This window comes from Sphingopyxis sp. 22461 (assembly GCF_052044915.1).
In the GTDB taxonomy this organism is placed as follows: Bacteria; Pseudomonadota; Alphaproteobacteria; order Sphingomonadales; family Sphingomonadaceae; genus Sphingopyxis.
On the sequence record NZ_JBQENY010000004.1, the window covers coordinates 374,880 to 416,187 of the forward strand.

A 41,308-nucleotide genomic window follows, 5' to 3' on the forward strand; every position below is an offset into this window, starting at 1 on the left:
ATGCGCCAGATCATTGTGGCGAAAGATCTTCCGCTCGCATCCCGCATTGCGAATGCCGGCAATCATGCTTGCGTGATTTAGCTCGTCCGAAAATATCACGCAGCTGGGCAGGAGCTTGCCCAGCGTCGCGAGCGTGGCGTCGTTCGACACATAGCCCGACGTAAAGAGGAGCGCACTCTCCTTGCCATGGAGATCGGCAAGCTCGCGCTCGAGTTCGATATGATAATGGGTGTTGCCGCTGATATTCCGTGTGCCGCCCGAGCCCGCACCGACATCAGCGATTGCGGCTTCCATTGCATCGAGGACCGCCGGGTGCTGCCCCATGCCGAGATAGTCGTTCGAACACCAGACGGTGATCGGCCTCGCTTCCCCATCGGCATCGAAGCAGCGCGCGCCGGGGTAGGCGCCGCGGTCCCGCAGGATATCGACGAACACCCGATAGCGTCCCTCGTCGTGCTGGCGCGCGATCGCATCGCTGAAAATCTGGTCGTAGCGCATGAGCCTGCCCCTAAAGGTTGAAATAGCCGGGATATGAGGCTTCTATCTGTCAGGGCGGATACGCTTCCCATTAGGAATAACACGTACAGGTAAGCTGCAGATTTCTGCAGTTAGCGGAGGATTTATATCATGCCCTGCTTGCTGTTCTATCTGCGCAATTGGAAAACATAGGCTCGAGGTCCTCACGAGTGATCGCGCCGCGATGACGGTCGAATTGCGCGGCGACCAGTCGGGCGTAGGGCAGGCCATGGTCCTCGACGACGAGCCTTTCACCCTCCCAGCGAAGGATATTCAGGCGCTCGAAGGGCGCAAGCGCGGCCCGCGCAGACTTTAGCCAGCGCGCGTCGAGGCAAGCGGTCCCGTGGCACAGCAACTCCTTGATGAGCCGCCCGCGCTCGCGGTCATCGGCGTCGATCGCAACGCCCCGAACGGCGGACAACTGATCGGCCGCGATGAGGTCACGATAGACGCCCGCGCGTTTTTCATTCTGGACGATGAGGTCGGGAAACCGGCTGATCGCACTGGCACCGATGCCGATCAGAACCGGGCTGTCGTCCTCGGTAAAGCCCTGAAAATTGCGGCTCACCCGCCCGTCGCGCGCGGCGTCGGCAAGCGGATCGGAAGGCAGCGCGAAATGATCGAATCCGACGGGAACATAGCCCGCATCGGTGAGGCGCTCATACCCGCGCCGGGCCTGCTCGAAGCGCAATTCATGGTCGGGCAGATTGCTGGCGTCGATCTGGCGCTGGCGCGGAATCATGTTCGGGAGATGCGCATAGCCGAAAAGCGATATCCGGCTCGGCGCGAGACGGATCGTTTCGTCGAGCGTCTCATCGAGATCGGCGAGGGTCTGACCCGGCAGGCCGTACATCAGATCGAAATTGATGGCGTCGATATCGCGCAGCCGAAGCCCGGCAACAACGCGTTCGATATGGGAAAGCGGCTGGATCCGTCCGATTGCCTGCTGGATATGCGGTGCGAAGGTCTGCACGCCGAGGCTCACGCGGGTCACGCGCGCGGCAGCCAGTACAAGTGCCCATTCGGCAGAGAAGCCGCGCGGATCGAGCTCGATCGATATCTCGGGCCGGTGCGCATCGAACAGGGTAAGCAACAGGTCGAGCAGGCGCACCAGCTCGACCGGGGCGATCGCGTTGGGGCTACCCCCGCCGAATGCAATGCGCTGGACGCGCCCGCGGCCTCCGAGCCGTTTGGCGACAAGCGTAATCTCCGACTGGAGCGCCGCGAGATAGTCGGCGAGCCGATGCTTGCGTCCCGCCGCGCCGGTGTTGCAGCCGCAATACCAGCAGATTTGCTCGCAAAAGGGGATATGGACATAAAGCGAAATCGGCGTCGCGGCTTCGACTGCGTCGAGTGCCTGTGCATAGGCGTCGGCGCCGACGTCGTCGGCAAATTCCATCGCCGTTGGATAGCTGGTGTAGCGCGGCACGGGCCGGGCGAGAAGATCGGGATGATAGGACCACATGCGACGGCTTTACGCGGCGCCCGCAGCGGCGACATTGACCGGGATCAAAACCCGCCGCGTCAACAGCATCCTCGCTTGCCGGACAGCCGGTCTCGCCGGTCGGTCATGGCGTGACACGCCTTGGCGCAATTGCCGCCCTCGTCGCTCGGCCGGGCGGGATCGGCAGGCAGCACGAGATGCTGCGCGGCGCCGCCGCACGCCCTGACGCGTATCACGCGCGCGTCGGTCGCGAGCGGTGCGGTGGCCAGGCCCGCCGCCGCCACAACGGCCCCGATCCGGCGCGCGATCATGCGGTTCGGTCCTCTTCATCCTCAACGAAGATCCGCAGCGCCGCGCCGTCGAGATCCTCGAACTGCCCTTGGCGCAATGACCAGAAGAATGCGGCGAGCCCGAGCAGGCCGAGCCCGAGCGCGATCGGAATGAGCAGTATGAGGCCGTTCACCGGATCGCGCCTTTAAGGCGCAGGGCATTGCCGACCACGAGAAGCGACGATCCCGACATGGCGACCGCGGCGATCAACGGGGTGACGAGTCCGGCGAAAGCGAGCGGCACGGCGACGAGGTTGTAGACGATCGCGAGCATGAAGTTCTGCCGAACGACCGCCTGGGTTCGCCGCGCCATGCGCACCGTCTCGACCACGGGCATCAACCGGTCGCCCATGAATATGCAGTCGGCGGCATTTTTGCCGACGTCGCTCGCGGAGCCCGGCGCCATCGAGGCATAACCTGCGGCAAGCGCCGGACCGTCATTAAGGCCATCGCCGAGCATCAACACCTTGTGCCCGAGCGCCGTCTGCCGTGCGATCGCGGCGAGCTTGTCTTGAGGGCTCATACCGGTCTGCGCGGTGAGACCGAGCTCGCGCGCCACGGGGGCGACGGCTTCGGCACGATCGCCAGACAGGATCATGGCCGCGATCCCGGCTTCGCGCAGCGCATCGACCGCGTCGCGCGCGTCGGGACGCAGCTGGTCGGCGAAGCGGATCGTCGCCACCGGACGCCCGTCGACGGCGAACTGGGTCGCGAGCGCATCGCCCAGCCCGGTGCCGAGCGGCCGACCGAGCGTCACGGTGCGGTCGGCCCAGCGAGCTTCCACCCCGAACCCCGCGGTTTCTCGGATCGAAGCGACCTCGGCGGGACGAACGTCATAGGCTTGCAGCCCGCGGGTCAGCGCTTCGCTGAGCGGATGACGGCTCGACTGAGCCAGCGCGAGGACCAACGATTTGACGCCGATATCGAGCAGCCCGAGATCGAGCGCCTCGGGGCGGCCAAGCGTGAGCGTCCCGGTCTTGTCGACAAGCGCGAGGTCGACTTCGGACAGGCGCTCCAGCGCCGAGCCATCCTTGATCAGCACCCCCTTGCGCATCAGGGCCCCCGCGGCGACGATTTGCGCGGCGGGCACAGCAAGGCCGAGTGCGCACGGGCAAGTGATGATCAGCACCGCTGCAGCGATGAGCAGGCTGTGATGCCAGCCGGCGCCCGCGATCATCCAGCCTGCGAAGGCAAGCAGCGCAAGGCAATGGACGGCCGGTGCATAGAGGCGGGCCGCGCGATCGGCGATCCGGACATAGCGCGACTTACCCTGCGCGGCCTCGCCCATCAGCCTGGCGATATCGGCGATCGCAGTATCGCTGCCCGCAGCGGTGACGCGAACCTTCAGCGGTGCATCGAGGTTGAGGGTGCCCGCATGAACGACGTCGCCCGGGCGAACCGTCTGCGGCGCGCTTTCGCCGGTCAGCAGCGACAGATCGATGCTGCTCGATCCGCTCGCGATGACGCCGTCCGCCGCGAGCCGCTCACCGGCAGCGACGAGCATGACCATATCCAGCTCAAGCGCAGTCGCGTCCACCCAGCGCGTCGAGCGTTCGTGGCCAAAGACCATCGCACCGGTGCCCATGTTGCGGAGCAGCGCGGTGACGCCGCCCCGCGCGCGGTCGCGCATCACGCTGTCGAGCCAGCGGCCGCAGAGCAGGAAAAAGAGCAGCATTACTGCGCCATCGAAATAGGCGTGGGCGCCGTGCGTCGCCGTCTCGTAGAGGCTCATGACGCTGACGAGCAGGACCCCGATGCTGATCGGCACGTCCATATTGGTGCGGCGATGACGCAGCGCGCGCCAGGCCGAACGGAAGAAGGGGCGTCCGGCGTAAGCTATCGTCGGCAGGGCGATCGCCGCCGACAGCCAGTGGAACAGGTCGCGCGTAGCCCCCGCCGCGCCCGACCAGACCGACACCGAGAGCAGCATGATGTTCATCATCGCGAAGCCCGACACCGCGACCGCCCGCAGCAACTCACGGCTCGTTTCGGCATCGGCATCGGCTTCGTCGGGGCCGCTCCCGATCGGATGGGCTTCGAACCCCAGGCTCGAAAAGGCGCCGATCAGGTCGGGCATGTCGGTGTCGGGGGTGCAGGACAGATGGACGCGCTTCTCGGTGAAGTTGACGCGCGCGGCGGCGATGCGCCTGTCGCGCACCAGCCCCTGCTCCAGCTTGGCGATGCAGCCCGCGCAGCGGATATCGGGCACCGCGAAGTCGCGTTCGACGAGGGCGGTCGCGGTCATTGAAGATTCTCGCGATAGCGGGCTTCGTCGGCGCCACGCCGGACGATAAGGTCGAGCCGCCAGCGCCCCAACACCAGCGGCTCGACCGAGCGCAGCACGCCGCCCGCCGCCGGCTCGAAATTGAGCGCGGCGGGCGGGGTGCGCCCAACGGGGTGGTTGATCGTTGCCGACGCCCGAATGCCGTCGAGCGGAACGCCATCCTTGCTGAGCGCCAGAAGCACGTGCCGCCTCGCATCGAGCGTGATGCGCGTATCCCATCCGAGGCGGTCCTGCGCGTCGGCACGTTTTAGCCATTCGTTATAATGCTGGCTCGCAACATAGCTGTTCTCGACTACCTTGCCGCCAAAGGTCGACATGGCGAAGCGCGCCATGGTGAGATTGACCGCGATCACGACCGCAAAAAAGCCGACGAGGATCGCCGTCATATGCCGGCCGGTGAAGGCCTTGGGTTTGCGTGTGTCGGTCATTGTCCTGCCTCCGGCCGGTCGAACTGGATGATGTCGCTGTCGCCGCGCGGATCGCCGTCGAGCCCGCGCGTACCGATCGTGAAATCCTGCCGCGCCGGACCGATGGCGGGTGCCGCGACGAAAAGTTTGACGCTCGTGACGCTGTCGGCGGGCAGCGCCAGTTCGATACGCTGCCCGGCCTTTTCACGCGAACCGGCGTCGGTCCACAGCACCGCACCGGGAAGCCCGCTGACACTCACCGCGACCCGGCGCGGGCGCGTTTCCATATTGCGCAGCTTCAGCGTGTAATTGTTGCGGATGTGGCCGTCGGAAAGCTGGACGAAGAGCGGGCTGCGCTCGTGCTGGACGGCAAGGTCGAGCCGCGTCCGCTGGCCGAGCGAAAAGAGCATCGCCGCACCGATTGCGGTCCAGACGCCGAAATAGATCAAGGTGCGCGGACGCAGCAGCGTCTTGCGGATCGGCTGCCCGGTGCCGCCTGCCTTTTCGGTCGCCGCATCGTCGAGCGTGCAATAGTCGATGAGCCCGCGCGGGCGACCGACCTGCGCCATCGCCCTGTCGCACGCGTCGATACAGAGTGCGCAGGTGATGCAACCGATCTGCGGCCCTTCGCGAATGTCGATTCCCGTCGGGCACACGGCGACGCACTGGTTGCAGTCGATGCAGTCGCCGAAGCCGCCGGGGTGAGCCTGCGCCTTCTTGACGCTGCCGCGCGGTTCGCCGCGCCAGTCCTTGTATGTCACCAGCAGCGATTTTTCATCCATCATCGCGGTCTGGATGCGCGGCCAGGGGCACATATAGACGCACACCTGTTCGCGCATAAATCCGCCGAGGATGAAGGTCGTCGCGGTCAGCACGGCGACGGTGCCATAGGCGACAAGCGCCGCCTGTCCCGTCCAGAAATCCGCCGTCAGCGTCGGCGCATCTGCGAAATACATGATCCACGCGCCGCCGGTCCAGAAGGCGATGGCCAGATAGATGCCATATTTGATCACCCGCTTCGCCAGCTTTTCGGCCGTCCACGGGCCGTTCGCCAGCCGGACCTGCGCGTTGCGGTCGCCGTCGATCAGCCGGTCGACATGCTGGAACAGGTCGGTCCACACCGTCTGCGGACAGGCATAACCGCACCAGGCGCGCCCGACTGCGCTGGTGACAAGGAACAGCCCGATCCCCGCCATGATGAGCAGGCCCGCGACATAATAGAATTCATGTGGCCAGATCTCGATCTGGAACATGTAGAAACGCCGGTTCGCAAGGTCGACGAGCACCGCCTGATCGGGCGCGTAAGGACCGCGATCCCAGCGGATCCACGGCGTCCCGTAATAGATCACGAGCGTGACCGCCATGATCGCCCATTTGAAGCGGCGGAAGGGACCGTTCACCGCTTTCGGGTAAACGCCCTTCCGCGCTTCATAGAGCGGCGCCGACTGGCCGGAAAGATCTTCAGGGCTGGCCATCGGCTCCCGCCCCTTCGGCGACGGGCGCGAGCCCCTTCTCGCCGCCGCCCAGCGAATAGACATAGGCCGACAGCATCTTGATCGTGACCGGATCGAGCCGGCCACCCCAGCGCGGCATCACGCCGTTTCGCGGCTGCGTGATCGTCGCGGTCAGGCTGTCGCGATCGCCGCCGTACAGCCAGATCGCATCGGTCAGTTTCGGCGCGCCGACCTGCCGCCCGCCTTCGCCGCCCGCGCCGTGGCAGACCGCGCAATTGTCCGCGAACAGCGTCGCGCCGCGCGACGACGACGCGCTGACCTTTTCCTGCCGGCTGATCGTGCGCACGAAACTGACGACATCGCCGATCTGCGCCGCGTCGAGAATGCCGTCGCGGCCGAAGGCGGGCATCAGGCTGGTGCGGGTCGCCTTGTGGTCGGGATTCCGGATGCCGTGGGTGACCGTATATTCGATGGTCGCCAGATCGCCGCCCCACAGCCAGTCGTCGTCGGTCAGGCTCGGATAGAGCTTCTTCACCCCCGCACCGCCAGCGCCGTGGCACTGGACGCAATGGACGCGGAACGCCGCGCCGCCGCCCTGCACCGCCGCCTGCATCAGTTCGGGCTTCGCGGGCAGATCGGTAATCGCGGTTGCGGCGATGGCATTGACCGTCGGCGCGCGGCGCTTCGCATCGGCCGCCATTTCCTTTGCAAGGTCGCCGCGGCTCGACCAGCCGAGGACGCCCCTGGTCGCGCTTTCGACCATCGGCCACGCCGGATAGAGGACGACATAAGCCAGCCCCCAGACGATCGTGGCGTAAAAGGTCCAGAGCCACCAGCGCGGCATCGGCGTGTCGAGTTCCTCGATCCCGTCCCACTCATGGCCGACCGTGCTCGTGCCGGTCGCCTCGTCGATGCGCTGTTTCAGATCAGCCATGCTCGTCGTCCTTGAAGATCATGTTCGCGGCCTCTTCGTTGCGGGCGCGCGCGCTCGGCCGGAACGGCCAGGCGATAAGGGTGAGGAACAGCAGCGCCATCGCGAGCAGCCCCCAGCTATCGGCGAAATGGCGAAGCGCGTCGTAGCTCATCGCGCCGCCTCCGTTTCGCCGGCGCGTTCCTGCGGCGCCGCCTTGTCGACATCGACCAGCGTGCCGAGCATCTGAAGATAGGCAATCAGCGCATCCATCTCGGTCACGCGCGCGGGGTCGCCGTCAAAGTCGCGGACCTGCGCCTTCGGATAGCGCTTCTGCAGATCGCCCGCGCCGGCATCGGGGTCGGCCTGCGCCCGGATGTCATCGTTCGCCTTGGCGATGTCGGCCTTCGTATAGGGCACACCGGCGCGATAGAGCGCGGTCAGGTCGTTCGCCATGTCGCCCGTCTGGAGATCGCGTTCGGCGAGGAAGGCATAGGGCGGCATGATCGATTCGGGCACGACGCTGCGCGGGTCGATCAGATGCGCCTTGTGCCATTCGTCCGAATAGCGGCCGCCGACGCGCGCCAGGTCGGGCCCGGTGCGTTTCGACCCCCATTGGAACGGGTGGTCGTACATGCTCTCGGCGGCGAGGCTGTAGTGGCCATAGCGTTCGACCTCGTCGCGGAACGGACGGATCATCTGGCTGTGGCAGGTGTAGCAGCCCTCGCGCATGTAGATGTTGCGTCCGGCGAGCTCGAGCGGGGTATAGGGGCGCATGCCCTCGACCTTCTCGACTGTGTTGTCGATCCAGAAAAGCGGCGCGATCTCGACGATGCCGCCGATGGTGACGGTGAGCAGCGCGAGCGCGCCGAGCAACGTCACATTGCGTTCGATCTTCTTGTGGCTGAAGCCCTTTTTGGCGGGTTTGGTGGCCATGGTCCGGGCTCCTTATTCGGCAGGGACGGGCGCGAGCGGGCGGTCCGCTGCGGCGTTGTACGGGGTTTCGGTCATCGGCTTTTCGGCGCGCACCTTGCCGCTGAGCGTCGCCCAGACGTTGAAGACCATGATCAGGAAGCCGGCGAGATACATCGCCCCGCCCGCGGCGCGGATCAGGTACATCGGGTGCATCGCCGCGACGCTTTCGACGAAGCTGTAGACGAGGTAGCCGTCGGCTCCATATTCGCGCCACATCAGGCCCTGCATGATGCCCGCGACCCACATCGACGCGGCGTAGAAAACGATGCCGACGGTCGCGAGCCAGAAGTGCCAGTTGACCATGCGCAGGCTGTAGAGCCGCTCGCGTCCCCACAGGCGAGGCACGAGGTAATAGACAGCCGCGAAGGTGATCATGCCGTTCCACCCGAGCGCGCCGCTGTGGACGTGGCCGATCGTCCAGTCGGTGTAATGCGACATCGAGTTCACCCATTTGATCGACATCATCGGGCCTTCGAAGGTGCTCATGCCGTAGAAGGCGAGCGCCATCACCATCATGCGGATGATCGGGTCGGTGCGGATCTTGTCCCACGCGCCGTTGAGCGTCATCAGACCGTTGATCATGCCGCCCCAGCTCGGCATCCACAGGATCACCGAAAAGACCATGCCCAGCGTCTGCGCCCAGTCGGGCAGCGCGGTGTAATGGAGGTGGTGCGGCCCCGCCCAGATGTAGAGGAAGATCAGCGACCAGAAGTGGATGATCGACAGGCGATAGCTGTACACCGGCCGCTCGGCCTGCTTCGGCACGAAATAATACATCATCGCGAGGAAGCCCGCGGTCAGGAAGAAGCCGACCGCATTATGCCCGTACCACCATTGCGTCAGCGCATCCTGCACCCCGGCAAAGGCGGCATAGCTCTTCGACCCGAAGATGCTCGCCGGCACCGACAGATTGTTGACGATGTGGAGCATCGCAATGGTGACGATGAAGCTGAGGTAAAACCAGTTGGCGACATAGATATGCGGCTCGCGGCGCTTGACGATCGTGCCGGTAAAAACGACCAGATAGGCGACCCAGACGATCGTCAGCCATAGGTCGACATACCATTCGGGCTCGGCATATTCGCGTGCCTCGGTGACGCCCATCAGATAGCCGGTGGCGGCAAGCACGATGAAGAGCTGGTATCCCCAGAAGACAAAGCGCGCGAGCGTCGGGAAAGCGAGCCGCGCGCGGCAGGTGCGCTGGACGACGTAAAAGCTCGTCGCGATCAGCGCGTTGCCGCCGAAGGCGAAGATCACCGCCGAGGTGTGCAGCGGCCGCAGGCGCCCGAAGGTCGTATATTCAAGATTGAGGTTCAGCGCCGGGAAAGCGAGCTGCAATGCGATGAATAGGCCTGCCGCCATGCCGGCGATGCCCCAGAACAGCGTGGCGACGACCCCCCAACGCACCGGATCGTCGTCATAGACGCCCGGATCGGCGGGCATCTTCAATATCCCGCGCGCGATCGCCTCATAATCGGCGCGCGACACGGTCGTCCAGAGCATCAGCAAAGCGGCCAGCGCGACGATGATCATATGGACGGCGAAGGGCGCATCGACCGCGACCGCCGCCATCACCAGCGCGAGCAGGGCCAGGCCGAGCCAGCCCCCCGCCTTTGCTACCAGAGTGTCCATATCGCTTGTCCCTGTTTTCGCGCGGCTTTGACGCCGCATGGTTCAGGACCGCTCTTGGCCGTGCGGCGGGGCAAAAACATTGACCAGGATCAACGAATAGATTGCGCGGCATCAATGCCCGGCGGCCAGGTCGGGTGCAGGGAGCCCAGGTCAACGCAAGGAGCAACGACCATGAAAAAACAGCATCTCTCGCTGATCGCGCTGGCGGCCGCCGCCGCAATTCCCGGGCAGGCCGCGGCCAAGGCCGGCGATGTCCAGTTCAAGATTTTCGCGACCTATGTCGCGCCCGACGGCAAGATCAGCGACGTCAAGCTCGACGGGATCGGCCTGCCGGCCGGGACGCAGACGAAAGCCGACGACAATGTGACGCCGACGGTCGCGATCGAATATTATGTCGCCGACCATATCTCGCTCGAGACGATTGCCGGGGTGACCCAGCATGACGTGAACGGCCGTGGCGCGCTGAGCGGCGCGACGTTGGTGTCGAACGCCAAGATCGTCCCCGCGACGCTGACGCTCAAATATCATTTCGGCAAGGAAGGCGGCATCCAGCCTTATGTGGGGGCGGGCCCGAGCTACTTCATCTTCATCGACGAAAAGCCCGGCGCCACGACCCGGTCGCTCGGCGCGACCCGCCAGAAGATGGGCGACAAGCTCGGCGCCGCGCTCCAGGCCGGGGTCGATATTCCGGTGAACGACAAGGGACTCGCGCTATCCTTCGATGCCAAACGCTATTTCCTGCGTCCGACCGCGACATGGTATGCCGGGACGACCGAGGTGCTGAAGACGCGGCACAAGCTGGATCCCTGGGTGATCAGCGCCGGCGTCGCTTTTCGTTTCTGACCTCCCCACTGCCGCCGGTGGCCGGTCAGCCTGCCATTTCGTTCAGAGCCGCAAGGTCGTTGATGACGATCTTGCGGCGGGATGGAAGGTCGATCAGGCCATCGGCGCGCATTTTGGTGAGCTGGCGGCTCGTGGTCTCGATGGTGAGACCCAAGATGTCGGCGATCTGCTGACGGCCGAAGGGCAGCTCGAAGCCTCGCGCCGTATCCGCCGCACCGGGAGGTGGCGACAAGCGATCGGCCATTTCGAGCAGGAAGGAAGCAACCTTCTCGGACGCCGACTTGCGCCCGAGCAGAAGCATCCAGCGGCGCGCGCGATCGAGTTCGCCGAGCGTGCGGCGCAGCAATTTTTGTTGGAGATCGGGATGGTCGGCGGCGAACTCGTCGAACTGGTCGCGATGGAAGATGCAAAGCTCGGCGGCGCTGATCGCGCTGACGCTATACGGGCTTTCCTTCCCGAACGGCCGCCCGATGAAGTCCGAGGGAAAGACGATACCGACGATCTGCTCGCGCCCGTCGGCGGTGGCGGCGACGAGTTTCAGGACGCCTTCAAGGACATTGGCGACGACCGGCGCGTCGTCGCCCTCCCACAGGAGCGTATGCCCGCTGCTCACGCGCTGGCGCCGGCCCATCCGGCCGAGCAACAGGAGCTCGTCCGGCCGCAGGCTCGCACAAATGGCGCGGTTGCGCACGATGCAGGACAGGCAATCGGTCATGCGCCGGGCGCCCGGCAGGCAGGCATCGCGGTCAATGGGCGAGGAGGAGCGGCGCCGGCGCGGCTTCGAGCAGATAGCGCGTCACCCCGCCGAACAGGGTCTCGCGCAGCCGCGGACGCCCATAGGCGCCCATCACGATGAGCCCCGGGGCCATTTCCTTCGCGGTTCGCTCGAGTATCTCCTCTGGCGTAAGCGCCCCGCAATCGAGGCGGCGAAGCTCAGCATGAATGCCGTGCCGCGACAGATAGCAGAGCGCGTCCTCGGCCGGCACCCGTCCCTCATCCGGCCCGACCTGCACCATCGTCACGCTGCCCGCGCCCGCCATCAACGGCCCAGCGGCGCGCAAGGCGTGCGCGGCTTGCGGGCTGCCGTTCCACAGGATCATCACCGGGGCATCAAGGTCGAGCGGCTGGCCTTCGGCGGGCAACGCGAGCACGGGCGCGGGCACAGTCATTGCGAGGTCGCCCGCCAGCGTCGGCTGAGCGAGACCGCGCCGGTCGCGGGGGCCGAGCGATACGATGGCAAGATCGGCTAGCGTCGCGGCGAGCGAGAGCGCCGCGAGCGCATCGCCGTCGGCGATGGCGACGTCCCAGGGCACATCCTCACGCGCGAGCTGCGCCGCGAGCCGGGTCTCGAGCTCGGCATCGGCAAGCTGCGCCTTGGCGAGCTGTTCGCGCGCCAGATACATGCCGCCAAAGGGATCGGAGGCGATGAACTGCTGGAAGGGCGAGCAGATCAGGAAACTGAGATGAGCGCCGAGGCGCCGTCCGATAGCGAGCGCCGTCTCGGTGCGCGCGGCCATGGCCGGGCTCGCGTCGGCGTGAATCAAAAGATTTCGCATGTCTTGCTCTCCTTCATGATGGAGAGGGAAGCGCTTATGCGCACCGGCTTCATTGACACCGGTCAATAAACCGCGCCCTTCAGGCCGGGCGCCATACTGCGGTCGCTCCGTATAATTACGAAATGCGCCGACCGCGCGGGGCGTTAGCCTGACGTCGCAAAGGAGCAAGCGATGCCGAGACCCAGTCCATTGACCCCATTTCGCGCGCACCCGCGCCGGACTCCGGTGAATCGCGCGCCGGCGGACCCGCGGCGCGAGCAAAGCCGTATCGCGGGCACCCTCACCCTTCGCCCTTCGCCGCTCCGGCGGTCCGATCCAAATCAAGGAGACAGAGGATGACGCTCACCAATGCGCCCGACACCACGCTCAGCGAGGCGACCGAGACTTGCCTGCAGACCCGCAGCGGCGTCGACCTTCGTCTCCGGCCGGTCGCGGAGAGCGACGCGGATATCGTCAATCATTTCTTCGACGGCCTGACGGCGGACGATATGCAGTTCCGCTTCCTGAGCGGCCAGTCGCACCTGTCGAGCGCCCAGCTCGCGGCGATGATCGGTGTCGATCATCGCCACCGCGAGCATCTGCTCGCGTTCGATGCCGCGACCTCGGAGCTGATTGCGAGCCTGCTGATTGCTGCCGACGATGCGTTCGTGACCGCCGAGGTCGCGATTTCGGTCGCGCCGGCGTATAAGACACGCGGCGTCGGCTGGACCCTCCTCAACCATGCCGTCGATCTCGCCCGCGCCCGCGGCCTCAAGACGTTGCGGTCGATCGAGAGCCGCGCCAATCGAGGCGCGATGGAGGTCGAGCGGACGCTGGGGTTCAAGGCGAGCGACTATGATGGCGACGCCACGCTCGCTCTGCTCGAACTCGAGCTTCGCTGACCTTGGCCATCGGGTCGGCGCCCGGCAGGCAGCCGGCTGGAGACACTCCCAATGGAGCAAGGCTTTCATGCCATGCAGCTCGACACGCCGGGCGCACCGCTACACCGCGTCGAACGCGCGATCCCGACTCCGGCCGACGGCGAAATCAGGATCGCGATCACCGCTTGCGGCGTGTGCCGGACCGATCTCCATATCGCCGACGGCGACATCAGCGGCCGGCTTCCGATTGTCCCCGGACATGAGATCGTCGGCCGCGTCGACGCACTCGGCGCGGGCGTCACCCAGTTCGGGCTTGGCGAGCGGGTCGGCGTGCCTTGGCTCGGCAGGAGTTGCGGCACCTGCCCCTATTGCGCTGCGGGCCATGAAAATCTCTGCGACGCGCCCGAGTTCACCGGATTCACGCGCGACGGCGGTTTCGCTTCGCATGTCGTCGCCGATGCGCGCTTCTGCCTCGCAATCCCTGCCGCCTTCGACGATCTTCATGCGGCGCCTTTGCTCTGCGCCGGCTTGATCGGCTACCGCGCCTATCGCATGGCGGACAGCGCGAAGGCGCTCGGCCTCTATGGTTTCGGCGCCGCCGCACATATTCTCGCGCAGCTCGCGATCGCCGACGGCACCGATGTCTACGCCTTCACACGCGAAGGCGATACCGCTGGTCAGGATTTCGCCCGCCGCCTCGGTTGCGCCTGGGCGGGCGCGTCGACCGAAGCACCGCCGGACCCGCTCGACGCAGCGATCCTCTTTGCGCCGGTCGGAGCACTGGTTCCCGAAGCACTACGCCATGTCCGCAAGGGCGGACGCGTCATCTGCGCCGGCATTCATATGAGCGACATCCCGTCCTTTCCTTATGCAGATCTCTGGGAGGAAAGGTCTATCCGGTCGGTCGCCAATCTGACCCGTGCCGATGGCGCAGCGTTTCTCGAAGCCGCGGCGCGCTGCGGCGTGCGGACGCATGTCACCGCGCTACCGCTCGCCGACGCCAATCGCGCGCTCGACCGGTTGCGCGCCGGCGAAGTCGAAGGCGCGCTCGTCCTCGTCCCCGAGGGCGCGGCTAGGGGGAATCCCTAATGGCGCGGCCGCACCGGCGGCGCGAAAGTGGCGAAGGCCAGATCGGCCTGTCAGGAGAGACTGCCATGGATCGTTTCGAGCGAGACCCCGCCAGCGCGGCGCGCCCTCCCGAATGTCCCGATTGCGACCCGCCGACGCAGCCCGACAAGGCCTATCCGGAGACGCCGGCACCGGACCCCGATCGCCAGCCGCTGCGCACGTCGCCGGAGGCACCGGTGCTTCCCGACAGCCATCCCGAAACCACGCCGCGCGAATATCCCGAATAGCTGCGCGCGGCCGGATAAGACCTCAAGGGCTTGCGGGCGGCGTGCCGCTGCGCGTGAGCCTCGTCACGGCGTCGACAAGCATATGCTCGCGCAAGGGCTTTTCCAGAACGAGCGCGAAGCCCGCCTCGCGCGCGCGCGCGCTCAGTTCCCCGGACGGATAGGCGGAGATCAGGATGGCCGGCCCATCCCAGCCCTGCGCGCGCAGCGCGCCCAGCATCGCGATCCCGTCGCTGCTCTCGAGCCGGTAATCGACGATCAGGCAGTCGGGTGCGGCACGCGCCGCCTCGGCGAGCGCGGGATCGGCGGCGGGCCAGGCCTTCACCGCAAATCCGCGTCCCTGCAGAAGCAGGAGGAGCGAGCGGCGCACTGCCGGGTCATCCTCGACGATAAGAATGGTCGGCGGTGCCTCGCTCCAACCCGATCGGGCGATCAACATGTCCATGGTCCCGTTATCGAAGTTTGGCATGGCGGCAGGTTTCCGGCCGCTACCGGCCAGGTCCTGCAGAATTGTTGGGCTCGCCCTTTCGGAGGTGCGAGCCAGAAGCCGGAAAACAGGGCCGGGGGCCACCGATCAATGGCTCATGAGCAGGGGGAATTTGCTCTTCGTCAGCAGATTCTTCGTGGTGCCGCCGAAGGTCTCGCGCAGCCGGCCGCGGCCGTAGGCGCCCATCACGAGATAATCGGCGCGGAACATCTTTGCCTCGTCCGAGATCAGGAAATCGGCGTGAAACTTGCCGATGTCGGTCTTGCGCACATTTGCCGCGATGCCGTGGCGCGACAGATAGGCCGCGGCATCCTCGGGCACGATATGATTGTCGGACCCTTGCGCGGTGAAGATCTCGACCTCTTTCGCGAAGACGAGCAGCGGTACAGCGGCGCGGAGCGCGGCCGCCGCCGAGGGGCGGCCGTCCCACGCGACGAGCGCGCGCTCGAGCTCGAAGCGTTCGAGCGTCTCGGGCACCGCCAGCACGGGCGCACTCGCGCGCGCGACAATGCGGCTCGCGATGTCGCGCATGTCGGGCATCGGAAAGCCGTCGAGCGCGCGATTGAGGATGATGAGGTCGGCGAGGTCGGCTGCATCGAGTACCGCATTCGCGATCTCGTCCATCGCGTCGATCCAGCTCCAGCTGACATCCTCGCGCGACAGGCGCTCGCTGATCACCGACTTGTTCTTCGCCTCGCTTTCGCGCTCGTCGAGGATGACGACGGTTTCGGCAAAGCCGAACCCGTCACCGGCGATGAGCGGATAGGGCGTGACGTCGATGCAGGTCAGATGGCCTTCGACCGCGCGGGTGATATCGAGCGCCGCCTGCAGGCGAGCTTCCTGGCCATGGTCGTCATGTACGAGCAACAGGATATTCTTCATGAGCCGTCTCCTTGGTTTCTGCACCGAGACTATGTGTCGTCAGCCGAGGCCGATATGCGCAATGATACGGATGGAAAGGCGGCCGCCCGGATGTCCGGACGGCCGCAGGGGGGTCGCCTCTTCCCCAGGCGAGCGGGATCAGCTGTCGACCGCGAGATAATCCTCGACGTCGGTCACGCCGGGCGCCGACCAGGCAGCGAGCTCGGCCATGCGCCGCTCGCCCCACGCCTTGACCCGGCCGCGCAGCGTGACCGTGCTGCCCTCGGTGGTGACCGATACGCCGCTTGCGTCGAGACCCGCCTGGCGCTTGAATGCCGCCATGATCCGCGCCTTGACGTCGGCAGGGGTGGGAATATCGCCGACCTTGATCAGGTTCGAGACGCCGGTGACCCCCGATATCTGCCCCGCGGCGCGCGCGACTTCCTTTGCGATGAAGTGCCAGTCGACGGTGCCGGTCAGCGTGACCCAGCCGCGCTCGACCTTCACCTTGATCTGCCCCTCGGGAATCGCGACCGTCCAGCCGATCATGTCGACGATCCGCTTGGCGATTTCATGATCGGCGGTCTTGGGATCCGACGCGAAGCGCACTTTCAGTTCCTCGGCGAGCGCGCGAACCCCCGCGACGCGCCGTACGGCGCGCTCGGCCGCGACCTTTTGCGGAAAGCTCTTCACATAGCCCGCCAGCGTCACGACGCCGTCATTGACCGAGACGCCGATATCGGCGTGATCGACGCTCGGATCCCATTCGAGTTCGGCGACCACGTCATCCTGCAGCTGGCCGTCACTCTTCTTCTGCATGATCTTTCTCCTTCGAAAGAAATCCGGCTCGCGTTGCGAGCGGACCGAAGCCGGCGAACATCGGCAGGAGCCGCCGGCGCGTGCGGGCAGCCTTACCCGGGACGAAGGGTGCGGCTTATCCGCAACTTTCCGTAAGGAGAGCTCCGCTTGGGAGCTTCCCCGATTCTGCCGTCGCAGCCTGCTCGCTAGGTCCCGATTGCGCTCCGGCGCATCGCGGCGACGAGGGTCCGCCCGGCACAGCCCGCCGCCGCGATCCCTCTCGATTTTCAAGAAGGAGCAAGCTGATGAACGATCTGACCCCGACCCGCACCGCGGGTAGCCAGCCCGCTGAGGCGGAGCTTGGCGCGATGAACTGGCTGCGCGGCGAGCTCGACCGCATGTTCGAGGAATTCGCTCGCCCCGGCCGCAGCCTGCTGAGCTATGTCCCGCGGCTCGTGAGCCCGCTCCCGGCGGTCGAGCTCGTCGATACCGGCCCGGCCTACAAGCTGACCGCCGAGCTCGCGGGCCTCACCGAGAAGGACATCCGGCTCGAGGTCGCCGACGGGGTCCTCCTGCTCGCGAGCGAAAAGGAGGAATCCTCCGAGCGCCGCGAGGATGGACATCTGATCAGCGAGCGGCGTCACGGCAGCTTCCGGCGCCGCATCGCCCTGCCCGCCGACGCCGATGCCGACAAGATCGAAGCGAAGTTCAAGCACGGCTTGCTCAGCGTCGAGATCGCGAAGACCGAAAAGGCGCGCGATCACGCTCGCAAGATCAAGATCGCCAGCTAGGCAAACGGGCCGGAACCGCAGACGCGGCTCCGGCCCTCCCGCTCGATCTCGCGCGATTCCCTCGCACCGGAGTTATATCATGCCCCTTGGTATTCACACCGACCGGCACGGCGAGGCGCTGCTTCGGCTCAAGCTCGGATCGGCGATGCTTTCGCTTGTGATCTGCACGTCGTTGATCCTGTCGCTCGCTCCGCGGCTGTGGCCGTAGGACCGGACGCGCCGATATCGGCGCCTAGCGATCCGGCGCGCCTTCCTCGTCCCCGCCGAGAATCTCCGCTGGCACCGGGCTTCCGGCGCGCAGCGAATCGGGCGTGATGATCACGCTCGTTCCCGCGACCAGAAGCGGGCCGAGCAGCGCGCGCAGATCGGCCGCGATGTGGACGCGCCCGGCGAACGACGTCGGTGTCCTCGCGGCGATCGCGCCCGGGAGGGGGACTTCCGTCCAGGCTGCCGGCCCCTCGACACCCGACCGCCGGATGAAGGCGGAAGTGCCCGTCATCGATCCCTCGATGCGCGCGGGCGCCGAGCCGATGATCGTTCCGTTGCGAAGGATCAGGATCCGCTGGTCTGTGGCACTGGCGATGATCGACAGGGGGCCGCTGGGCGCGCGTTCGGGCGTCCAGAGCAGCGCGCCATCGGAAGGGCGCGTTTCGGTCATGGCGAGCGGATCGGTCGGGGCCGCACGCGGCACCGCTGCGGCATCGGTGACGATGACCGTCATGCCGAGCCGGGAGACGCCATAGAGGAGACGGGCGAAGCCATGCGGCAGGCGAATGCAACCGTGCGAAGCGGGGTAGCCCGGCAAGGTGCCGCCGTGCAGCGCCACGCCGCCCCAGGTCAGCCGCTGCATATAGGGCATCGGCGCATCGTCGTAGAGGCTCGAGCGATGGTCGACGTCGCGCTGGAGGATGGTGAAGACACCGGTCGGGGTTTCATGGCCGGCCTTGCCCGTCGAGACAGTGGTAATCGCGATCGGGACGCCATTGCGGTACAGCGTGCCGCGCTGGGTCGCAAGACTCACGATCATCATCAAGGGCCCGCGCGGCGCGATCTCGGGCGCCCAGATATAATCTCCGGGCTTCAACCGCTCGGCGGCATCGAGCACGCTCCCATGAGGGCTTGAGGGCTCGGCCGAGGCCGCGAGTGGCAATAGCAGCGCCGCTCCCAGCAAAAGCACTGCCCTTCCGGCGAGCTTCGCCCAGGTTCCCACTTTCTCAACCGGCCATCGCTGCCACTCGGGCGCGGTCGTTGATCCGTACCGCGCGCCGCGAGGGCAAGTCGACGAGGCCGTCGCTGCGCATGCGCGTCAGCTGCCGGCAGGTCGTTTCGATCGTCAGCCCCAATATGTCGGCGATCTGCTGGCGGCCGAAGGGGAGCTCGAACCCGTCCGGGGTCTCGCTGGCATCGGCGGGCAGCCGCTCTTCCATGTCGAGAAGGAAGGAGGCGACCTTTTCGGGTGCCGACTTGCGGCCGAGCAGCATCATCCAGTGCCGCGCGCGGTCGAGCTCGTCGAGCGTGCGATGGAGCAGTTTCTGCTGGAGATGCGGATGGCGACCCGCGAAATCGTCGAACTGCTGGCGATTGAAGATGCAGACCTCGGCGTCGGTCATAGCGGTGACCCGGTAGGGGCTTTGCTTGCCGAACGGGCGGCCGATAAAATCGGAAGGGAAGACGAGCCCGACGATCTGCTCGCGGCCATCGGCGGTGGCGACGACCAGCTTCAGGACGCCCGACAGGACATTCGCGACCGTCGGGGCTTCGTCGCCTTCCCAGAGCAGGGTGTGACCCGCCTTCACGCGCTGCCGCCGCCCCATGCGGCCGAGTTCGGCGGCTTCGTCGGCGGCAAGGCTGGCGCAGATGGCGCGGCAGCGTACGGCGCAGGATGCGCAATCGCTCATCGCCGTGCACCCGCAAGCGACGCGCGCTGCGCACGCCACTCCGTTGCTTGGCGGTCGCGGCCTGGATGGCGGAAAAGATGTGGCTGACCCCTCATGCGGCCGGGAATAGCGGCTCTGCATGCGCCCGTGATTACGCAACTGTACGTATGCGGTGCGAGGAAAGGCCCGACCGGCGCGAACCGCCAGGGGCGTAAGGGCTATTGCGTAACGACAGGGCGCGCGTCCCGGCGCAATCCGGCGAGACAAATCCGCGACGAAAGGACCCAGGATGAGCGAAGCCGGCCACGATCTTCATGCGCTGTTTCCGGACCACGGGCCGGCGCTCCATGCACTCAAGCTTGGCAGTTCGAATTTTCGCCAGCTCGCCGAGGAGCATCATGACCTTCAGAGCCGGATTCAGCGAGTCGAGGCCGGTCTTGCGGCGGTCGCCGACGACCAGCTGGAGGACCTCAAGAAACGGCGGCTGTTCACCCTCGACGAGATTGCCGCGCTCATCGCGATCGAGGAGGAGGCGTGATGCACAGTCTTTCCGAAATACGCGCGGGCCTGGTCGTGCGCCTCGACCAGCTCGCAGCGGAGGTTGAGCGGCTGGAAAGCGAGCAGCGCGTGCCGCTCGACGACGATTCCGCCGAGCAGGCTGTCGAGCGCGAAGACGACGAGACGATCGATGCGCGGCAAAGCGCCGCAACTGAGCAGATGAAGGCAATCCGGCTCGCGATCGCGCGTCTCGATGCCGGCCATTACGGCCTCTGCACCGCGTGCGGCATCCCGATCGATGCCGCGCGCCTCGAAGCCGTTCCGCACACCGCGCATTGCATCGACTGCGAGCGCGAGTTCGGCGGCTGAACATACGTCCGGCGAACGACATGATCGAATCCCTTCCCGACGCCAACCTGCAGCAGCTCGCCGGCATCGGACTGGCGCTTCTTCTCGGGCTGCTTGTCGGCATCCAGCGCGGCTGGAGCCTGCGCAACGAGACCGCGGGCAGCCGCTTCGCGGGTGTGCGGACCTTTGCGCTGTTCGGCCTTGCAGGCGGCATCGCGGGAGCTACCGGATCTCAAAGCCCGGCGATCGCGGCGATTGTCGCCGGGGCTGCAGCTGTCCTCACCCTCATCGGCTATGCGAAAACCGCGCGGGCGCCCGAGCAGCTGAGCGGGACATCGAGCCTCGCGGCCCTCATCACGCTCGGTTGCGGCTATCTCGCGGCCAGCGGTCGGAGCGAGATGGCGACGGTGGTCGCCGTCGCCATGACGCTGGTGCTTGCGCTGCGCACCGAGCTTCATCGCTGGGTTTCCGGTCTCAGCGATATCGAGGTCGGCGCGATCGTCCGGTTCGCGCTCATCGCGCTCGCCATACTGCCGCTGCTGCCCGACCAGCGCTTCGGCCCCTATGACGCCTGGAATCCCCGCCAGCTCTGGCTGGTCGTGGTGTTCGTCTCGGGCTTCTCCTTTCTCGGCTATATCGCAGCGAAACGCTTTGGCGCCTCGCGGGGCACGCTCGTCATGGCCGCGACCGGCGCGATGGTTTCCTCGACCGCGGTGACCGCAGCGCTCGCGATGCGCGTGCGCGATGGCGAGGAAAGCGAGGCGATGGCCATTGCCGGCATCGGCGCGGCGTCGGCGGTCATGCTGATCCGCGCGATCATCCTGACCCTGTTCCTCGCGCCGGCAGCGATGCCGGCCTTCGGCTGGCTTGCGGCACCCGCCGCGCTGGTGAGCGGCGGCGCGATGTTCTGGGCTTTGCGGAGCCGCCGCAAGGAAAGCGCTGCCAACCGTCCCGTCGAGCTCAAGAACCCGTTCCGGCTCGCGCCGGCGATCGGTCTGATGCTGCTCGTCATGGTGCTGACCGTCGCCGCACGCTGGATGATGGCGATGGTGGGCGAACGCGGCCTCGCGCTGGTCATCGCGCTTTCGGGCCTGGCCGACGTCGACTCCGCGATCATCACGGTGGGATCGCTACCTCCGGGTCTGCTCGAGGGCCAGATCGCGACGATCGTCATCATTGCCCCGGTGCTCGCCAACACGCTGTTCAAAGGGGCCACCGCTCTGGCGATCGCAGGGCTGCGCAAAGGATGGAAGCTCGCCCTGCCGCTTGTCCTGAGCGTGGCGGCCAGCCTCGCAGTCACGCCGACCCTTCTCGTCTGAGCCCGATCGGATGCAACATGAAATGGCCAGAGGTGAAATGATTTCAAAAAATGGGGCCTCGATGACCGCAGCAATTGACCAAGACGAAGGACCGCCGACCCAGCCGGCGAACCTTTCGTCAAACCCGCGGACATTTCTTCGCGCGCTCGGTCCGGGCCTGATCGCCGGCGCCGCCGACGACGATCCGAGCGGAATCGGAACGCACAGCCAGATCGGCGCGGCATTCGGTTACCGGCTCTCCTGGACCTTCGTGCTGAGCTTCCCGCTGATGGTGGCGATCCAGGAGATCGCCGCCGAGATCGGGCGGGTTACCGGCGCAGGGATCGCGCGCAACCTCCGCCGGCATTATTCGCGTCCCCTGCTCTGGTCGATGGTGTCGCTGCTGCTCGTCGCGAACATCATCAATCTCGGCGCCGATCTCGGCGCGATGGGTGCGGCGCTGGCCCTGCTCGCCGGAGGCAAGGCCGGACTCTATACCTTGTTGTTCGGGATCCTCAGCATCGTCCTCGAAGTCGGCCTTAGCTATTCTCGCTACGCCGCAATCCTCAAATGGACGACGCTCACCCTCTTTACCTATGTCGCGGTGCTGTTCGTGGTGCATGTTCCATGGGGCACGGCCCTCACGGCGCTGCTGCTTCCCGACATCGAACTCAATGCAGCCTATGCCACGGCGTTCGTCGCAATCCTCGGCACGACGATCAGCCCCTATCTCTTCTTCTGGCAGGCGGGGCAGGAGATCGAGGAACAGCATCGCCATCATGCCAAGCCGCTCTGCCTGACGCCCGCGGCAGCCGATGGCGAGTTCAGGCGCATTCGTGTCGACACGCTGACGGGCATGGCGTTCAGCACTCTCATTTCGCTCGCGATCGTCTTCGCGACCGCGGCGACGCTGCATGCCGAGGGCATACGCGATATCGCCACATCGGCGCAGGCCGCCGAAGCGCTGCGTCCGCTCGCCGGGCCGTTTGCTTTCGCGATGTTCGCGCTCGGAATCATCGGCACCGGCCTTCTCGCGGTCCCGGTGCTGGCCGGATCGGCCGCCTATGCCGTCACCGAGATGGCGGGAATGGCAGGTAGCCTCGACGCCAAGCCGCTTTCGGCGCGTCTCTTCTACGGCACGATCGCCGCGACCACGCTTGCCGGCGCCTCGCTCTCGGCGATCGGCATCGACCCGGCACGCGCGCTCTACTGGGCAGCGGTGGTCAATGGCGTGCTCGCCGCGCCGCTCATGCTGGTGATGATGCTGATCGCCCGCAATCCGCGCGCGATGGGCCGTCTCGTCATTTCGCGCCGCCAGAGCTGGTCGGGCTGGGCCGCAACCGCGGTGATGACGGCAGCAACCTTGCTGTTTTTCTTCTTCCTCGTGACGGGAGATATCTAGCGCGGGGCGCGGGCGTGCCGCGCGATCAGTGCGTCGATCCGGTCGCGCTGGGGCAGGATGATACCGAGGAGCCCGGCGAGCGTCGCGGCGCCGAGCTTGCGCATCAGGCGCGAGCGATGAATTTCGACGGTGCGGTGACTGATGCCGAGCTCCTGCCCGATCTGCTTGTTGGTGAGACCGCGCACGAGCCCGCCCACGACTTCGAGCTCGCGATGTGTGAGCTGTTCGATGAGAGGGGGCGAATGCCGCGACCGCGCAGCGCGGTCCGGCGCGGGGCGGCGGATCGCGGCCTGTGGGTCTTCGCGGCGGGCTGTCGTCATGCGGTCCATCCTCCGATGGACAGTCGTCTAGCGCTCGGGCGTCCTGCGGTCGTTACGTAATGTCCGCAGATTTCAGGCACCGAGTCCTGCGGCGAAGGCGAGCCGCAGCGCGTCGGACAGGCTGCGGACATCGAGCTTCGCCATGAGGTTCGCACGGTGGACTTCGACGGTACGCGGCGAGATGCCGAGGTCATAAGCGATGGTCTTGTTCGGCAGTCCCTGCGCGAGCCCTTCGAGAACCTCGCGCTCGCGCGGGGTCAGGATGCCAAGAACGACCTCGGCCTCGGCGGCGCGCGCCACCGCTCCATCGGCCGCCGCCATGCGGGCGAAAGCGGCCTCGATCGAGGCAATGAGCACCGCCTTTTCGAACGGCTTTTCGAGGAAATCGACCGCGCCGGCCTTCATCGCCCGGACCGCGATCGAGACGTCGGCGTGCCCGGTAAGGACGATCACCGGCATGGTAACCCCGCGCTCCAGCATCGCCTGCTGGACCTCGAGCCCGTCCATTTCGGGCATGCGCACGTCGAGCAGGACACAGCCTTCGGGCACGTGCCGGATTTCCTTCAGGAACAGCGCGCCATTGGCCCAGGTCTCGACCGCATAGCCCGAGGTCTTGAGCATGAAACTCGCCGACCGCCGGATCGCCTCCTCATCGTCGACGATATGCACGAGCTTCCTATCCGACATCATTTTCCTCCGCCTTCGCGCTCACCAGTGTGAAGTGAAATTCGGTCCCGCCGCCGGTGCGCGGCTCCATCCAGATACGTCCGCCATTGGCCTCGACGATCGTCCGGCAGATCGAGAGACCGAGTCCCATGCCTTCTGCCTTGGTGCTGACGAACGCCGTAAAGAGCTGCTCGGCGACCTCCGGCGTCACGCCCGGTCCGGTATCGGCGACGATCACGCGGACAAAGCCGCGCTGGTCGGGACGGCTCGTGACGGTCAGCTGCCGCACCGGACTGTCGGCCATCGCTTCGACAGCGTTGCGAATGAGGTTGATCAGCACCTGCTGGATCTGGACCTTGTCGACGAGCACCGGCGAGGCATAGGGATCGAGGTCGAAGCGCGGCTCAACGCTCTTCTCGCGCGCGCCCATCAGTCCGAGCACCGCCGCCTCGTTGATGAGCACCGGCAGTTTCTCGATCGTCTTCTCGACCTCGCCGCGCGCCACGAAGTCGCGCAGGCGGCGAACGATATGCCCTGCGCGCAACGCTTCCTTCGCCGTATCGTCGAGCGCATCGCGGATCATCGGAATATCGTCGGGATCGGGATTGGCGAGCAGGTCGCGCACCGCTTCGACATAATTGGTGACCGCGGTAATCGGCTGGTTGAGCTCATGCGCGAGCGTCGAGGCCATCGTCCCCATCGCGCTGACGCGCGAAACATGGATCAGCTCGGACTGGAGCGATTCGAGCCGCGCCTCGGTCTGCTGGCGTTCGGTGAGGTCGCGGATGAAGCCGGTAAAGAGCGGGTGACTGTCGCTCGACGCCTCGCCGATCGACAATTCCATCGGAAAGGTCGAGCCGTCCCTGCGCTCGGCGAACACCACGCGTCCGATGCCGATGATGCGCTTTTCCCCCGTTTCGAGGAAGCGCCGGATGTAGGCATCGTGGCGCTCGCGATCGGGTGAGGGCATCAGCCGGCTGACATTGACCCCGAGCAGCTCGGCCTCCTGATACCCGAACAGCCGCTCGGCGGCCGCGCTGAAGGACACGATCGAACCTTGATCGTCGATGACGACCATCGCGTCGGGCACCGTCGAGAGGATCGACCGGAGATGGCTTTCCTGCGACCGCAGCGCCTCCTCGGCGGCGCGCCGTCCGGTGATGTCCGAGACGACCTTGGCGAAACCGCGAAGATCGCCGCCCGCGGTGCGAAGCGCCGTGATAGAGACATCGGCGAGGAACTCGGATCCATCCTTGCGGACGCGCCAGTCCTCCATCTCGAGACGTCCCTCGCGCGCCGCAACGGCAAGGTCGCCCCCAGGTTTGCCGGCCGCGACGGCGTCGGGCGGATAGAAGATCGCGGCATCCTTGCCGACAACCTCTTCCTCGCGCCAGCCCTTGAGGCGTTCGGCGCCCTTGTTCCAGATCGTCACGCGGCCTTCGGCATCGAGCAGGTAGATCGCATGCCCCTGCGCGCCGTCGATGAGCAGATTGAGTTCCTCGGCGACCAGCGCCGCCTCGGCATCGCGCCGCGCAGCGCGATGGTCGCTTTCATGCACGCGCCGCCGCATCCGCTCGAAGGCTTGCGAGAGCGCGACGATGCCGGCCGCGGTGACCAGAAACACTATGACCTCGACGAGATTATAGCTGCCGCCGTCCCGGAAGCCGGCGAAATAGAGACCAAGCCCAAGGGCTGGCGCGGTCGCAATCGATGCCGCCATCGGACCGGCATAGAAAGCGGCCGCAAGGATGGCGGGTGCGAAAAGCAGGAAGGATGCACTGCCGCCAAGCCAGGGAGTGAGCGCATAGCGGAGCAGCGCCGCAGCAGCGACAAACAGCAGCGCCAGCGCCAGGCGTATCGCAAAAGGACGTTGTATCATCGACATCGACCGCGCGGCCTCCGCCCGCGCTGCAAAGGCGCCGCCGCCCTCTCGGTGCGCCTTCCCCCGATCACCGTCCATAGCGGCTTTTGGCGGGGCGCGAAACGCCCGGCGCGTTCGCGATCCGTATTGTTCCTTAAGGGACATCCCGCTTCGCTAGGGCGGTGTGCGCCGTGCGCCCATGCGGGAATCTACGGATAGGAGGAACCCGCCCGCGATATCAAAAGCGGCACGCGGATCGTCGCGCCTCGCCCGTCCCGTCCAGCTCGGCCCGGCGCGGCGGTCCATTGCTCCCGCGCTAAAATCCGGCAGCGGCCCTTCGTTCAGGATGTCACATGCAGACCAGACGGATCACGCTCATCGACGGACATCCCGACCCCGATCCGGGACGGTTCGTCCATGCGCTGGCCGATACCTATGCGGCGGCGGCGCTGGCGGCGGGTCATGAGGTCCGCCGCATCGCGGTTGCGGAGCTCTCGTTCGATTTGCTCGAAAGTCGCGCCGAGTGGGAAGAAGGTCCGCTTCCGCCCGCGATCGCCGAGGCGCAGGACGATATTGCATGGGCCGAACATCTGGTGATTTTCTACCCGCTCTGGCTCGGAGACCTGCCCGCTCGCCTCAAGGGCTTCTTCGAACAGGTGATGCGCCCGGGCTTCGCGTTCGCGCCCAAGGCGAACGGCTTGCCCGAAAAACGCCTCAAGGGCCGGACGGCCCATATCGTCGTGACGATGGGGATGCCCGCGCTTTTCTACCGCTTCTTTTTCCGCGCGCACAGCCTGCGCAGCCTCGAGCGCAACATTCTGCGCTTTGTCGGCATCGCGCCGACCGAACGCAGCATCGTCGGCAATGTCGAGGGCGATCCCAAGCACCGCACCATGTGGCTCGAGACAATGGCCGAACATGGCGCGGCGGGCCGCTGAGCCGATGCAAGGTCGTCGATCCCATCCGCGAAAGAAGGGCAGCTAGTCATGGCCAATACCGAAACGCCGCTGACGATCCAATTCCATGGTGCCGCCGGAACCGTCACCGGCTCGTGCATGGAACTCACGCTCGGGCAGCACAGAATCCTGATCGATTGCGGATTGTTCCAGGGATCGCGAAGCCTCGAAACACTGAACCATGGCGCGTTCGCGTTCGAGGTCGGCAAGATCGACGCCGCGCTCCTGACCCATGCCCATATCGATCATTGCGGGCTGTTACCGAAGCTCGCGAAGGAAGGCTATCACGGCTCCGTCTGGTGCACCGCGCCCACCGCAGACCTTCTCGAATATATGCTCGCCGACGCGGGGAGAATTCAGGAGAGCGACACCGCGCGCCGAAACCGCCGCTATGACCGCGCCGGCGAAGCGATGTTCGAGCCGCTCTATACCGAGGCCGATGGCCTTCGCGCCTGGCGACTCGCCGAGCCGGTCGGACTTGGGACATGGTTCGAACCCGCGCCGGGTTTCCGGGCGCGGCTGTGGAACGCCGGCCATATCCTGGGTTCGGCCTCGGTCGAACTGGAAGCCGGCGGGGTGCATCTGCTCTTTTCCGGCGACATCGGCCCCGACAACAAGGCGTTTCACGACGATCCCGCAGCGCCGGAGGGCATCGATTTCCTCATATGCGAAGCGACCTATGGCGACCGCACGCGGCCCAAACTCTCGATCGAACAGCGCCGCGCGCTACTCGAAACCGAAGTCAAAGCGGCTCTCGCGAGGGGCGGGAATCTCGTGATCCCGACCTTTGCGCTCGAACGCACGCAGGAACTGCTGCTCGATCTCGCGCGCCTTGCCGACGCGAACCGCATCCCCAATGTGCCTATCTTCGTGGACTCGCCGCTCGCGAGCCAGGCGACGAAGGTGTTCGCGGCCCATGCTGCCGAGCTCGAAGATGTCGAAGGCGCCGACATCTTCCGGCATCCCTCGATCCGCTATGTCGAGGATGTCGCCGAATCGATCCGCCTCAACAGCGTGTCGGGCGCCATCATTCTCGCTGCCTCGGGCATGTGCGAGGGCGGGCGCATCCGCCACCATCTCGAGCATAATCTTCATCGGCGCCAGTCGACGATCCTGTTCGTCGGGTTCCAGGCGCGCGGATCGCTCGGGCGAGTCATCCTCGACGGAGCCGGGCGCGTGCGGATTTCTGGCAAGGACATCAATGTCCGCGCCGCCGTCCGGCGCATCGACAGCTATTCGGCGCATGCCGACCGCGACGAGCTCGCGGCATGGATACGCGAACGTCACCCGATCCGTGGCGGACTTTTTCTGGGTCATGGCGAGAGCGAATCGATCGAAGCGCTGCGCACGCTCGTCCAATCCGAAACGCCCCGCCTCGCCGTCGTCGCTCCGGCGATCGGGGAGACTTTCGCGCTCGCCCCCGGCGCACCGCCCAAGCGAATCCGGACCGGACGCGTCGATATCGCCCGGCTCGCGGGTGAAGACTGGCAGAATGACTACGCCGATTTCGCCGCCAATCTGAAGCACAACCTCGCGCACATCCGCAGCGAGGAAGGGCGGCGCAAGGCGCTCGACGAGATGCGGCGGGTGCTCGCCAACTATGAGGCGGCGCGCTCCCAGCAGAAGCGGCGGCGCCGCGCGGCATAGACAAAATCCTCGCAACCGGCGGGTTCCACGCGATCGAGGCCGCCAAGACAAAGGTCCGGACGCCCCGCCACATACAAAGGAGACATCGCATGAAAGCCCTCGTCTATAACGGCCCCGGCCTGAAAGCCGTCGAGGAGCGGCCGGTGCCTCAGGTGCAGGACGCGGGCGACGCGATTGTGCGCATCACCAGGACGACCATTTGCGGCACCGATCTGCACATATTGAAAGGCGATGTCCCGAGCTGCGAACCGGGGCGCATCCTCGGGCACGAGGGCGTCGGTATCGTCGACAGCATCGGGACGGGCGTGACCGTTTTCGCGCCCGGCGACCATGTTCTGATCAGCTGCATAACCGCGTGCGGCCGCTGCGACTATTGCCGTCGGGGCATGCCATCGCATTGCACGACGGGCGGCTGGATCCTCGGCAACATCATCGACGGCACGCAGGCAGAATATGTTCGTATCCCACATGCCGACACGAGCCTCCATGCCATCCCCGAGGAGGCCGGCGAGGATGCGCTGGTCATGCTCAGCGACATCCTGCCGACGGGCTTCGAATGCGGCGTGCTCAACGGCAAGGTCGCGCCGGGATCGACCGTCGCGATCGTCGGCGCGGGTCCGATCGGCCTTGCCGCGCTGCTCACGGCGCAGCTCTTCTCGCCCGCCCGGATCATCATGATCGATCTGGACGAGGCGCGCCTCGCCATCGCGCGCCGGTTCGGCGCCACCGACACGATCAACAGCGGCACACGCGACGCCGCGGCGGCGCTGATGGAGATGACGGATGCGCGCGGCGCCGACACGGTGATCGAGGCTGTCGGCGTTGCCGCCACCTTCGAACTTTGTCAGCTGCTTGTCGCAGCCGGGGGAACGATTGCGAATGTCGGCGTGCATGGCGCCAAGGCCGACCTGCACCTCGAACACCTCTGGTCCCGCAATATCACGATCACGACGCGATTGGTCGATACCGTCTCGACGCCGCAGCTCTTGCGGATGGTCGAGGCGAAACAATTGGATCCCGGAGAGCTTGTCACCCATCATTTTGCGATGGCCGACATGATGGACGCATATGAGGTCTTCTCGCGGGCGGCCGAGACCAAGGCACTGAAGGTCATCATCGAAGCCGACGATCCGCGCACGGCGAGGCCTGCAGCGTGACGCAGCGCATGAAAGAGATCGCGCGGACCATCGTCGAACTGCAGGTCGAACTCGATCGCGAGATCGAATTTCGGCGAAGGGCGCTGGGCGTCCGGGTTCATGACCGGCTCGTCGAGTTCGAACGCGGCATCGTGATCGAACAGAGGAAACTCAAGACGAGCGTGCGGGCGTTTCTCGCCCGCTCCTCCTTCGGTGTCATCATCACCGCGCCCGTCATCTACTCGATGCTGCTTCCGCTGGTCCTGCTCGATATCTGGATCAGCGTCTACCAGGCCATCTGTTTTCGCGCCTATGGGATCGCCCGTGTCGAGCGACGCGACTATATCGCGTTCGACCGGGGTCGCCTCGCCTATCTCAACTGGGTCGAAGCGCTGAATTGTGCCTATTGCGCCTATGCCAATGGCGTGATCGCCTACGCCCGCGAGATCGGAAGCCGGACCGAGCAATATTGGTGCCCGATCAAGCATGCGCTCAGGATCAGCGATCCGCACCAGCGCTATTATGAGTTTCTCGAATTCGGCGATGCCGAGGGGTATCGGACGCGTCTCGCCGCGTTCCGCGAGCTGCTGGCCGCGGACGGCGACGATATCGCCGCCGGGACCCGCGCCGCGTCACCGCGACCGGAAGCGGAGGAACAGACGAGTCCGTAGAATCCCGCAATGCGGCGCTTGCGGCACGGCGTTATGCCTGCTCCCGACGCAATTTCCGCAAGGGAGACGATAATGATTGCGACCGACGCGCCCGGCCGACCCGTGCAGAGCGGCCTCTGGAAGGAAATCTCGGTGCTCGAGATCGGGGTGGCGGTGTGCCTCCTCATCCTGTTCGTCCTCTCGCGCACCTTCCTCGAGACGATCGCCGCCATCTACATGCTGGTCGCCGCGATGCTGTTCGCCGCGCTCGTCCAAGGCCGCATGGCGGCGACCTGCAATGACCGGCTGGACCGGCGGCTATGGCTCGCAAGCGCGCTCGCCTGCCTCGTCCAGGCGATCATCCTGTTCGTCGATCCGCTGCTCGGGGGTTATCATACCGCCATGGCGATGGCGGGTATTCTCGCCGCTGGCGCGGCGGCGCGGCTGACGCTTGCCCTCGTGCGGGGCCATGCGGGCCGCGGCTGGCTCTATCTCTCGGGCGCGGTCAGCATGATGGTATCGCTCGCGATCGGATTCGCCTGGCCGTTCGCCTCGATCGTCCCCGCGGCGCAAAGCCTCACGCTCGACCTGCTCGCCGTCGCGGCGATGCTGGCGAGCGTCACCGGAAAGGCCCCGGCATGTTCGAGATGATCAAAACGAACGACGACGTGCTCGCCGTCCGTATAGAGGGCAAGATCACCGGGGCAGAACTGGCCTCGATCATGGACCGGCTCGACGCCACGATGGCGGCGAACGAGACGGTGCATGTCTATGCAGAGACGCGGTCGATCGACGGTATCGAGATCAGCGGGCTGGGCGCTCATATCGCGCGCGCCGCGCCCCTTTTCGCAAAGCTCGACCGGTTCGGACGCGTCGCGGTCGTCGCCGACCAGTTATGGATCCGGGCCCTCACGCGGATCGAAAGCGCCCTTCTGCCGCATATCAGCTATAGGGTGTTCAAGCCCGAGGATCGCGGCGCGGCGCTGATGTGGGTCGAAGGGCGCGACGGATGACTGGCACCCTTCTGCCCGGTCCCTGGCCGTCGGCACGCGGCGATCACCGCGAAGCCCATCTCGTATCGCGGACGGGGTGGCTGCGGGCAGCCGTGCTCGGCGCGAACGACGGGATCGTCTCCACCGCAAGTCTTATCATCGGCGTCGCGGCGTCGGGTGCCACCCGTCAATCGATCCTGGTTTCGGGGGTTGCCGGCCTCGTTGCCGGCGCCATGTCGATGGCGGCCGGCGAATATGTGTCGGTCAGTTCGCAGGCCGATACCGAGCGGGCGGACCTTGCCCGCGAAAAGAGAGAGCTGGCGAGCGACCCCGCGGCTGAACGCGACGAGCTGGCCGGCATTTATGAACGACGCGGCCTCGATCCGGAAACCGCGCGCATCGTGGTCAACCAGATGACCGCGTTCGACGCGCTCACGACGCATGCGCGCGACGAACTCCATATCACCGACATGACGGCCGCGCGCCCGGTCACCGCGGCGCTGGCGTCTGCCGCCACCTTTACCGCCGGCGCGTCGCTGCCGCTCCTCGTCGCCGCGCTGGCGCCGACGACAGGGATCGTTGCACTCGAAGCCATCGGGTCGCTGCTGTTCCTCGCCGCGCTGGGATGGCTCGGCGCATTTGCAGGTGGCGCCGCGCCCGCCCGTCCGGTTGCACGCGTCATATTCTGGGGGGCGCTTGCGATGGCCATCACGGCCGGAATCGGCCGGCTGGTGGGCACGGCTGTCTGACGGACATGGGCGGACCCCGCCCCGATCTTAGAACAAATGATCGGGCGAGGCAGCCTTTTCGCACCTGCACGGTTACCTGTTTCATGACGGCCGCGGACAAACCATCGAAGCATGTGCGGCTCCCGGCCGCTTGGGCCACCCTGCACGCATGTGGAAATCCGGGCGCCGGTCGTAGTGGAACGGGAGCAACATGACCGCGGCAGTCGCTGCCGCGCCGACCCAACCCGGCGTTGATCGGGGCTTCTGCTCGCCGCGCAGCGCGTCGGTCTTCTCTATGGCTGGCGCCATGGCCGCCCCATCGACTGGAACCATCCCGCCCGCTTCACCGAACTTGTGCAGCTTAGAAAGCTGACCGATCGGTCGCAGATCCAGACCCAGATGATGGACAAGATCGCGGCGAAGCGCTTGGCGGGGGCGCGGCTGGGCGAGGAGTGGATCGTGCCGACGCTCTGGCAAGGCACGGACCTGCCCTGGCTGATCCCGTTCCCGGCCCCCGCGATCATCAAGTCGCGCCACGGCTGCAATCAATATAGGGTCATCACGGCCGTGCCCGACTGCGCGCGATGGCAGCAACTGCGCAGAACAGCCCGCCGCTGGCAGCGCAGACCCCACGGGCGCTGGCTCGACGAATGGGCCTATCGCGACGTTCCGCGCGGCATCCTCACCGAGCCGCTTCTTGGCGGCGCGCTCCCACTCCCGATCGACTATAAGATCTATGTGTTCGGCGGCACCGCAACGCATGTCCAGGTCCATCTCGGGCGGGGCCGCCGGCATCGATGGATCCTTCACGACCGTAGCTGGCGACAGCTCGTCAGGGCCGCGGACGAACCACCCCCGCCACCGTCACTGCCTGCGATGCTGGAGGCGGCCGAAACGCTGGCCGGCGACATGAATTTTCTTCGCATCGACTTCTACGACATCGGGGGTCGACCCTATTTCGGGGAATATTGTCTCTATCCGGGTTCCGGTCTCGACCCCTTTGCCGCGGACTGGATAGACCTTGAACTGGGCGCGCTCTGGCTCGCGGCCATGGCTGAAAATCCGGTGTCATCCGCACCGATTGGTTATGCCTAGCAGCCAGACCGCGTCAGCATCACCGCTAGGTCATCCGCCACCATGATCGGTATCCAAACTGCGTTCGAGGAGTTTCATGCGATCGACGATCGAGAAAAAGAAGGCCGTGGACCAGCCGATCAGGATGATACCGCTCGCGCCCTCGATCGCACCGAGGACGCGCAGCCCCGGGGGCAGGACGAGATCGCCATAGCCTATCGTGACATAGGTCGATGTCGAGAAATAGAGCGCATGCTCGAAGTCTGTGAAAGCGCCGAGCAGCTGGTAAATGCCTGCCCAGATCCAAATTTCGGCCGAGTGCAGCGCGAATAGCCCGAAGGCGGCGACGAGGATCGCGCCGCCGTTGAGAAGAATGACGAGATAACGCCGCGAAGCACGCCGATAGCGGCGCAGAATGGCGAGCAACAGTGCCAGGCCGGCGAGATGCACGACGACCGTGACGCCGACGACGAGCGTGGCGAGAGCCAGCTGATGGGCGAGCGTCACGGACTGCGCGGGGCGGCCGCCTCTATCATGGGAGGCCTATGCCCCTCGCCGATGTTGCGGCGGGGCCACGCCATCAGGCCGCAACGTCCGTAGTGGCCCGCTTGGACACCCCCGGTCGCTCACCGTCATAGACGAACTCCGCTCCGCGCAGGTCGATGCGCGGGAAAGCGTCTTCTCCGCCCAATAATCCTGATTGTGGCGCCATTCGGGTTTGTCACCGCGGCGCGGCATCGCGCCCAGCCCACGCATCAGATAGCCCGGATTGAAATTATCCTCCTCGATCCACGGCAGGATCTGCATGCCCTCATCCTCGGGCCTGAGCGCGACCTCGACCCTCCTCGCACCGATGTCGTCCATATGGTTGAGGAGGTTGCAGACAAAGTCTCCCATCATGTCGACCCTGAGGGTCCAGCTGGCGCGAAAATAGCCCATGACCCAGGCAAGGTTGGGCACGCCGGTCATCATCATCCCGCGATAGGTGATCGTCTTCGCCCAATCGACGGGTGCGCCGTCGATATCGAACGGGATCCCGCCCATCACCGACAGATTGAATCCGGTCGCGGCCACGATGATGTCGGCCTCGATCTCCTCGCCGCCGACCGTGCGGACACCCGTCGCAGTAAAATGGTCGATCGTATCGGTGACGACCGTCAGCTTTCCCTGGGTCGCCGCCTTGAAGATGTCGCCTTCGGGACAGAAGGCGAGCCGCTGCTGCCACGGGCGGTATTTCGGCGTGAAATGCGGCTCGAATTTGAAGTCGGGATCGCCCGAATAACCCCGGATCAGCGCTTTCAGATCCTCGAACACCGCGTCGGGCTCGGATTGGCACCGCCGTGTCATCAGATCCTGGTCGTGCATGATCTGTGCCCGCACGACGCGGTGGACCGTGGGCTCGTCGATTCCGACCTCGCGAAGCCGATCGGCAAGTTCGTTCCTGTTCTCGCTGCAGTAGAAATAGGTCGGCGAACGCTGGAGCATCGTCACATGCGCCGCCTTTTCGGCGAAGGCCGGCACGATGGTCGCAGCCGTCGCACCCGACCCGATGACGAGTATGCGCTTGCCCGCATAATCGATCGCCGAATCCCAGAGCTGGGCATGGATGAACTGCCCCTCATAATCCGAAAGTCCCGGCCAATCGGGGATATAGGGCTTCTCATGATCATAATAGCCCTGGCACATCCACAGGAAGCCGGCCGTGAAGGTAACCGGCGCGCCATCCGACGCGCGCACCGCCTCTATCGTCCAGTGATTGGCGGCGCTCGACCAGTGGCAGGCGGTAATGCGATGGCCATAATGGATATGGACCCCGATCTCGTTCTCCTCGATCACCTCGCCCATATATTTGAGGATTTCGGCGCCGCTGGCGATCGGCGCGCCCACCCAGGGCTTGAAGCGATAGCCGAAGGTGTAGAGGTCCGAGTCCGATCGCACGCCGGGATATCTGTGCGTGTCCCATGTCCTGCCGAAGGTCGGTTTCGCCTCGAGGATCGCGTAACTCTTCCCCGGGCACTGCTGCTGGAGATGATAGGCCGAACCGATGCCCGAGATGCCGGCACCAACGATCAACACGTCGACATGGATTGGACGGGGCTGGCTCGCGCGCCCTCGGTGCCTGATTTCCGCCATCGACAGCTCCCTTCACTTCTATCTTTGGAAAGGCATGAACACCGCATCGGCAAAGGTCATTGACCTTGGTCAACCAGGCCGTCGCCTCATCTGCTCTGGGATTTGCCGCACCCGCGTGGGCGGCGCCGGTCAGAGCCGGAAGAGAAAGAACCAGACCGAGCCCAGAATGACGAAGGCGAAATAGACGAGCCACAGTCGGAGCGAAGCCGCGTGCTCGCGGTCACGCTCAATCGGATCCTCGGGGTTCGATGGCGCCACTTTCAGGACCCCTTGCGTGCAAATCTGCGCGCCGCGAGGAGGCCAGCGGTAAGAATGGGGACCAGCGCCGCCGCCGCGCGAAGCTTGGGCGATCGCGAAACGCGGCCGATCTTCTTGCGCATCCGGCGCGGCACGCCGAGTTTCGCAAGCGACTTGTCGACATCGGGCATATCCATATTGGCCTCCTTCACCTTAAGCGTGGTCAGAGATTGAGCGAAAGCATCAGACCGCGAAATACGTAGATTCCGCACATGGCCGGGGAACGAAGGGCGCGTTACCTTTCAGCCATAGCTGCGCGGCGGCGCCGAAGACTGGCGGGCAGAACCGCTCGCAGCGATGATTGGGAGAGGGGATCGATGCCGACAAACAGCTGCGACTGCCAGTGATAGCGCGAAGCGCCGGGATACTGCTTTATCGGCTGAAGGGCGGGAGCGCGGAAGTCTTGCTCGTCCATCCCGGCGGACCCTATTGGCGTGGGCGCGACCGCGGCGCCTGGCAGATACCGAAGGGAGGAATTGGGGCGGGTGAAAACGCGGAGGCTGCCGCCTTGCGCGAAGCTCAGGAAGAGCTTGGCATATCGCTGCAAGGTACGCTTGTTCCGCTGGGCCCGCTCCGGCAGGCTGGCGGAAAGATCGTCGAAGGCTTCGCGCTCGAGCAGGATCTCGATGCTACTGCGGTCGTGAGCAATCGCTTCGAGATCGAGTGGCCACCGCGCAGCGGCCTGTACCAGTCGTTTCCCGAAATCGACGCGGCGCGATGGTTCACGGCGGCGGAGGCTGCGGCCATGATACTTCCAAGCCAGCAGCCTTTTGTCGACCGGCTCGCCGATTATCTGGCGCTTCGACACTGACGCAAAAGCGGCCGCCCGTCTTCGAGGGCGGCCGCAAAGCGTATTTTCGGGATCGCTCCGCTCAAAGGGCGATCGTGATATTATCCTCGACCCGGGTGACCCCCGGCGCCGACATGCGGCCCTCTCGGCGACCCCGCGCTCGGCCCATGCCCTGACCTTGCCGCCGAGCTTCACAATTCCCCCTTCGGTGGTCACGGTCACCGCGGCGGCGTCGAGATCGGCCTGGCGTTTGAAGGCCGAAACGATCCGCTCCTTCACGTCGGCGGGCGCCGGGTGCTGCTTGACCTCGATCAGGTTGCTCACGCCCGCGACGCCGGTAACGCGGCTGGCGGCCCGGAAGGCTTCCTTGCGTTGATAGTCCCAGTCGACCATGCCGCTCAGCGTCACCCGGCCCCGCTCGACCTTGACCTGAACCCTGTCGGTCGGGATCGACACCGTCCAAGCCATCATGTCGAGCAGGCGCCTGGCGATTTCATGATCGGCCATCTTGGGCTCGGACGCGAAATGGACCTTGATCTCTTCGGCGATCGCCCGGACGCCGGCGACGCGGCGCGTCGCCTTCTCGGCGGCGATCTTCTCCGGATAGGTTTTCACGTAACCCGAGAGAGTGACGACGCCATCTGTTACGGCGACGCCGATATCCGCATGATCGACGCTTGGCTCCCATTCGAGCTCGTCCATCACGTCGCGCTGCAACTGCCCGTCTGTCTTCTTCAACATCATCTGTCTCCTCTTCGTCCGAAGGTCGCAACCCGGCCAAAGGCCGGCAGGACCCGATGGTTCGGTTCGGAGATCTTCGCCTTCCCCGCGCACCGGCCCAACTCGGAAAACTCCGTAAGGGTAGCGCCTGCCTCCAATGGCATCGTACGTCAGCGAAATATGGGTCGGCTTAAAGGCTCCGGTCAGAGAACCGGACTTTTGCTCCTGCTTTCGATCTCAGCCCCTGAACGGAAGCATGATGGCCGCTCGCGCCGAACAATGGCGTAGAGACATCGCCGGCACGGCGATGCAATCGAAGACTCCATGATCCGGTACGATAAAAGCTTTCGAAGAGTGGCATTCTGCCTCGCCGGGCCGGCGGGATTTGTCGATGCCATCGGGTTTCTCAGGTCGGGCGGGCGCCTCGATCACGATCTTCCACCGCGACGGAGAGGTCCGTATCAGCGTCACCTTCATGACCGGCACCTTGGCCAAACTCGGCCATAGGTTTGCGGTGCGGCATTGGGCGGTAGCCCGACGGCCTGGAATCCATACCTGCTGCTTTGGCTAGCCCTCGTCGGCGGAGGCATTTTCGGCTCGGCCAGCCATGCTTGGTCTCCCGACGCAAGATCGGGTTCGCCGCCGCCTTCGCTCTCGCCCTCGTTCCCGTAAGGCAAGGGTTGACCGCCACCTTGTCGCCCTGAGCTGACCGGCTGCGGTCAGTTCGCTTTTTGGCACGGATCGCAAAAAGCGGACGTACGCCGCTGACCCAGATGGGATGGCAGGAAACGACCGGGTCGCGGACATTCAAATCCGAGCATAGCGCATCCGAAAGAGAAGACTGTCTTTTAGAACATAGTGGCGAAACAATGCTGCTGCTGCGTGGAAACCGATTAGCCAATATCCGATTGTGCCGCCCAGGCCGTGGAGGTCTTCGACCTCTTCCGCCAGTGCATGGTTTGGGGCCGCCAAGGGCGGCAGCTCCAAACCGAAGAAGGGAATGGGTTTGCCCTCAGCGCTGAGGATGAGCCAGCCGGCGATCGGCATTCCGATCATCAGAAGATATAGAGCAAAGTGAGTGGCGTTTGCGATCAGTTTCCGCCAGCCCGGCCCTTCCAAAGGCGCTGGTGCCGGCCATATGAGCCGCGCCATGATCCTGAGCCAGACGAGTCCGAAGACGGATAGTCCAAGCATGAAGTGCCAGTTCTTGAGCGCTTCACGGGACACACTGCCTTTTGGCCAGAATTCCCGTAGCTCGATAGCGGCGTAGACCGCAGCGATGACCAGCACCGTAAGCCAGTGGAGGATTATCGATGGCCGACTGTAAGAATCGGATTTTTTCTCAATCGTCATGGCGGCGCTCCTGCGATCACATTGCCCTGTATGAATTCTCGCTACATTGATCTGCATCAATCCGCGCGGATCGCTATGCGGTAAGCTTTTTACCCCGTTTGGGCCAACCCCTGACCTGACACCGGTCAAGGCCCCGCTACAAAATGACCTGGCCGCAAAGGGACCGTCCGCTCTTGAACCGCTTTGCGGCCAGGCGGCTTTTGGAACACAGTGCACAGAAGCAGCCCTGACGGCCCGATCAAGGTTTCTCCGCCACCCCGTGAGGAAGCGCTGGCCAACTTCTGTGGGTCCACGCAACGACCACCGCCGTCCATAGGCTGCCACTTTCTTCGTGCTGTCTCCGCGACTATGACGGACCCATGCCACGCCGAATGACGATAGCCGGACAGATCGAACAATTGATAGGGAACCTCGGTGGCTCGCCCATCTGCGACGACTGCGTCACCGATCGGCTGAACCTGTCGGTTCGAAGCCAGGCCAATGTCGTAACCCGCGAACTCGGCCAGCGCGAGGAATATAACCGCGCCAAGACCTTATGCGGGCAATGCGGCGTGCTCAAGACGGCCATTCAGATCAGAATATAGGGGTCGATTGTCGGCAGATGCTCAATTTCTGTCGCGAGCCAAAGCGAGGCGATCGACAGCGACTGCGCTTCCTGAAAGTCGCTATCGAAACTGTCGCCAAGCCTTTCATCGCGCGATTTGATGCCGTCCGATATTTCGTTCGCCAAAAGCAAAAAGGATATCGGATGGATGCGATCGAGATCGCCGGCGGTCTGCAATAGCGCGGCAGGATCCGAAGGGAGCCGCCCATCCCTGAATGCGAAGATGATCCGGTTCATCCCTATCTTCATGGGAAGATCGATCGTACATTCGAAATGCTCTCTTATGCGAGCCAGGATAGAGCCGTGCTTCCAGTAATCATCGCACAGGTTGACGACGAGAATGCCGCCAGGCTTCAACCGCGAATGGCAATCACGATAGAAACTTGAAGAACAGAGCTGCGCAGGCTGTCCGTCCTTGTCGAAGCCATCGACAAGCAAGACATCGCAGCTTCGTGTATCCCGCCTCACGAATTCCGCGCCATCATTGCAGACGATCTCGAAGCGCTCGCTCTCGGGCGGCATGAAGAATTGCTCCCGGACCGCAATGACGTCGGGGTCGATCTCTACCGCGACGATCGACGCCTCCGGAAGATATCGGTGGCAGTATTTTGCCAGCGATCCGCCGCCGAGCCCGATGATCTCGATGGTCCCCGGAGAGGGATGGAACAGGAGGAACCCCATCATCCGGCGCGTATAGTCGAGGATCAACATGTCCGGATCGTCGATACTCATCGCGCTTTGCACGAAAGCCCAGTTTGCGAGGAGGCTCCGTATATTGCCCAGCTCGAAGACGAGCGGGGCGGCGAGTTCGCCCGGCTCCATCGGAGACGCGCGATGATGTTCGGTCCCATATCGTTCAAAATAACGCTGTTCGCGGTCGATATCGTCGAGATGATCGAGAAAGCGATCGAGTTCGGTTTCCGCTTGATCGATGCTCCGGCAATCTGCCCCTGTTTCGAGTTCGCAAGCGATCTCGACCTCGAAATCTTCCGCGGACCTATCTGTCATGGTCGCGGCGCTCGTTCTGCCGATCATGCGATCGTCCGCCCGCAATGGTGACGCCGATAAACAGGGCGAGAAGCAAGACGGAGACGAGAATGATCAGGAATATCGTCATGCGCACTTCCCGCAAGGATGTGTCGATTGCCCGAAGGCCAGGCTGCCGGTCGCCTCCGAACGCCAGACAAACCCCGTCGGGGTCATGATCACCGCGGCCGGGATCATTGCCTTTGCCGCTGCTCGAACTGCAGTGCCTTCTGATACATCTCGCGCCATGCAACGGCCGCACGAAGGGCCCGGTCCCGTACGTTCGGAAGCGACGCCTCGTTCGCTTCCGTCTGACACGCCTGCATGCGAGCCAGATAGAAGCGGCTGTTCCGTGCGGTCGGTTTGAGATTCTGGGAAATCATGTCGCAAGTTCCGTTTCTCGGTATTGTGGTGGAACGTCATCGCGAGGCCCGGTCGATCCGGCCCCGGCAGGCCGGCGGAACTTTGCGGCTCCACCGATCGGCCCGGCGACGAGCCACGCGCCGCTGCCGCCACGACAAGGCTTCGCAAGCGGAAAACCTAGCGCTTGCGCACGAACTCGGCGCGCAAGACGAGCCCCCTGATGCTCTCGTGACGGCAATCGATCTCCTGCGGATCGCCCGTCAGGCGGATCGACTTGATGACCGTCCCCACCTTGAGCGTCTTGCCGGCCCCCTTGACCTCGAGATCCTTGATCAGTGCGACGCTGTCGCCATCCTCGAGCAGGTTCCCGACCGCGTCGCGAACCTCGACCTGCGAGGCCGCGGCCTTGCGTTCCGCAAGCTCCGACGCCGGCATCCACTCGCCGCTTTCCTCGTCATAGGCATAGTCGTCACTGTCACTCATTTCATTCTCCAGACTTGGTCAGAATTGGGTTTCCCGGCCGCCGGCCGATCGAGAAACGGCGCGTGCGAATGGCCTGCCGCTCACAGGGGCCGCTGTCATTTCGCACCCGCGAGATCGATCGCAAGCGCCTGCGCGCCCGCATAATCGGCCGCATAGGCGATGCGGCCCGCCGCTTCGCCAAGGCCGATCCGCCCGAGCATCGCCCGCGGCTGGGGCTGCACCCCCGAGACAATCACCCGCGCGCCCGCCAGCCGGGCCTGTTCGACAAATTCCTCAAGTGCCTGCGCGCCGCTCGCATCGAGGAGCGGTACGAGCCGCATGCGCAAGATGATGACGCGCGGCGACTGCCCGACGCGGCGCAGCGTGTCGAGCAGCTCACCCGCGACCCCGAAAAAGAAGGGACCGGCGATCCGGAACACCTCGACGCCCGGCGGCAGGTCATCGCGCTGGTCGAGATCTTCGGCATCGAGTTCGGCGTCGCGCCGCCCGCTTCGATCGACCTCGACCGCTTCGGCCATACGCGCCATGAAAAGCAGCGACGCGAGCGTCACCCCGACCGCGATCGCCACCGTCAGATCGACGAGGAC

General features: G+C 65.2%; 50 protein-coding genes and 1 pseudogene (1 of these 51 running past the window's edge). 20 read left to right on the top strand and 31 right to left on the bottom strand.

Annotation, left to right across the window (positions count from 1 at the left end):
• The 11 genes from hemA to ccoN form a co-directional block, all read right to left on the bottom strand.
• Window positions 1–498 carry the 5' portion of a 5-aminolevulinate synthase gene (hemA, locus tag ACTJI5_RS09165; protein WP_440860072.1) on the bottom strand. 717 nt of this gene lie to the left of the window's left edge, so the window shows 498 of its 1,215 coding nt (coding positions 1–498); it begins with the start codon at window positions 496–498; the stop codon falls past the left edge of the window.
• Between the two features lie 127 nt (window positions 499–625).
• Window positions 626–1,981, bottom strand: a complete 1,356-nt coding sequence (gene hemN / locus ACTJI5_RS09170; RefSeq protein WP_440860073.1) for an oxygen-independent coproporphyrinogen III oxidase — start codon at window positions 1,979–1,981, stop codon at window positions 626–628.
• A gap of 59 nt (window positions 1,982–2,040) precedes the next feature.
• Window positions 2,041–2,271: a hypothetical protein gene (locus tag ACTJI5_RS09175; protein WP_440860074.1), complete on the bottom strand. Its 231-nt coding sequence runs from the start codon at window positions 2,269–2,271 to the stop codon at window positions 2,041–2,043.
• Window positions 2,268–2,423, bottom strand: coding sequence for a cbb3-type cytochrome oxidase assembly protein CcoS (gene ccoS / locus ACTJI5_RS09180; protein WP_054731540.1), 156 nt, complete (start codon window positions 2,421–2,423; stop codon window positions 2,268–2,270). Before ccoS ends, ACTJI5_RS09175 begins: the two co-directional genes overlap by 4 nt.
• Window positions 2,420–4,534 (bottom strand): heavy metal translocating P-type ATPase, encoded by a 2,115-nt coding sequence (locus ACTJI5_RS09185; RefSeq protein WP_440860075.1) that lies wholly within the window; start codon window positions 4,532–4,534, stop codon window positions 2,420–2,422. Before ACTJI5_RS09185 ends, ccoS begins: the two co-directional genes overlap by 4 nt.
• Window positions 4,531–5,001: a FixH family protein gene (locus ACTJI5_RS09190; RefSeq protein WP_440860076.1), complete on the bottom strand. Its 471-nt coding sequence runs from the start codon at window positions 4,999–5,001 to the stop codon at window positions 4,531–4,533. Before ACTJI5_RS09190 ends, ACTJI5_RS09185 begins: the two co-directional genes overlap by 4 nt.
• Window positions 4,998–6,455 carry a cytochrome c oxidase accessory protein CcoG gene (gene ccoG, locus ACTJI5_RS09195; protein WP_058538808.1) on the bottom strand — a complete coding sequence of 486 codons (1,458 nt, stop codon included), beginning with the start codon at window positions 6,453–6,455 and terminating at the stop codon, window positions 4,998–5,000. The genes ACTJI5_RS09190 and ccoG overlap by 4 nt, the downstream gene beginning before the upstream one ends.
• Window positions 6,442–7,368 carry a cytochrome-c oxidase, cbb3-type subunit III gene (gene ccoP, locus ACTJI5_RS09200; protein ID WP_440860077.1) on the bottom strand — a complete coding sequence of 309 codons (927 nt, stop codon included), beginning with the start codon at window positions 7,366–7,368 and terminating at the stop codon, window positions 6,442–6,444. The genes ccoG and ccoP overlap by 14 nt, the downstream gene beginning before the upstream one ends.
• Window positions 7,361–7,519, bottom strand: coding sequence for a cbb3-type cytochrome c oxidase subunit 3 (locus ACTJI5_RS09205; RefSeq protein WP_054731544.1), 159 nt, complete (start codon window positions 7,517–7,519; stop codon window positions 7,361–7,363). Before ACTJI5_RS09205 ends, ccoP begins: the two co-directional genes overlap by 8 nt.
• Entirely contained in the window at window positions 7,516–8,280 is a 765-nt protein-coding gene (gene ccoO / locus ACTJI5_RS09210; protein WP_440860078.1) for a cytochrome-c oxidase, cbb3-type subunit II, read from the bottom strand. The genes ACTJI5_RS09205 and ccoO overlap by 4 nt, the downstream gene beginning before the upstream one ends.
• 12 nt (window positions 8,281–8,292) lie before the next feature.
• Entirely contained in the window at window positions 8,293–9,951 is a 1,659-nt protein-coding gene (ccoN, locus tag ACTJI5_RS09215; protein ID WP_440860079.1) for a cytochrome-c oxidase, cbb3-type subunit I, read from the bottom strand.
• A 171-nt stretch (window positions 9,952–10,122) separates the two neighbouring features.
• On the opposite strand from ccoN, the gene ACTJI5_RS09220 reads away from it, so the two are divergent.
• Window positions 10,123–10,794, top strand: a complete 672-nt coding sequence (locus ACTJI5_RS09220; RefSeq protein ID WP_058538804.1) for an OmpW/AlkL family protein — start codon at window positions 10,123–10,125, stop codon at window positions 10,792–10,794.
• Between the two features lie 25 nt (window positions 10,795–10,819).
• Here the strand turns inward: ACTJI5_RS09220 and ACTJI5_RS09225 are convergent, their stop codons facing one another.
• Together ACTJI5_RS09225 and ACTJI5_RS09230 are read right to left on the bottom strand one after the other, a co-directional pair.
• Window positions 10,820–11,509 (bottom strand): Crp/Fnr family transcriptional regulator, encoded by a 690-nt coding sequence (locus tag ACTJI5_RS09225; RefSeq protein WP_440860080.1) that lies wholly within the window; start codon window positions 11,507–11,509, stop codon window positions 10,820–10,822.
• Between the two features lie 31 nt (window positions 11,510–11,540).
• Window positions 11,541–12,350, bottom strand: coding sequence for a universal stress protein (locus ACTJI5_RS09230; RefSeq protein ID WP_058538802.1), 810 nt, complete (start codon window positions 12,348–12,350; stop codon window positions 11,541–11,543).
• Window positions 12,351–12,685: 335 nt separating this feature from the next.
• Here ACTJI5_RS09230 and ACTJI5_RS09235 point away from each other — a divergent pair, with 335 nt between their 5' ends.
• From ACTJI5_RS09235 to ACTJI5_RS09245, 3 genes are all read left to right on the top strand, one after another.
• The gene (locus ACTJI5_RS09235; protein WP_062185525.1) at window positions 12,686–13,231 is read left to right on the top strand and encodes a GNAT family N-acetyltransferase; all 546 of its coding nucleotides are present in this window, start codon (window positions 12,686–12,688) and stop codon (window positions 13,229–13,231) included.
• Window positions 13,232–13,303: 72 nt separating this feature from the next.
• A complete protein-coding gene (locus ACTJI5_RS09240) occupies window positions 13,304–14,299 on the top strand; it encodes a zinc-dependent alcohol dehydrogenase family protein (RefSeq protein WP_083436065.1) in 996 nt (331 codons plus the stop codon).
• A gap of 65 nt (window positions 14,300–14,364) precedes the next feature.
• Entirely contained in the window at window positions 14,365–14,565 is a 201-nt protein-coding gene (locus ACTJI5_RS09245) for a hypothetical protein (protein WP_440860081.1), read from the top strand.
• Window positions 14,566–14,587: 22 nt separating this feature from the next.
• Here ACTJI5_RS09245 and ACTJI5_RS09250 read toward each other — a convergent pair whose 3' ends face one another.
• The 3 genes from ACTJI5_RS09250 to ACTJI5_RS09260 form a co-directional block, all read right to left on the bottom strand.
• Window positions 14,588–15,001, bottom strand: a complete 414-nt coding sequence (locus tag ACTJI5_RS09250; RefSeq protein WP_054733980.1) for a response regulator — start codon at window positions 14,999–15,001, stop codon at window positions 14,588–14,590.
• 135 nt (window positions 15,002–15,136) lie between these two features.
• The gene (locus ACTJI5_RS09255) at window positions 15,137–15,931 is read right to left on the bottom strand and encodes a universal stress protein (RefSeq protein WP_062185532.1); all 795 of its coding nucleotides are present in this window, start codon (window positions 15,929–15,931) and stop codon (window positions 15,137–15,139) included.
• A gap of 138 nt (window positions 15,932–16,069) precedes the next feature.
• Complete coding sequence (locus ACTJI5_RS09260; protein ID WP_062185533.1) at window positions 16,070–16,729, bottom strand: BON domain-containing protein; 660 nt, start codon at window positions 16,727–16,729, stop codon at window positions 16,070–16,072.
• A gap of 284 nt (window positions 16,730–17,013) precedes the next feature.
• Here ACTJI5_RS09260 and ACTJI5_RS09265 point away from each other — a divergent pair, with 284 nt between their 5' ends.
• Window positions 17,014–17,499 carry an Hsp20/alpha crystallin family protein gene (locus ACTJI5_RS09265; RefSeq protein ID WP_238586763.1) on the top strand — a complete coding sequence of 162 codons (486 nt, stop codon included), beginning with the start codon at window positions 17,014–17,016 and terminating at the stop codon, window positions 17,497–17,499.
• 79 nt (window positions 17,500–17,578) lie between these two features.
• On the top strand, window positions 17,579–17,707 hold the full coding sequence (locus tag ACTJI5_RS09270; protein ID WP_310254779.1) for a hypothetical protein: 129 nt from the start codon (window positions 17,579–17,581) through the stop codon (window positions 17,705–17,707).
• Window positions 17,708–17,731: 24 nt separating this feature from the next.
• On the opposite strand, the gene ACTJI5_RS09275 is transcribed toward ACTJI5_RS09270, so the two are convergent.
• Together ACTJI5_RS09275 and ACTJI5_RS09280 are read right to left on the bottom strand one after the other, a co-directional pair.
• Window positions 17,732–18,676: a L,D-transpeptidase family protein gene (locus tag ACTJI5_RS09275; RefSeq protein WP_234715977.1), complete on the bottom strand. Its 945-nt coding sequence runs from the start codon at window positions 18,674–18,676 to the stop codon at window positions 17,732–17,734.
• A gap of 37 nt (window positions 18,677–18,713) precedes the next feature.
• Window positions 18,714–19,397: a Crp/Fnr family transcriptional regulator gene (locus ACTJI5_RS09280; RefSeq protein ID WP_058538795.1), complete on the bottom strand. Its 684-nt coding sequence runs from the start codon at window positions 19,395–19,397 to the stop codon at window positions 18,714–18,716.
• A gap of 268 nt (window positions 19,398–19,665) precedes the next feature.
• Between ACTJI5_RS09280 and ACTJI5_RS09285 the strand changes: the two genes are divergently transcribed.
• From ACTJI5_RS09285 to ACTJI5_RS09300, 4 genes are all read left to right on the top strand, one after another.
• Entirely contained in the window at window positions 19,666–19,914 is a 249-nt protein-coding gene (locus ACTJI5_RS09285) for a YdcH family protein (protein ID WP_062185537.1), read from the top strand.
• Entirely contained in the window at window positions 19,914–20,243 is a 330-nt protein-coding gene (locus tag ACTJI5_RS09290; RefSeq protein WP_054731556.1) for a TraR/DksA family transcriptional regulator, read from the top strand. Before ACTJI5_RS09285 ends, ACTJI5_RS09290 begins: the two co-directional genes overlap by 1 nt.
• Window positions 20,244–20,263: 20 nt before the next feature.
• Window positions 20,264–21,541 carry an MgtC/SapB family protein gene (locus ACTJI5_RS09295; protein WP_440860082.1) on the top strand — a complete coding sequence of 426 codons (1,278 nt, stop codon included), beginning with the start codon at window positions 20,264–20,266 and terminating at the stop codon, window positions 21,539–21,541.
• A 61-nt stretch (window positions 21,542–21,602) separates the two neighbouring features.
• Window positions 21,603–22,922, top strand: coding sequence for an NRAMP family divalent metal transporter (locus tag ACTJI5_RS09300; RefSeq protein ID WP_440860083.1), 1,320 nt, complete (start codon window positions 21,603–21,605; stop codon window positions 22,920–22,922).
• Here ACTJI5_RS09300 and ACTJI5_RS09305 read toward each other — a convergent pair.
• The 3 genes from ACTJI5_RS09305 to ACTJI5_RS09315 all read right to left on the bottom strand — a co-directional run bounded on the left by ACTJI5_RS09305 (window position 22,919) and on the right by ACTJI5_RS09315 (window position 25,793).
• A complete protein-coding gene (locus ACTJI5_RS09305) occupies window positions 22,919–23,242 on the bottom strand; it encodes a response regulator transcription factor (RefSeq protein WP_058538791.1) in 324 nt (107 codons plus the stop codon). The genes ACTJI5_RS09300 and ACTJI5_RS09305 overlap by 4 nt on opposite strands.
• A gap of 72 nt (window positions 23,243–23,314) precedes the next feature.
• Window positions 23,315–23,929, bottom strand: coding sequence for a response regulator transcription factor (locus ACTJI5_RS09310; protein WP_054733988.1), 615 nt, complete (start codon window positions 23,927–23,929; stop codon window positions 23,315–23,317).
• A complete protein-coding gene (locus ACTJI5_RS09315; RefSeq protein ID WP_062186924.1) occupies window positions 23,919–25,793 on the bottom strand; it encodes a PAS domain-containing sensor histidine kinase in 1,875 nt (624 codons plus the stop codon). Before ACTJI5_RS09315 ends, ACTJI5_RS09310 begins: the two co-directional genes overlap by 11 nt.
• Before the next feature lie 329 nt (window positions 25,794–26,122).
• Here ACTJI5_RS09315 and ACTJI5_RS09320 point away from each other — a divergent pair, with 329 nt between their 5' ends.
• The 8 genes from ACTJI5_RS09320 to ACTJI5_RS09355 all read left to right on the top strand — a co-directional run bounded on the left by ACTJI5_RS09320 (window position 26,123) and on the right by ACTJI5_RS09355 (window position 32,973).
• Window positions 26,123–26,707 (top strand): NAD(P)H-dependent oxidoreductase, encoded by a 585-nt coding sequence (locus ACTJI5_RS09320; RefSeq protein WP_336444409.1) that lies wholly within the window; start codon window positions 26,123–26,125, stop codon window positions 26,705–26,707.
• A gap of 48 nt (window positions 26,708–26,755) precedes the next feature.
• Window positions 26,756–28,372, top strand: a complete 1,617-nt coding sequence (locus tag ACTJI5_RS09325) for an MBL fold metallo-hydrolase (protein WP_062185545.1) — start codon at window positions 26,756–26,758, stop codon at window positions 28,370–28,372.
• Window positions 28,373–28,461: 89 nt separating this feature from the next.
• Window positions 28,462–29,529 carry a zinc-dependent alcohol dehydrogenase family protein gene (locus tag ACTJI5_RS09330; protein WP_062185546.1) on the top strand — a complete coding sequence of 356 codons (1,068 nt, stop codon included), beginning with the start codon at window positions 28,462–28,464 and terminating at the stop codon, window positions 29,527–29,529.
• Window positions 29,526–30,179: a hypothetical protein gene (locus tag ACTJI5_RS09335; protein WP_062185548.1), complete on the top strand. Its 654-nt coding sequence runs from the start codon at window positions 29,526–29,528 to the stop codon at window positions 30,177–30,179. Before ACTJI5_RS09330 ends, ACTJI5_RS09335 begins: the two co-directional genes overlap by 4 nt.
• Window positions 30,180–30,251: 72 nt before the next feature.
• A complete protein-coding gene (locus ACTJI5_RS09340; RefSeq protein ID WP_062185550.1) occupies window positions 30,252–30,809 on the top strand; it encodes a hypothetical protein in 558 nt (185 codons plus the stop codon).
• Entirely contained in the window at window positions 30,797–31,171 is a 375-nt protein-coding gene (locus ACTJI5_RS09345; RefSeq protein WP_058538785.1) for an STAS/SEC14 domain-containing protein, read from the top strand. The genes ACTJI5_RS09340 and ACTJI5_RS09345 overlap by 13 nt, the downstream gene beginning before the upstream one ends.
• A complete protein-coding gene (locus tag ACTJI5_RS09350) occupies window positions 31,168–31,899 on the top strand; it encodes a VIT1/CCC1 transporter family protein (protein WP_062185554.1) in 732 nt (243 codons plus the stop codon). Before ACTJI5_RS09345 ends, ACTJI5_RS09350 begins: the two co-directional genes overlap by 4 nt.
• 333 nt (window positions 31,900–32,232) lie before the next feature.
• A complete protein-coding gene (locus tag ACTJI5_RS09355) occupies window positions 32,233–32,973 on the top strand; it encodes an ATP-grasp fold amidoligase family protein (protein WP_238586766.1) in 741 nt (246 codons plus the stop codon).
• 30 nt (window positions 32,974–33,003) lie between these two features.
• On the opposite strand, the gene ACTJI5_RS09360 is transcribed toward ACTJI5_RS09355, so the two are convergent.
• The 4 genes from ACTJI5_RS09360 to ACTJI5_RS09375 all read right to left on the bottom strand — a co-directional run bounded on the left by ACTJI5_RS09360 (window position 33,004) and on the right by ACTJI5_RS09375 (window position 35,519).
• Window positions 33,004–33,459, bottom strand: a complete 456-nt coding sequence (locus ACTJI5_RS09360) for a potassium channel family protein (protein ID WP_062185559.1) — start codon at window positions 33,457–33,459, stop codon at window positions 33,004–33,006.
• A 36-nt stretch (window positions 33,460–33,495) separates the two neighbouring features.
• Window positions 33,496–35,085: a flavin-containing monooxygenase gene (locus tag ACTJI5_RS09365; protein ID WP_440860084.1), complete on the bottom strand. Its 1,590-nt coding sequence runs from the start codon at window positions 35,083–35,085 to the stop codon at window positions 33,496–33,498.
• A gap of 129 nt (window positions 35,086–35,214) precedes the next feature.
• The gene (locus tag ACTJI5_RS09370) at window positions 35,215–35,343 is read right to left on the bottom strand and encodes a hypothetical protein (RefSeq protein ID WP_274520277.1); all 129 of its coding nucleotides are present in this window, start codon (window positions 35,341–35,343) and stop codon (window positions 35,215–35,217) included.
• A 2-nt stretch (window positions 35,344–35,345) separates the two neighbouring features.
• Window positions 35,346–35,519 (bottom strand): hypothetical protein, encoded by a 174-nt coding sequence (locus tag ACTJI5_RS09375; protein WP_156419645.1) that lies wholly within the window; start codon window positions 35,517–35,519, stop codon window positions 35,346–35,348.
• 206 nt (window positions 35,520–35,725) lie between these two features.
• Between ACTJI5_RS09375 and ACTJI5_RS09380 the strand changes: the two genes are divergently transcribed.
• Window positions 35,726–36,193, top strand: coding sequence for an NUDIX domain-containing protein (locus tag ACTJI5_RS09380; RefSeq protein WP_062186925.1), 468 nt, complete (start codon window positions 35,726–35,728; stop codon window positions 36,191–36,193).
• Window positions 36,194–36,367: 174 nt separating this feature from the next.
• On the opposite strand, the pseudogene ACTJI5_RS09385 reads toward ACTJI5_RS09380, so the two are convergent.
• The 3 genes and pseudogenes from ACTJI5_RS09385 to ACTJI5_RS09395 form a co-directional block, all read right to left on the bottom strand.
• Window positions 36,368–36,916 (bottom strand): annotated as a pseudogene (locus ACTJI5_RS09385) (BON domain-containing protein); the annotation flags it as partial.
• A gap of 213 nt (window positions 36,917–37,129) precedes the next feature.
• Window positions 37,130–37,369 carry a hypothetical protein gene (locus tag ACTJI5_RS09390; RefSeq protein WP_152682483.1) on the bottom strand — a complete coding sequence of 80 codons (240 nt, stop codon included), beginning with the start codon at window positions 37,367–37,369 and terminating at the stop codon, window positions 37,130–37,132.
• 330 nt (window positions 37,370–37,699) lie between these two features.
• Window positions 37,700–38,245, bottom strand: a complete 546-nt coding sequence (locus ACTJI5_RS09395) for a cytochrome b (RefSeq protein ID WP_058538779.1) — start codon at window positions 38,243–38,245, stop codon at window positions 37,700–37,702.
• A gap of 371 nt (window positions 38,246–38,616) precedes the next feature.
• Between ACTJI5_RS09395 and ACTJI5_RS09400 the strand changes: the two genes are divergently transcribed.
• On the top strand, window positions 38,617–38,829 hold the full coding sequence (locus ACTJI5_RS09400; protein ID WP_336444413.1) for a hypothetical protein: 213 nt from the start codon (window positions 38,617–38,619) through the stop codon (window positions 38,827–38,829).
• Here ACTJI5_RS09400 and ACTJI5_RS09405 read toward each other — a convergent pair.
• The 3 genes from ACTJI5_RS09405 to ACTJI5_RS09415 form a co-directional block, all read right to left on the bottom strand.
• Window positions 38,814–39,884: a fused MFS/spermidine synthase gene (locus ACTJI5_RS09405; RefSeq protein ID WP_440860085.1), complete on the bottom strand. Its 1,071-nt coding sequence runs from the start codon at window positions 39,882–39,884 to the stop codon at window positions 38,814–38,816. The genes ACTJI5_RS09400 and ACTJI5_RS09405 overlap by 16 nt on opposite strands.
• A 531-nt stretch (window positions 39,885–40,415) precedes the next feature.
• Window positions 40,416–40,721 (bottom strand): alkylphosphonate utilization protein, encoded by a 306-nt coding sequence (locus tag ACTJI5_RS09410; protein WP_062185572.1) that lies wholly within the window; start codon window positions 40,719–40,721, stop codon window positions 40,416–40,418.
• 95 nt (window positions 40,722–40,816) lie between these two features.
• Window positions 40,817–41,308 (bottom strand): STAS domain-containing protein (locus ACTJI5_RS09415; protein WP_440860086.1); only part of this gene is annotated, 492 nt, incomplete at its 5' end.

What these genes read in the sequence shown, in the direction of transcription:
- ACTJI5_RS09260 (WP_062185533.1), bottom strand. Translation starts at nt 16,729, where the DNA reads ATGCAGAAGAAGAGTGACGGCCAGCTGCAGGATGACGTGGTCGCCGAA.
- ACTJI5_RS09250 (WP_054733980.1), bottom strand. Translation starts at nt 15,001, where the DNA reads ATGTTGATCGCCCGATCGGGTTGGAGCGAGGCACCGCCGACCATTCTT.
- ACTJI5_RS09220 (WP_058538804.1), top strand. Translation starts at nt 10,123, where the DNA reads ATGAAAAAACAGCATCTCTCGCTGATCGCGCTGGCGGCCGCCGCCGCA.
- ACTJI5_RS09325 (WP_062185545.1), top strand. Translation starts at nt 26,756, where the DNA reads ATGGCCAATACCGAAACGCCGCTGACGATCCAATTCCATGGTGCCGCC.
- ACTJI5_RS09270 (WP_310254779.1), top strand. Translation starts at nt 17,579, where the DNA reads ATGCCCCTTGGTATTCACACCGACCGGCACGGCGAGGCGCTGCTTCGG.
- ACTJI5_RS09235 (WP_062185525.1), top strand. Translation starts at nt 12,686, where the DNA reads ATGACGCTCACCAATGCGCCCGACACCACGCTCAGCGAGGCGACCGAG.
- ACTJI5_RS09390 (WP_152682483.1), bottom strand. Translation starts at nt 37,369, where the DNA reads ATGAAGGTGACGCTGATACGGACCTCTCCGTCGCGGTGGAAGATCGTG.
- ACTJI5_RS09395 (WP_058538779.1), bottom strand. Translation starts at nt 38,245, where the DNA reads ATGACGATTGAGAAAAAATCCGATTCTTACAGTCGGCCATCGATAATC.
- ACTJI5_RS09320 (WP_336444409.1), top strand. Translation starts at nt 26,123, where the DNA reads ATGCAGACCAGACGGATCACGCTCATCGACGGACATCCCGACCCCGAT.
- ACTJI5_RS09225 (WP_440860080.1), bottom strand. Translation starts at nt 11,509, where the DNA reads ATGACCGATTGCCTGTCCTGCATCGTGCGCAACCGCGCCATTTGTGCG.
- ACTJI5_RS09285 (WP_062185537.1), top strand. Translation starts at nt 19,666, where the DNA reads ATGAGCGAAGCCGGCCACGATCTTCATGCGCTGTTTCCGGACCACGGG.
- ACTJI5_RS09255 (WP_062185532.1), bottom strand. Translation starts at nt 15,931, where the DNA reads ATGAAGAATATCCTGTTGCTCGTACATGACGACCATGGCCAGGAAGCT.
- ACTJI5_RS09400 (WP_336444413.1), top strand. Translation starts at nt 38,617, where the DNA reads ATGACGATAGCCGGACAGATCGAACAATTGATAGGGAACCTCGGTGGC.
- ACTJI5_RS09305 (WP_058538791.1), bottom strand. Translation starts at nt 23,242, where the DNA reads ATGACGACAGCCCGCCGCGAAGACCCACAGGCCGCGATCCGCCGCCCC.
- ACTJI5_RS09280 (WP_058538795.1), bottom strand. Translation starts at nt 19,397, where the DNA reads ATGAGCGATTGCGCATCCTGCGCCGTACGCTGCCGCGCCATCTGCGCC.
- ACTJI5_RS09265 (WP_238586763.1), top strand. Translation starts at nt 17,014, where the DNA reads ATGAACGATCTGACCCCGACCCGCACCGCGGGTAGCCAGCCCGCTGAG.
- ACTJI5_RS09365 (WP_440860084.1), bottom strand. Translation starts at nt 35,085, where the DNA reads ATGGCGGAAATCAGGCACCGAGGGCGCGCGAGCCAGCCCCGTCCAATC.
- ccoG (WP_058538808.1), bottom strand. Translation starts at nt 6,455, where the DNA reads ATGGCCAGCCCTGAAGATCTTTCCGGCCAGTCGGCGCCGCTCTATGAA.
- ACTJI5_RS09340 (WP_062185550.1), top strand. Translation starts at nt 30,252, where the DNA reads ATGATTGCGACCGACGCGCCCGGCCGACCCGTGCAGAGCGGCCTCTGG.
- ACTJI5_RS09350 (WP_062185554.1), top strand. Translation starts at nt 31,168, where the DNA reads ATGACTGGCACCCTTCTGCCCGGTCCCTGGCCGTCGGCACGCGGCGAT.
- ACTJI5_RS09330 (WP_062185546.1), top strand. Translation starts at nt 28,462, where the DNA reads ATGAAAGCCCTCGTCTATAACGGCCCCGGCCTGAAAGCCGTCGAGGAG.
- ACTJI5_RS09240 (WP_083436065.1), top strand. Translation starts at nt 13,304, where the DNA reads ATGCAGCTCGACACGCCGGGCGCACCGCTACACCGCGTCGAACGCGCG.
- ccoO (WP_440860078.1), bottom strand. Translation starts at nt 8,280, where the DNA reads ATGGCCACCAAACCCGCCAAAAAGGGCTTCAGCCACAAGAAGATCGAA.
- ACTJI5_RS09290 (WP_054731556.1), top strand. Translation starts at nt 19,914, where the DNA reads ATGCACAGTCTTTCCGAAATACGCGCGGGCCTGGTCGTGCGCCTCGAC.
- ACTJI5_RS09230 (WP_058538802.1), bottom strand. Translation starts at nt 12,350, where the DNA reads ATGCGAAATCTTTTGATTCACGCCGACGCGAGCCCGGCCATGGCCGCG.
- ACTJI5_RS09245 (WP_440860081.1), top strand. Translation starts at nt 14,365, where the DNA reads ATGGATCGTTTCGAGCGAGACCCCGCCAGCGCGGCGCGCCCTCCCGAA.
- hemN (WP_440860073.1), bottom strand. Translation starts at nt 1,981, where the DNA reads ATGTGGTCCTATCATCCCGATCTTCTCGCCCGGCCCGTGCCGCGCTAC.
- ccoN (WP_440860079.1), bottom strand. Translation starts at nt 9,951, where the DNA reads ATGGACACTCTGGTAGCAAAGGCGGGGGGCTGGCTCGGCCTGGCCCTG.
- ACTJI5_RS09300 (WP_440860083.1), top strand. Translation starts at nt 21,603, where the DNA reads ATGACCGCAGCAATTGACCAAGACGAAGGACCGCCGACCCAGCCGGCG.
- ACTJI5_RS09175 (WP_440860074.1), bottom strand. Translation starts at nt 2,271, where the DNA reads ATGATCGCGCGCCGGATCGGGGCCGTTGTGGCGGCGGCGGGCCTGGCC.
- ACTJI5_RS09375 (WP_156419645.1), bottom strand. Translation starts at nt 35,519, where the DNA reads ATGGATATGCCCGATGTCGACAAGTCGCTTGCGAAACTCGGCGTGCCG.
- ACTJI5_RS09405 (WP_440860085.1), bottom strand. Translation starts at nt 39,884, where the DNA reads ATGATCGGCAGAACGAGCGCCGCGACCATGACAGATAGGTCCGCGGAA.
- ACTJI5_RS09205 (WP_054731544.1), bottom strand. Translation starts at nt 7,519, where the DNA reads ATGAGCTACGACGCGCTTCGCCATTTCGCCGATAGCTGGGGGCTGCTC.
- ACTJI5_RS09310 (WP_054733988.1), bottom strand. Translation starts at nt 23,929, where the DNA reads ATGTCGGATAGGAAGCTCGTGCATATCGTCGACGATGAGGAGGCGATC.
- ACTJI5_RS09295 (WP_440860082.1), top strand. Translation starts at nt 20,264, where the DNA reads ATGATCGAATCCCTTCCCGACGCCAACCTGCAGCAGCTCGCCGGCATC.
- ACTJI5_RS09410 (WP_062185572.1), bottom strand. Translation starts at nt 40,721, where the DNA reads ATGAGTGACAGTGACGACTATGCCTATGACGAGGAAAGCGGCGAGTGG.
- ACTJI5_RS09190 (WP_440860076.1), bottom strand. Translation starts at nt 5,001, where the DNA reads ATGACCGACACACGCAAACCCAAGGCCTTCACCGGCCGGCATATGACG.
- ACTJI5_RS09345 (WP_058538785.1), top strand. Translation starts at nt 30,797, where the DNA reads ATGTTCGAGATGATCAAAACGAACGACGACGTGCTCGCCGTCCGTATA.
- ccoP (WP_440860077.1), bottom strand. Translation starts at nt 7,368, where the DNA reads ATGGCTGATCTGAAACAGCGCATCGACGAGGCGACCGGCACGAGCACG.
- ACTJI5_RS09315 (WP_062186924.1), bottom strand. Translation starts at nt 25,793, where the DNA reads ATGTCGATGATACAACGTCCTTTTGCGATACGCCTGGCGCTGGCGCTG.
- ACTJI5_RS09185 (WP_440860075.1), bottom strand. Translation starts at nt 4,534, where the DNA reads ATGACCGCGACCGCCCTCGTCGAACGCGACTTCGCGGTGCCCGATATC.